Source organism: Tissierella praeacuta (assembly GCF_040396155.1).
GTDB classification, from domain to species: domain Bacteria; phylum Bacillota; class Clostridia; order Tissierellales; family Tissierellaceae; genus Tissierella; species Tissierella praeacuta_A.
The window spans coordinates 1-57,671 of record NZ_JBEBOY010000015.1 but is presented as its reverse complement, the minus strand read 5'-3'; the positions used below and the strand labels follow the sequence as shown (position 1 = coordinate 57,671).

Annotated in this window: 49 protein-coding genes and 3 riboswitches (1 of these 52 running past the window's edge); of the genes, 39 read left to right on the top strand and 10 right to left on the bottom strand. The window is 31.1% G+C overall.

The window, feature by feature from the left end; translation table 11 throughout:
• From acrC to ABWP20_RS09200, 14 genes are all read left to right on the top strand, one after another.
• Window positions 1-732, top strand: partial view of an acryloyl-CoA reductase gene (gene acrC / locus ABWP20_RS09265; protein WP_353095516.1) — the 3' portion only. It extends 405 nt beyond the left edge of the window; the window shows 732 of its 1,137 coding nt (coding positions 406-1,137); its start codon lies beyond the left edge, outside the window; its stop codon occupies window positions 730-732.
• A 9-nt stretch (window positions 733-741) separates the two neighbouring features.
• On the top strand, window positions 742-1,539 hold the full coding sequence (locus ABWP20_RS09260) for an electron transfer flavoprotein subunit beta/FixA family protein (RefSeq protein ID WP_353095515.1): 798 nt from the start codon (window positions 742-744) through the stop codon (window positions 1,537-1,539).
• A 17-nt stretch (window positions 1,540-1,556) separates the two neighbouring features.
• Window positions 1,557-2,597 carry an electron transfer flavoprotein subunit alpha/FixB family protein gene (locus ABWP20_RS09255; protein WP_353095514.1) on the top strand — a complete coding sequence of 347 codons (1,041 nt, stop codon included), beginning with the start codon at window positions 1,557-1,559 and terminating at the stop codon, window positions 2,595-2,597.
• A gap of 54 nt (window positions 2,598-2,651) precedes the next feature.
• The gene (locus ABWP20_RS09250) at window positions 2,652-3,791 is read left to right on the top strand and encodes an acyl-CoA dehydrogenase family protein (RefSeq protein WP_353095513.1); all 1,140 of its coding nucleotides are present in this window, start codon (window positions 2,652-2,654) and stop codon (window positions 3,789-3,791) included.
• 208 nt (window positions 3,792-3,999) lie between these two features.
• Window positions 4,000-5,391, top strand: a complete 1,392-nt coding sequence (locus tag ABWP20_RS09245) for a sigma-54 interaction domain-containing protein (RefSeq protein WP_353095512.1) — start codon at window positions 4,000-4,002, stop codon at window positions 5,389-5,391.
• A gap of 160 nt (window positions 5,392-5,551) precedes the next feature.
• Complete coding sequence (gene tnpA / locus ABWP20_RS09240) at window positions 5,552-5,953, top strand: IS200/IS605 family transposase (RefSeq protein ID WP_353095511.1); 402 nt, start codon at window positions 5,552-5,554, stop codon at window positions 5,951-5,953.
• Window positions 5,954-5,964: 11 nt separating this feature from the next.
• Window positions 5,965-7,413 (top strand): transposase, encoded by a 1,449-nt coding sequence (locus ABWP20_RS09235; protein WP_353095510.1) that lies wholly within the window; start codon window positions 5,965-5,967, stop codon window positions 7,411-7,413.
• A gap of 306 nt (window positions 7,414-7,719) precedes the next feature.
• Window positions 7,720-7,823, top strand: a riboswitch (SAM riboswitch).
• Between the two features lie 117 nt (window positions 7,824-7,940).
• A riboswitch (SAM riboswitch) is annotated at window positions 7,941-8,046 on the top strand.
• Window positions 8,047-8,119: 73 nt separating this feature from the next.
• Window positions 8,120-9,316, top strand: a complete 1,197-nt coding sequence (locus ABWP20_RS09230; RefSeq protein ID WP_353095509.1) for a M20 family metallopeptidase — start codon at window positions 8,120-8,122, stop codon at window positions 9,314-9,316.
• Window positions 9,317-9,326: 10 nt separating this feature from the next.
• Window positions 9,327-10,361, top strand: coding sequence for a methionine ABC transporter ATP-binding protein (locus ABWP20_RS09225; protein ID WP_353095508.1), 1,035 nt, complete (start codon window positions 9,327-9,329; stop codon window positions 10,359-10,361).
• The gene (locus ABWP20_RS09220) at window positions 10,354-11,034 is read left to right on the top strand and encodes a methionine ABC transporter permease (RefSeq protein ID WP_353095507.1); all 681 of its coding nucleotides are present in this window, start codon (window positions 10,354-10,356) and stop codon (window positions 11,032-11,034) included. The genes ABWP20_RS09225 and ABWP20_RS09220 overlap by 8 nt, the downstream gene beginning before the upstream one ends.
• A 14-nt stretch (window positions 11,035-11,048) precedes the next feature.
• Complete coding sequence (locus tag ABWP20_RS09215) at window positions 11,049-11,861, top strand: MetQ/NlpA family ABC transporter substrate-binding protein (RefSeq protein ID WP_353095506.1); 813 nt, start codon at window positions 11,049-11,051, stop codon at window positions 11,859-11,861.
• 279 nt (window positions 11,862-12,140) lie between these two features.
• Window positions 12,141-13,337: a hypothetical protein gene (locus ABWP20_RS09210; protein WP_353095505.1), complete on the top strand. Its 1,197-nt coding sequence runs from the start codon at window positions 12,141-12,143 to the stop codon at window positions 13,335-13,337.
• Window positions 13,338-13,459: 122 nt separating this feature from the next.
• Window positions 13,460-14,224, top strand: coding sequence for a response regulator transcription factor (locus ABWP20_RS09205; RefSeq protein ID WP_353095504.1), 765 nt, complete (start codon window positions 13,460-13,462; stop codon window positions 14,222-14,224).
• Window positions 14,214-15,686, top strand: coding sequence for a sensor histidine kinase (locus ABWP20_RS09200; RefSeq protein WP_353095503.1), 1,473 nt, complete (start codon window positions 14,214-14,216; stop codon window positions 15,684-15,686). Before ABWP20_RS09205 ends, ABWP20_RS09200 begins: the two co-directional genes overlap by 11 nt.
• Window positions 15,687-15,747: 61 nt before the next feature.
• Here ABWP20_RS09200 and ABWP20_RS09195 read toward each other — a convergent pair whose 3' ends face one another.
• A complete protein-coding gene (locus tag ABWP20_RS09195; protein WP_353095502.1) occupies window positions 15,748-16,467 on the bottom strand; it encodes a cell wall hydrolase in 720 nt (239 codons plus the stop codon).
• 9 nt (window positions 16,468-16,476) lie between these two features.
• Window positions 16,477-16,610: riboswitch (cyclic di-AMP (ydaO/yuaA leader) on the bottom strand.
• A 613-nt stretch (window positions 16,611-17,223) separates the two neighbouring features.
• Between ABWP20_RS09195 and ABWP20_RS09190 the strand changes: the two genes are divergently transcribed.
• A complete protein-coding gene (locus ABWP20_RS09190) occupies window positions 17,224-18,318 on the top strand; it encodes an acyltransferase family protein (protein ID WP_353095501.1) in 1,095 nt (364 codons plus the stop codon).
• 284 nt (window positions 18,319-18,602) lie between these two features.
• Here the strand turns inward: ABWP20_RS09190 and sufU are convergent, their stop codons facing one another.
• Genes sufU through sufC form a run of 5 tightly spaced genes read right to left on the bottom strand, consistent with a single transcriptional unit; the run spans window position 18,603 to window position 23,494 of the window.
• Complete coding sequence (gene sufU / locus ABWP20_RS09185) at window positions 18,603-19,037, bottom strand: Fe-S cluster assembly sulfur transfer protein SufU (protein ID WP_353095500.1); 435 nt, start codon at window positions 19,035-19,037, stop codon at window positions 18,603-18,605.
• Window positions 19,027-20,265 carry a cysteine desulfurase gene (locus tag ABWP20_RS09180; protein WP_353095499.1) on the bottom strand — a complete coding sequence of 413 codons (1,239 nt, stop codon included), beginning with the start codon at window positions 20,263-20,265 and terminating at the stop codon, window positions 19,027-19,029. Before ABWP20_RS09180 ends, sufU begins: the two co-directional genes overlap by 11 nt.
• Entirely contained in the window at window positions 20,258-21,310 is a 1,053-nt protein-coding gene (gene sufD, locus ABWP20_RS09175) for a Fe-S cluster assembly protein SufD (RefSeq protein ID WP_353095498.1), read from the bottom strand. Before sufD ends, ABWP20_RS09180 begins: the two co-directional genes overlap by 8 nt.
• Window positions 21,311-21,321: 11 nt before the next feature.
• The gene (gene sufB / locus ABWP20_RS09170) at window positions 21,322-22,728 is read right to left on the bottom strand and encodes a Fe-S cluster assembly protein SufB (RefSeq protein WP_353095497.1); all 1,407 of its coding nucleotides are present in this window, start codon (window positions 22,726-22,728) and stop codon (window positions 21,322-21,324) included.
• 10 nt (window positions 22,729-22,738) lie between these two features.
• Window positions 22,739-23,494, bottom strand: a complete 756-nt coding sequence (gene sufC, locus ABWP20_RS09165; RefSeq protein WP_353095496.1) for a Fe-S cluster assembly ATPase SufC — start codon at window positions 23,492-23,494, stop codon at window positions 22,739-22,741.
• A gap of 190 nt (window positions 23,495-23,684) precedes the next feature.
• Between sufC and ABWP20_RS09160 the strand changes: the two genes are divergently transcribed.
• From ABWP20_RS09160 to ABWP20_RS09150, 3 genes are all read left to right on the top strand, one after another.
• Entirely contained in the window at window positions 23,685-24,755 is a 1,071-nt protein-coding gene (locus tag ABWP20_RS09160; protein WP_353095495.1) for a L,D-transpeptidase family protein, read from the top strand.
• 112 nt (window positions 24,756-24,867) lie between these two features.
• A complete protein-coding gene (locus ABWP20_RS09155; protein ID WP_353095494.1) occupies window positions 24,868-25,350 on the top strand; it encodes an LURP-one-related/scramblase family protein in 483 nt (160 codons plus the stop codon).
• 247 nt (window positions 25,351-25,597) lie between these two features.
• Complete coding sequence (locus ABWP20_RS09150; protein WP_353095493.1) at window positions 25,598-25,975, top strand: DUF4288 domain-containing protein; 378 nt, start codon at window positions 25,598-25,600, stop codon at window positions 25,973-25,975.
• A gap of 191 nt (window positions 25,976-26,166) precedes the next feature.
• Here the strand turns inward: ABWP20_RS09150 and ABWP20_RS09145 are convergent, their stop codons facing one another.
• The gene (locus tag ABWP20_RS09145) at window positions 26,167-27,891 is read right to left on the bottom strand and encodes an ABC transporter ATP-binding protein (protein ID WP_353095492.1); all 1,725 of its coding nucleotides are present in this window, start codon (window positions 27,889-27,891) and stop codon (window positions 26,167-26,169) included.
• Entirely contained in the window at window positions 27,879-29,636 is a 1,758-nt protein-coding gene (locus ABWP20_RS09140) for an ABC transporter ATP-binding protein (protein ID WP_353095491.1), read from the bottom strand. The genes ABWP20_RS09145 and ABWP20_RS09140 overlap by 13 nt, the downstream gene beginning before the upstream one ends.
• A 125-nt stretch (window positions 29,637-29,761) precedes the next feature.
• On the opposite strand from ABWP20_RS09140, the gene ABWP20_RS09135 reads away from it, so the two are divergent.
• The 4 genes from ABWP20_RS09135 (at window position 29,762) to ABWP20_RS09120 (ending at window position 33,252) form a co-directional block, all read left to right on the top strand.
• The gene (locus tag ABWP20_RS09135; RefSeq protein ID WP_353095490.1) at window positions 29,762-30,379 is read left to right on the top strand and encodes a TetR/AcrR family transcriptional regulator; all 618 of its coding nucleotides are present in this window, start codon (window positions 29,762-29,764) and stop codon (window positions 30,377-30,379) included.
• Between the two features lie 67 nt (window positions 30,380-30,446).
• Entirely contained in the window at window positions 30,447-31,034 is a 588-nt protein-coding gene (locus ABWP20_RS09130) for an MptD family putative ECF transporter S component (RefSeq protein WP_353095489.1), read from the top strand.
• 35 nt (window positions 31,035-31,069) lie between these two features.
• Window positions 31,070-31,750 carry an energy-coupling factor transporter transmembrane component T gene (locus ABWP20_RS09125; protein ID WP_353095488.1) on the top strand — a complete coding sequence of 227 codons (681 nt, stop codon included), beginning with the start codon at window positions 31,070-31,072 and terminating at the stop codon, window positions 31,748-31,750.
• 11 nt (window positions 31,751-31,761) lie between these two features.
• Window positions 31,762-33,252, top strand: coding sequence for an ABC transporter ATP-binding protein (locus ABWP20_RS09120; protein WP_353095487.1), 1,491 nt, complete (start codon window positions 31,762-31,764; stop codon window positions 33,250-33,252).
• A 328-nt stretch (window positions 33,253-33,580) separates the two neighbouring features.
• Here ABWP20_RS09120 and ABWP20_RS09115 read toward each other — a convergent pair whose 3' ends face one another.
• Window positions 33,581-35,128: an aldehyde ferredoxin oxidoreductase N-terminal domain-containing protein gene (locus ABWP20_RS09115; RefSeq protein ID WP_353095486.1), complete on the bottom strand. Its 1,548-nt coding sequence runs from the start codon at window positions 35,126-35,128 to the stop codon at window positions 33,581-33,583.
• 227 nt (window positions 35,129-35,355) lie between these two features.
• Between ABWP20_RS09115 and ABWP20_RS09110 the strand changes: the two genes are divergently transcribed.
• The 3 genes from ABWP20_RS09110 to ABWP20_RS09100 are packed head-to-tail and all read left to right on the top strand — an operon-like array spanning window position 35,356 to window position 38,229.
• Window positions 35,356-36,432, top strand: a complete 1,077-nt coding sequence (locus tag ABWP20_RS09110) for an ABC transporter substrate-binding protein (protein ID WP_353095485.1) — start codon at window positions 35,356-35,358, stop codon at window positions 36,430-36,432.
• Complete coding sequence (locus tag ABWP20_RS09105; protein ID WP_353095484.1) at window positions 36,432-37,445, top strand: FecCD family ABC transporter permease; 1,014 nt, start codon at window positions 36,432-36,434, stop codon at window positions 37,443-37,445. Before ABWP20_RS09110 ends, ABWP20_RS09105 begins: the two co-directional genes overlap by 1 nt.
• A gap of 10 nt (window positions 37,446-37,455) precedes the next feature.
• On the top strand, window positions 37,456-38,229 hold the full coding sequence (locus ABWP20_RS09100; protein WP_353095483.1) for an ABC transporter ATP-binding protein: 774 nt from the start codon (window positions 37,456-37,458) through the stop codon (window positions 38,227-38,229).
• 69 nt (window positions 38,230-38,298) lie between these two features.
• Here the strand turns inward: ABWP20_RS09100 and ABWP20_RS09095 are convergent, their stop codons facing one another.
• The gene (locus tag ABWP20_RS09095; RefSeq protein WP_353095482.1) at window positions 38,299-39,531 is read right to left on the bottom strand and encodes an aminopeptidase; all 1,233 of its coding nucleotides are present in this window, start codon (window positions 39,529-39,531) and stop codon (window positions 38,299-38,301) included.
• A gap of 357 nt (window positions 39,532-39,888) precedes the next feature.
• Here ABWP20_RS09095 and ABWP20_RS09090 point away from each other — a divergent pair, with 357 nt between their 5' ends.
• The 14 genes from ABWP20_RS09090 to ABWP20_RS09025 all read left to right on the top strand — a co-directional run bounded on the left by ABWP20_RS09090 (window position 39,889) and on the right by ABWP20_RS09025 (window position 57,315).
• The gene (locus tag ABWP20_RS09090) at window positions 39,889-41,058 is read left to right on the top strand and encodes a MalY/PatB family protein (protein WP_353095481.1); all 1,170 of its coding nucleotides are present in this window, start codon (window positions 39,889-39,891) and stop codon (window positions 41,056-41,058) included.
• A gap of 69 nt (window positions 41,059-41,127) precedes the next feature.
• Complete coding sequence (locus ABWP20_RS09085) at window positions 41,128-41,862, top strand: amino acid ABC transporter ATP-binding protein (RefSeq protein ID WP_353095480.1); 735 nt, start codon at window positions 41,128-41,130, stop codon at window positions 41,860-41,862.
• A gap of 14 nt (window positions 41,863-41,876) precedes the next feature.
• The gene (locus tag ABWP20_RS09080; RefSeq protein ID WP_353095479.1) at window positions 41,877-42,698 is read left to right on the top strand and encodes a transporter substrate-binding domain-containing protein; all 822 of its coding nucleotides are present in this window, start codon (window positions 41,877-41,879) and stop codon (window positions 42,696-42,698) included.
• 18 nt (window positions 42,699-42,716) lie between these two features.
• Window positions 42,717-43,382 (top strand): amino acid ABC transporter permease, encoded by a 666-nt coding sequence (locus ABWP20_RS09075; protein ID WP_353095478.1) that lies wholly within the window; start codon window positions 42,717-42,719, stop codon window positions 43,380-43,382.
• A 179-nt stretch (window positions 43,383-43,561) separates the two neighbouring features.
• Complete coding sequence (locus tag ABWP20_RS09070) at window positions 43,562-44,266, top strand: hypothetical protein (protein ID WP_353095477.1); 705 nt, start codon at window positions 43,562-43,564, stop codon at window positions 44,264-44,266.
• Between the two features lie 89 nt (window positions 44,267-44,355).
• On the top strand, window positions 44,356-44,517 hold the full coding sequence (locus ABWP20_RS09065) for a hypothetical protein (protein ID WP_353095476.1): 162 nt from the start codon (window positions 44,356-44,358) through the stop codon (window positions 44,515-44,517).
• 323 nt (window positions 44,518-44,840) lie between these two features.
• Window positions 44,841-46,718, top strand: coding sequence for a molecular chaperone HtpG (htpG, locus tag ABWP20_RS09060; RefSeq protein WP_353095475.1), 1,878 nt, complete (start codon window positions 44,841-44,843; stop codon window positions 46,716-46,718).
• Between the two features lie 56 nt (window positions 46,719-46,774).
• Complete coding sequence (locus ABWP20_RS09055) at window positions 46,775-48,241, top strand: DUF445 family protein (protein ID WP_353095474.1); 1,467 nt, start codon at window positions 46,775-46,777, stop codon at window positions 48,239-48,241.
• 212 nt (window positions 48,242-48,453) lie between these two features.
• On the top strand, window positions 48,454-50,586 hold the full coding sequence (locus ABWP20_RS09050; RefSeq protein WP_353095473.1) for an adenosylcobalamin-dependent ribonucleoside-diphosphate reductase: 2,133 nt from the start codon (window positions 48,454-48,456) through the stop codon (window positions 50,584-50,586).
• 114 nt (window positions 50,587-50,700) lie between these two features.
• Window positions 50,701-51,114, top strand: coding sequence for a hypothetical protein (locus ABWP20_RS09045; RefSeq protein WP_353095472.1), 414 nt, complete (start codon window positions 50,701-50,703; stop codon window positions 51,112-51,114).
• A gap of 138 nt (window positions 51,115-51,252) precedes the next feature.
• Window positions 51,253-53,259, top strand: coding sequence for a sigma 54-interacting transcriptional regulator (locus ABWP20_RS09040; RefSeq protein ID WP_353095471.1), 2,007 nt, complete (start codon window positions 51,253-51,255; stop codon window positions 53,257-53,259).
• 463 nt (window positions 53,260-53,722) lie between these two features.
• On the top strand, window positions 53,723-55,165 hold the full coding sequence (locus tag ABWP20_RS09035) for an SLC13 family permease (protein WP_353095470.1): 1,443 nt from the start codon (window positions 53,723-53,725) through the stop codon (window positions 55,163-55,165).
• A gap of 38 nt (window positions 55,166-55,203) precedes the next feature.
• Window positions 55,204-56,397, top strand: a complete 1,194-nt coding sequence (locus ABWP20_RS09030) for a CaiB/BaiF CoA transferase family protein (protein WP_353095469.1) — start codon at window positions 55,204-55,206, stop codon at window positions 56,395-56,397.
• Between the two features lie 18 nt (window positions 56,398-56,415).
• Window positions 56,416-57,315, top strand: a complete 900-nt coding sequence (locus ABWP20_RS09025; RefSeq protein ID WP_353095468.1) for a hydroxymethylglutaryl-CoA lyase — start codon at window positions 56,416-56,418, stop codon at window positions 57,313-57,315.
• The last annotated feature ends 356 nt before the right edge of the window (window positions 57,316-57,671 follow it).

The window sequence follows — 57,671 nt, the reverse complement described above, 5'->3', positions numbered from 1 at the left end:
GTTACAACAAAGGCTATTTTAGATGGAGATGAATATGTAATTAATGGAACAAAATGTTTCATTACGGGAGGTGGGCAAGCAGATTTTATAATAGTGTTTGCCTTAACAGATCCAAGTAAAGGACTCAAAGGGTTATCAGCATTTGTTGTCCCAAAAGGAACCCCAGGTTTCTCAATAGGAAAAATAGAGGATAAAATGGGAATTAGAGCATCCGAAACTGTGGAATTGATATTTGATAATTGTAGAGTACCAAAAGAGAATTTAATAGGAAAAGAAGGACAAGGATTTAAAATGGCTATGATAGCCTTAGATGGAGCTAGGATTGGAGTCGCAGCTCAAGCCTTTGGAATAGCGGAAGGGGCCATAGAAGAAACTGTTAAATATATGAAAGAAAGAGTTCAATTCGGGAAACCACTTACGGCTTTACAAGGTCTTCAATGGTATATAGCAGAAATGGCAACTAAAACTGAATGTGCTAAATGGATGACTTATAGAGCAGCATCCTTAAAGGTAGCTGGGAAACCTCATACAAAGGAAGCTGCCATGGCAAAATTAAATGCATCAGAAACTTCAAGATTCGTAACAAATTTAGCTCTTCAAATTCATGGGGGTTATGGATATATGAAAGACTATCCATTAGAAAGAATGGTAAGAGATTCAAAAATAACAGAAATATATGAGGGTACATCTGAAATACACAAAGTAGTTATTTCAAGAGCTGTACTCAGTTAGGAGGAAAAAATGAAAGTAATCGTATGCCTAAAACAAGTTCCTGATACAAATGAAGTGAGAATTAATCAAGAAACAGGGACTCTAATAAGAGATGGAGTTCCAAGTATTATTAATCCAGACGATAAAAATGCATTGGAAGAAGCCTTAGTATTAAAAGATAAACATAATGCAGAAGTTATTGTTATAAGTATGGGGCCATCACAAGCAAAGGATGCTCTTAAAGAAGCTTTATCCATGGGGGCAGACAATGCAATATTAATTAGTGATAGAGCATTTGGAGGTTCAGATACATGGGCTACTGCTACTATTATAGCGGCAGCTATAGAAAAGGTGGGAAATTATGATATTGTTTTCTGCGGAAGACAAGCAATAGATGGAGATACTGCACAAGTAGGGCCAGAAATAGCAGAATTCTTAAATCTTCCTCAAATTACTTATGTAAAAGAATTAAAGGTAAAAGAAAATAAAGTAGAAGTAAAAAGATTTACTGAATACGGAGACTTCATTATAGAAAGTGAAATACCCGTTCTTCTTACGGCTATTAAAGAATTGAACAATCCAAGATATCCAACTATTCAAGGAATTCTTCAGTCCTATGCTGAAGATTCAGATAGTAAAATACAAGTATGGGGAGTAGATGATTTAGATGTAGACTTAAGTCAAATAGGCTTAAAAGGGTCTCCGACTAATGTAGCTAAATCATTTGTACCAGTAAAGAGTAATACATCAGAAATAATAGAAGCCTCCAGTACTAAAGAAAAAACTGACATTTTAGTAAATAAACTATCTGAATTAAATTTGATATAAAGGAGGAAATTGAAGAAATGAGTAGAGCAAAAGTTAATCGAGGAATAGATGTCAAAGAATATAAAGATATATGGATAATTGGAGAGCAAATAGATGGAAATATTCATCCAGTAACAGTGGAGTTAATAGGAGAAGGAAGAAAGTTAGCAGATAAAATTAATAAAAATCTATACGTAATTATTCCAGGATATCAAATAAGAGAAACAGCTGAAAAAATGTTACATTATGGAGTAGATAAAGTTCTTTATCTTGAGCATGAACTTTTAAAGGATTTTTCAACAGAAGGTTATTCAAGAAGTATATCTGATTTAATTCTTGATAGGAAACCAGAAATCGTTCTAGTTGGAGCAACTTCAATAGGAAGAGATATTGGACCGAGAATAGCAGGAAGAATAGGAACAGGACTAGTAGCTGACTGTACAAAGTTAGATATAGATGAAGAAGATGGAAAGATACTTCAAACTAGACCAGCATTTGGTGGAAATCTAATGGCCACTATTGTATGCCCAAAGAATAGACCACAAATGTCTACAGTACGTCCAGGAGTTATGGGCAAAGCCCACTACAATGAAGAAAAGAAAGGTGAGGTGGAAACTGTAGTTCCAAACTTAACTAAAGAAATGATAAGAACTAAACTAATACAAACATTTCCTGCAGGAGATAAAAAGGTAAACCTTATAGATGCAAAAGTAATAGTATCTGGAGGTAGGGGACTAAAAGATCCATCTGGATTTAATTTAATCCAAGAATTAGCTACAGCACTAGATGGAGAAATAGGATCTTCAAGGGCTGCAGTAGATGCAGGATGGATTGATAGTTCACACCAAGTTGGACAAACTGGTACTACTGTTCGACCAGATCTATATATAGCATGTGGAATCTCAGGAGCTATACAACATCAAGCAGGAATGCAAGATTCAAAATATATATTGGCAATCAACAAAGATGCAAATGCACCTATTTTTAAAATCTGTGACTATGGTATTGTAGGAGATCTTTTTGAAGTAATACCGGCTTTGCTAGAATCTTTAAAGGAGAAAAATTCTTTAAATTTATAAGATTGGCATTTCAATAAGTATCTTACTAAAAAATAATCTATTAGGAGGGATATTATGAACTTTGAGTTAAATGAACAACAAATGATGATTGAAAAGAAATCAAGAGAATTTGCAGAGCAATACTTGGCACCTGATATTTTAGAACGAGATGAAACCAGTGTTTACCCTATGGAAGCTTATAGGAAATTAGGTGAATTAGGATTTATAGGATTGCCTTATTCAACTGAATATGGTGGATCAGGAGCAGGATATATGGAATATGTTTTAGCAGTAAAAGAGATTTCTAAGGTTGAAGCATCTATGGGAATTTCATATTCTGTATGTACATCATTATTTTGTGGACCTATTTATAATTTTGGGACAGAAGAACAAAAGAAAAAATATTTACCGCCTATATTATCCGGAAAATCCTTAGGAGGTTTTGGATTAACTGAACCTAATGCTGGATCAGATGCAAGTGGAGTAAGAACAGTTGCAGTAAAAGATGGAGATTATTATATCATTAATGGATCAAAATGCTTTACAACAAATGGACCTTTAGCAGATTATTTCTTTGTAGTAGCTAGTACAAATCTTGAGTTAAAAACAAAGGGCCTTTCAGGATTTATTGTTGAAAAGAGTTATCCTGGAGTAACTATTGGTAAAGTGGAAAACAAAATGGGAATTCGTACAGTAAAAGTTTCAGATGTATTTTTTGAAGACGTAAGAGTTCCGGCAGAAAACTTAATCTTTGAAGAAGGAAAAGGATTTATGCTTGCAATGAGTGCATTAGATGGCGGAAGAATGGGAGTTGCAGCTCAAGGTCTTGGTATAGCTGAGGCAGCTTTTGAAATAGCAAGAAAATACTTAATGGAAAGAGAACAATTTGGAAAACCATTATATAAAAATCAATACCTTGCTTTTAAAATGGCTGAATTAGAAATTAAAATTGAACAAGCAAGATATCTTCTATTTAAAGCAGCTTGTGATAAAGATCTTGGAAAACCATATACTATTCCAGCAGCAAAAGCAAAGTATGCTTGCACAAATGCAGCTATGGAAGTGACTATTGAAGCAGTTCAAATGCTAGGTGGAAATGGCTATATGAAAGATTACCATGTAGAGCGTATGATGAGAGATGCAAAAATCACTCAAATTTATGAAGGAACTAATGAAATTCAAAAGCTTATAGTTAGTGGATCTTTATTTAGATAATTTTTAAAAAGGACCTCATTTCCCTATGGATATTTATTTTCTAGTGAAATATTATATCTTAGGGAATATAGGTCCTATTTTATAATAAAAGTACATATTGAGAAAAAAATATAAATTATAAAGATTTGCTTTGTGATATAATTAACATAAGAAACGGCAAAAGATGTAAGGATCTCTTAAATTAGTAGTTTTATTTGGAGGAATATTTATGGAAAAAGAATTAGAGAGATATAAATATATATTTGATGAAATATTAAAGATGACAGATGATGGATTTATCGTTATAGACAAAGAAGGAATCATCACAAATATAAATGATCAATATTGTGATTTTTTAGGAACCACAAAAAAAGATGCTATTGGCGTAAATATTTCAAAATTAATTACAAATACAAAAATGCTAGATATTGTAAATCGAAGGTATGGGGAAGAAGGTGTGATCCATAAGTTTGTAGAAGGAGATACTAAAGAAGAAGGTAATAATCTTTTGCTTGTTAGTCGCTCTCATGTATTGGATGATAATGATAATATAATTGGAGGCGTTGCACAGGTAAAATTTAGATTACAAACATTGGATTGTGCAAAAAGATTAATGAATGAGTATTCTGAACTTCAATTCTATAAGGAGGAATATAATAAAGGGGAATCCAGTAAGTATACATTTGATGGAATGATTGGGAAGAATAAAAAATTTTTAGAATTGAAAAAGACAGCTATGAAATGTTCGAAAACAGATTTTCCTATTTTAATTACAGGGGAGACAGGAACTGGGAAGGAAGTTTTTGCTCAATCTATTCATAAGAAGTGTAATAGGAGTGATAGACCTATGGTTAGTATTAATTGCGCGGCTATTCCCAGTGAACTCTTGGAATCAGAATTATTTGGATACGAGGAGGGGGCTTTTACTGGTGCAAAAAAAGGTGGGAAACAAGGGAAATTTGAGTTATCAAATGGAGGAACAATTTTTCTTGATGAAATTGGGGATATGCCTCTGGGAATGCAGTCAAAAATTTTAAGGGTTCTTCAGGAAAAGGAAGTTGAAAAGATAGGAGCAAATAAGCCTATACCCATAGATTTAAGGGTTATTGCAGCTACAAGAAAAAACTTACAAGAAATGGTTAGGAATGGCGAATTTAGGGAGGATTTATATTATAGACTTAATGTTATCAATATACATATTATTCCATTGAGAAGTCGGAGGGAAGACATTGTTCTATTTATCAATTATTTTTTGAACGAACTCAACAATGAATATAAAACTTTTACAACTATTGATGATGATGCATTGGTTTGTTTACAAAATTATGATTGGCCAGGAAATATTAGAGAGTTGGAAAATGTTATTAAAAGTGCCTATGCCTCAAGTGATAATATGTTGATCCGATTGGAGGATTTACCATCAAAAATGGTGTCTCTTCATAATGAAAAGGCTATAGGAGATTCGAAGGATAAACGATTAAAAAGATTAGTGGATAATTATGAAGCATCTGTCATTAGAGAGACTTTAAAGAAAAATAATTACAATCGGCAAGATACAGCGGAAGAATTAGGGATACATAGAAGTTTATTGTATAAAAAGATGGAGAAGTATGGAATTTAATCATAATATCCTTTCCTCATAGATTAAATTACATAGAAGGGCGGAAAGCCCATTCCTTCAGGTGTGGGATGGATAGCCCAGCATAACACACTAAACAAACAAAATTAATTATGTGTATATATCAGTTGACAACATACACATAATATGACATTATATACATATGGAGAATAAATATAGAAAAACTAAAACAACAGTATCATTAATTAATTATCATTTTATATTCTGTCCAAGATATAGAAGAAAGATATTTGATATTCCAAATGTTGAGACAAGATTTAAAGAAGTGGTAAAAGACATATGTGATGAGTTAGAAATAGAAATCATAGCAATAGAATGCGATAGAGATCATGCACATATATTCTTGAATTGTCTGCCAACACTTAGTCCATCAGATATAATGAATAAAATAAAAGGAGTGAGTAGTAAGCTAATTCGTGAAGAATTTGAGGAATTGAGTAAAATGCCTAGTTTATGGACTAGAAGTTATTTTGTATCAACTGCTGGAAACGTATCGAGTGAAACTATTAAGAAATACGTGGAAAATCAAAAAACTAGATATTAGGAGGTGAACAAATGTCAAACTTTACTTTAACATTAGAACTTAAAACTGAAAAATGGCAAGAAGATATATTAGATAAAAGATTTAATATTGGTAGACAGATATATAATGCTTGTTTAGGTGAATTATATAAAAGATATAATAACATGATTGAAAGAAAAGAGTATAAAAAAGTAGTAAATATGCCTAAAGGGAAAGAGAGAAATAAGGAATTTAATAAGCTAAATAAAGAGCATGGTTTGACAGAATATTCACTTCATACATATGTTAAACCAATACAACACCATTTCAAAGATAATATAGATAGCTTCACTGCTCAAAAGATAGCAACTAGAGTATTTAGAGCATTTGAAAAATATATGTTCCATCAAGCTAGAAAGGTATATTTCAAAAAGTATAATGAATTAAATAGTCTAGAAGGCAAGAGTAATAAAACTGGAATAAGATTTATAGATAATACACTAATATGGAATAAGTTAGATATTCCAGTAATCATAAAAAAGAATGACGAATATGCTCAGATAGCTTTAGAAAATAAGATTAAATATTGTAGAGTATTAAGAAAATTTATAAAAGGAAAGTATAAATATTATGTACAGCTTATATTAGAGGGAGTTCCACCAATCAAAATAAATAAAGAAACTGGTGAAATTAAGAATACCATAGGCAAGGGTAGAGTTGGTCTAGATATAGGTACTCAAACCATAGCAATATCAAGTAGATACGATGTAAAGCTATTAGAATTAGCACCAGAAATAGACAATATTGAACAAGAGAAAAGAATATTATTAAGAAAATTAGATAGGCAAAGACGTTCTAATAATCCTAATAAATACAACAAAGATGGAACTATTAAACGTGGTAACAGAGATAAATGGATAGAGTCTAATAGATATATTAAAAATAAAAACAAATTGAGAGAGATACAACGGAAACAAGCAGATATAAGAAGACAGAGCCATCAAAAGTTAGCAAATTATATTTTAGATTTAGGAGACATTATATTAGTTGAAGATATGAATTATAGAGGCTTACAAGTTAGAGCAAAAGAAACTACAATCAATGAAAAGACTGGCAGAATCAATAAAAAGAAAAGATTTGGAAAATCACTAGCGAACAAAGCACCAGCAATGTTCTTAGCTATATTGGATAACAAACTAAAATTCAATAACACACAATTATATAAGATAGATACATGGTCAGTAAAAGCAAGTCAATACAACCATATAGAAGATGAATATATTAAGAAAAGCCTAAGCAAAAGATGGAATAATTTTGAGGACTATAAGATACAGAGAGATTTATATTCAGCATTTTTAATAATGAATGTTAAAGATAATTTAAAAGAAATTGATAGAGATTTATGTATTAAAACATTTGATGATTTTAAAATATTGCATGATAAAGAAATTATAAGAATTAAAAGTAGCAACAATAAATTAATAAGTAGCATGGGAATATAAAGGTAAAAATAGGTTTTGAAACGAGCCTTATACTAACGTTAATGTGACTCAATGGAGTGAACATAGTTAGTGAAAGTCTTAGGGAATATAGATAGTTTTAATATGTTGTAGTCGTATTAGATACGATGAGAGTATTAAAGAAATTTATACAGTACCTAAGAACCCCATAGGCTTTAGCCATGGGAGTTTCAGTGTCTTTGTAATGAATCTATAATTAATAAAGGATTAATAATTAAAATTAAAATAAAAAGTAGTTGACAAATGCTAGAATTAGTATTATAGTTATAAGAAATTAATATTTATAGAATCTTATAAAGAGATGTGGAGGGACTGGCCCGATGAAGCACAGCAACCTGAATATTATGTTCGAGGTGCTAAATCCTGCAAACCATAGGTTTGAGAGATAAGAAATGAAACGGTTATTTGACGCCTGCTTTCTTATCTTAGAAGGTAGGCCTTTTAAATGCCTACATATGGATATGCTTAGAATCAAAGAAATATAGATTCAATCTAAAACTTAATAGTCATTCTTATAAAGAGATGTGGAGGGACTGGCCCGATGAAGCACGGCAACCTGAATATAAATATTCGAGGTGCTAAATCCTGCAAACCAAAAGGTTTGAAATATAAGAAAGTGTTATTTGTTATTTAACCTACTTTCTTATTTTTTAAGGAAGTAGGTTTTTATTTTAAAGGGGGAGATAGTATGTCAAGTATTAGAAATTTAATTGATGAGGTAGTTGAAGAAAAAGTAGAAATTTATAAGGATATAGCATTGCAGATTCATGATAATCCTGAGGTAAGCAACTATGAATTCTTTGCAAGTAAAATATTATCTGAGCAACTAACTAAGGAAGGTTTTAATGTAAAACTAGATGTCGCAGGACACCGTACAGGATTTGATGCAAGATATAAAAGCAGTAAACCAGGTCCTACCATAGTATTTTATGCAGAATATGATGCACTTCCTGGAATAGGTCATGCTTGTGGACATAACTTATTTGGTGCCACTTCTTCATTGGCAGCAGTAGGACTTAAGGCAATAATCGATGAAGTTGGTGGAGAAGTTAGAGTCTATGGAACTCCTGGAGAAGAAGGAGGAGAAAATGGAAGTGCAAAAGGAAGCTTTGTAAAGAAAGGGTTCTTTGATGATGTGGATATTGCCCTAGGAGTTCACCCAGGATATGAACATGGATTAACTGCACCCTCTTTGGCTAATGATCCAGTGGATGTAGAATTCTTTGGAAAATCCTCCCATGCTGCAGGAGCACCAGAAAAGGGAATTAACGCCTTAGATGCTATCATACAGGTTTACAATGCAAGCAACGCACTAAGACAACATCTAACAGATGACATAAGGATTCATGGAGTAATCACTGATGGTGGTAAAGCAGCAAATGTTGTTCCCGATTATGCCAGTGCAAGATTTTATCTTAGAGCAAAATCCAGACCTATTTTGACAGATCTATATGCCAAGTTTGAAAACATAGTAAAAGGAGCAGCACTTCAAACTGGAGCGAAATATAAAATTGGTTTATTTCAAAATAGTGTAGATAATATTGTACCAACCCCTTTATTTGATGAAGTTTATGAGAAACATTTAAATAAATATGGAGAGTTTATATCAAGGGATAAAACTGAAAAAGGAAGCGGTTCATCAGATGTTGGAAATATAAGTCAAGTGATTCCAACAATTCAACCAAGTATCAAGATTGCAAATAAATATATTGCAGGACACAGTATAGAATTTAAAGAAGCATCAAAGAGTGAATTAGGTTTAAGTTCTATAGGATTAGGAGCAAAGGTTCTTGCTCACACAGCATTAGATATTATTTTGGATCCTGAACTACTCCAAAGGATTAAGGAGCAGCATGCAGAAGATCTAAAAAATCAAAGCAATTAGGAGGGATTAAATGATTCAATTAATAGATGTTTCAAAAACTTTTACATCAGATAATACCTCTGTATATGCGGTGAAGGATGTTAATTTAACCATCAATGAAGGGGAGATATTCGGAGTAATAGGATACAGCGGAGCAGGTAAAAGTACTTTAGTTAGATGTCTTAATCTTCTAGAAAGACCTACGAAAGGTCAGGTACTGATCAATGGTGTTGACCTTCTTCATCTAAAGGAAAAAGAACTTAGGTTGCATCGTCAAAAAATAGGGATGATATTTCAGCAATTTAATTTACTTTCATCTAGAACAGTATTTGAAAATGTAGCATTTCCTTTAAAATATAGAGGAATCAGCAAAGAAAAAATCAAAGAAAAGGTATTATCCTTGTTAGACTTAGTAGGAATATCAGATAAAGCAAATGCTTATCCATCACAACTCTCAGGAGGACAAAAACAAAGGGTCGCCATAGCTAGGGCCTTGGCAACTGATCCTAGTATTTTGCTCTGTGATGAGGCAACTTCAGCTTTGGATCCTCAAACTACCAAGTCAATTTTAAAATTACTTAAGGATGTAAATCGAAAGCTAGGTATTACAATTGTAATTATTACACATGAAATGAGTGTCATAAAGGAAATATGCCATCGAGTTGCGGTAATGGAAGATGGCAATGTTGTAGAACTAAATGATGTAATTTCAATTTTCTCCAATCCTCAAGCACAGATTACAAAGGATTTTATCAGCAGCACATCTAATCTGTCTCGCATTGATGAATTGATTCAGGAAAAGTCGGATATTGTTCAGCTAGATCCAGGGCAAAGAATCTGGCGACTTGACTTTTATGGTTCAAAAACTAAAGAGCCGATTATCTCTCATATTTCTAAGAAATATAATATAAGTCCAAGTATTATCTTTGCAAATGTGGAGGTTATCTCAGATACAGTCATTGGCTCCATAATCGTTCTTATAACCATATCAGAACAGGTGGAGAAAGATGTAATACAGTATTTAAATGACAAACAAATTAGAGTAGAGGTGATTAAACATGCTTGATTTAATGACTAATTATACTCCCAACTTACTTGATTATTGGGGTGAATTTATTAAAAGTATTGGTGAAACCCTGCAGATGCTTTTCTTATCTGGAATATATTCTTTCCTAGTAGGACTATTCTTAGGAACTCTCTTAGTAGTTACCAGAAAGGGGAATATACTTGAAAATCCATTTGTTCATCGAATTATTGACGGACTGGTTAATTTATTTAGATCTATTCCATTTGTCATACTAATTACTGCCTTAATTCCATTGACAAAGCTTATTGTAGGAACATTTATTGGGGTAAAGGGAACGATTTTCCCTCTTATAGTTGGATGTACCCCATTCTTTGTTAGGCAGGTAGACATGGCACTTTCGGATATTGATCATGGTTTGATTGAGGCAGCTCAGTCCATGGGGATTTCTCCAATTGGAATTATTTTTAGGGTTTATCTTAAGGAGAGTATTCCTGCATTGGCACGATCAACTACTATTACTACCATTAGTTTATTAGGTTTAACAGCCATGGGTGGTGCAGTAGGGGGAGGCGGACTTGGCTCCTTTGTAATCAGATATGGTCATAACAGATTCTATCAGGATATTACTTATGTTTCAGTTATTGTTATTCTAATTTTTGTTACAATAATTCAATTTATAGGTAACATTATTATTAAAAAAACATCACATTAAAGGAGAGAAATTAAATGAAAAAATTGATTGTGGCTTTAATTTTATCTATATTATTAGTAGGTTGCAGTAGCGGAAATAATATACCAGCAGACAGTGGCGAGGGAGCAACTGTTGTAAGAGTAGGATTGACAGGCAGTGATTCCAAGGTTTGGAACCATGTTAAGGAAGAAGCAGCAAAGGAGAATATTGATATTCAACTTGTTTTCTTTGATTCCTATCCTCTTCCTAATGCAGCCTTGGATTCAGGTGAAATAGAAATGAATGCTTTTCAGCATCATAGCTATCTTAATAAAGAAATTGAGCAGCATGGCTATGAAATATCCGTGATTGGAGAAACAGTACTTGCACCACTTGGCATTTATTCTAGACAGATTCAAAGTATTGGAGAATTAGAAGATGGAAATACAATAGTAATTCCTGATGATGTTACCAATGGTGGAAGAGCATTAATATTACTTCAAGCAAATGGTTTAATTACAGTAGATCCTGCTGCAGGAGCTACACCTACAATTAAGGATATTGAAAACCCTAGAAACTTTAACATCTTAGAACTTGCTGCTACTAATATTCCAGCTTCATTGGAGGAGGTTCCCATAGCTATAATAAACTCAGGGGTAGCCAGTGATGCAGGATTTATACCTTCACAGGATGCAATAGTATTAGAAGAGGCTAAAGAAGGAGAAAATCCTTATGTCAATGTTATAGCTGTTCGTACAGAGGATAAAGATAATGAAATATATAGGCGTATTGTAGAGCTTTATCAAACAGATGCTACAAAGGAAATTATTGAAGAGGATTCTAAAGGTTCATCAATTCCAGTTTGGTAAAATCAATTTAATAATATAAAAAATAATCCCCACCATTATAGAGAGATTAATTTTATCTATATATAATGCCGATAAAATAATAGGGTTAAAAAATAAATTTCTCAAAATATTAAAAAATACTAAGCATTATAATCCCCTTAGATTAACAATCTAGGGGATTGTTTTATTAAAGTATAAATAAATTTATTAATGTTTACAGATTAGAAACATATTGGTTATTGTTTAGATAAAATGAGGATATATACTGATGTTAATAAATGAAATTGGAGGAGAGGTAATATGAAGAATACTAAAAAAATATTATTAATGTCAGTAGCTGCTGCCATACTAATGGGCGGGGTATTGGTATATAGTACTAGTGGAGAGGATAATACAGTAGTTGTATTAGATAATCAAAAATTTGAAATAGACAGTCAATTAGCCATTAAATCTATGGATAATGTTAAATCTTTCGAAGGTGTTGAGTGGTTAAATGGAGGAGAAATTTTAGGAGTAAAAGATCAATTTATTTTTAGTGATGATGCAAGTAAACCTAAAGCTAAACTTTGTATTTATAATCCAGAGGATAAGAGCTTTCAAGAATTGGCAACAGCTAATGAAAAAGAATGGATAGGGATAGGAGATATATCTGAGGACGAGAGATATGTTTTTTATAGTGTATTGCTAAATGGTGATTTAGAGGCAAATGTATATGATTATTATGTATTAGATTTAGAGTCAAGGTCTACAACGAAACTAGTAGAAAAGGCGACAGCGTTTAGTAATCTAGAAAACAATCAAGTAATTGTCGCATCAGGTATGAAGGTTTATCGTTGTGATGTAAAAGGTAATGTTGAAGAGATATCCTTACCAAAAGAATTAATAGATAAATTAAGTGATTTTACTTCCTTTAGTTTTGACGATTATTTAGACACTTATTATAGGAATGAAGTAGTAGAAGGGGAAAGAAGAAAATTAATTGAGTCAGATTATAACCATAAGAAGGAGCATAATGGTATTAAATCAATGTTTCTAAAAGAACATAAACTTACTTTAGAGAGTGGAAATGTCAAAGAATTTACCTATGATATGGATGAAAAAACATACAAGGTAGGTGTAGAAGGACTTAAGAAATGGACTTCTGACAATTCAAAGAGGACTAAAATAGAATGGAATAAAAGTGGAAATGCGATTTTATGGAAGATAAATGTGAATGGTGAGGAAGTTAAGATAATAGAGGAAGGTAAACCTTATTTATCAGTGACAGAATCACCAAATAAGAGCAAAGCTGTATATTATTTTGATGGAAAGACAACAAGTGCAGACAGTGTATATGTTTACGATTTAAATACAGATGAAAAGATAAAAATATTTCCTGAAGCAATAGGGCATGCTTACTGGAATCATTCTTCAAAAGGATTTTTTATGACTTCTCGTAAAGTTGATGGAAATAAATCTTACTATTATGTTACCAGTATAGTAAAATTAAACGATTGATATTTACTAGGATAATGATAAAATACAATCAATTGATTGTATTTTATCATAGTTTTTAATTTTTTATATGAAATTTTATATTCATATTTGGATTATAAAATTTTAGGGAAGGAATAAATAGAATGAATTATGTAGGTGGTGAATTAATTATTATAAATAATATAATTAAAGATAATGAAGTAAAGACCATGTTTAAAGTTTTAGTTGTTGATGATGAAAGAGCTATTGCTGATTCAATAGCATATGCATTAAAAAGAGAATATTATAATGTGGATGTGGCATATGATGGGGAAGAAGCCTTAGAAAAAATAAAAAGTTTTAATCCAGATGTAGTTGTTTTGGATATTATGATACCTAAATATGATGGATATGAAGTATGTAAGAGAATTGAAAAGAATAGTCATATAGGGATTCTTATGCTTACGGCAAAAAATGATTTAGTAGATAAAGTCATAGGTCTAGAATTAGGAGCAGATGACTATTTAACCAAGCCATTTGAGATGCTAGAGCTTTTAGCTAGAGTTAAATCATTGTGCAGAAGAATTAATAGAATACCTTTTGAACCAAATTCAAATAATATATCAATAATCAATTTGGAAGGTCTAAATATAGATTTAATTGAACGCATTGTACAGATAGATGGGAAAATAGTTGAACTTAAGCCTAAGGAATTTGATTTATTAGTTTTTCTCTTTGAAAATCCTAGACATGTATTTTCTAGGGATGAAATTCTGGAAAAAGTATGGGATATGGACTATTTAGGAGGAACACGAACAGTAGATGTACATGTTCAAAGAATTAGAAAAAAATTAGGAAGATATGGAGAACTGATAAAGACCATAGCTAGAGTAGGATATAAGGCGGTAGGAAATTTTGATGAGATTTAGTATAAAGATAAAATGGACCTTATTTATAGTACTACTTTTAATAATAAGTATAATGCTTACAGGTTTTTTTATGTTAAGAGGAGTTTCATATAACCAAAGAGGATACTATGAAGAATTACTTCAAGAGAATAGTAAAAATGCCAACTTATATATTAGGGAAAGCTATATATCTTCTGATTCTAATAATTTTGAAGAATATTATGTAAGAGAAGCAGAAAATTTAATGCTGAATTTGAAAAGAATAATAAATTTGCCTATTACTTTATATGATATGGAAGGGCAAATATTATGTAGGGGAGATAATATATTTATAGACAGAAAACCTCCAGATATTATGATAAATGCATTGAAAGATCAGAGTATTTATGAGAAGAATGGAGATAAAATAGTTTATCTTGCACCTATATATGATTTTAATAAACAAATAGGTGTACTTGAAATCATGTATAATACCACAAGGGAAAGTATTCTATATAGAGATATTAAACTGTTGTTTTATAGAATAGGCATAATGTTCATATCTCTTGCTTCTTTAGTTGGAATTATGTATTTTTCAAAGATAGCAGGGAATATTTTAAAATTAAGATATTCTGTTGAAGCAATAGAAAAAGAAAACTATGATTCTATTGTGAAACTAGAGTCTGGTGATGAATTGGAAAGTCTTAGTTTAGGAATATTTTCTATGGCTAGAACAATAAAACAAAATGTTGAAGATATAACTATTGAAAAGGAAAAATTAGAGTTAGCCATAAAAAAGCTTGGAAAACTTGAAAAACAGCAAAAGGAATTTATAGGTAATATTACTCATGAGTTTAAAACTCCTTTGACAGTGCTGAAGGCTCAAATAGATTTAATGAGTATGTATAAAGATGATGAAGAAATGTGCTGTAGGTCAAAGTTAATAGCAGAGAAGGAATTGAAACGATTAGATAATATGGTTGAAAATATTCTTTCTTTATCTAAAGTAGAAAAGTATAGTTTTGAGTTTAAGAAAAATAAGGTTAATACAAAAAAACTTCTTGAAGATATTTGTATGAGAATGGAAGGAAAAGCTTCTAAATTTGGTATTGAAATAATGGACAATCTTCAAGATGCATATATTTTCATAGATACTGAAAGCTTTATGCAGATATTTATAAATATTATAGATAATGCAATAAAATATAATTTGAGAGATGGACGGATATATGTAAGAAACTATATTAAAGAATATAATAACTATATTGAAGTTGAAGACACAGGTATTGGAATAGAAAAAGAGCATAGAGATAAAATATTTGAGCCATTTTATACTGTAGATAAAAATAGAAGTAAAGATTTTTCAGGTACAGGTCTTGGACTTTCATTGGTTAAGAGTCTTGTTGAAAGTCAAGGGGGAAAAATAAGACTTATGGACACGAAAAAAACAACTTGCTTTGAGATTGTTTTTCCTATTTGCAATGAGGGAATAATAAAAATCTAATAAAATCTATTTTATTGAGTTAAAAAAGGTGTAGACAAAACTGTCTACACCTTTGAGAATGTTATGCATAAAAACTATGTCCACCTATTTTAGTTACATAGGTTTTATTCTTTACAATCCAGGTTCCTGCTGCTTTTGCTGGATTAAAGAAATATGTTGAATTACCTACTGGTTTTGCTCCATTAATGGCTTCTTTAGCTGCTTTTATACTTTCTTCTGATGGAGTATTATAGATTGTTCCTTCAGCAACTGGGCTAAATTGAGGAATTTTACCATAATACTCAAAGATTACACCATATACAGTGTTGGGAAATTCTTTAGAGTTAACTCTATTAAGAATTACACTTCCAACAGCTACTTTTCCCTTATATGATTCTCCGCTTGCTTCTGCCTCAATAATTCTAGCTAACCAATATAAATCATCTTGATTATAGGCTTTAGAGGAGCTAGTTCCTCTTGAAACAGTAGCAGTTTTAGTTGCTGCTGCAGTAGTTTTACTATTTAATGTTGCTTGAGTTTGTTTTCCTGCAATACCGTCAATGGTTAACTTATTATCTTTTTGAAAGTTAATAACAGCTTTTTCAGTAAGCTTGCCATAGATACCATCTACAGCGATGGTATAATATCCACGACTTTTTAATTGTTGTTGAAGTTTAGAAACTGCATTTCCCTTACTACAATACTTCAATGTTATATAATTTCCACTTGCAAACGCTCCACTCATTGGTACCAATAACAATGTTAAAACTATTAAAATTGATAATGCTTTTTTGCCTTTCATTGGCATACACACTCCTTCCGTAATTATGCTTCCGAAGTTAGCTGACGGGCTCGGGATAGAAGGCTCCCTACCACAAGATGTGGATTAACCCCTTAAATGGTTCCTCCGTACCTAATAATATTAGGATTCAGCAGTTATAATTGCATGCAATATGGTTATTATATAAGAAGACCATTATTATGTAAACACAAAATAAGGATATACCAAAAATTGCATAGGTAAAATATAGTATAATGGCCATTTATATCATTAAGTATAAAGAATTTATATATATTTAAAGCATAGATAAATACTGGTCTTATAGAGTCTTCAAGTGACAAAGTAAGACACTCTAGAACTTCTTAATTTTCTTTTTTGAACTGTCCTTGACATAGATACCATTTTACCTTATAATCTATGAAATGTGAGCTCTAGTTTTGAACATTACACTAATTCACACTAAATAAACATATTAAGTTTAGATTGGTTATATAATTTTAATCTAAATTTGTCAATAAGTTTTTAAGATTAATAATTTTTTTGAAATTATTTTACTGGAATTAGAGACATGTAATGAAATGGAAATCGTTTTTTGGTTTTGAAATTTTGAAAAATATGTAGTAAATGTTTTATGATTACTATATACTTCAGAAGTGATATAATTACTAAAAATACTTTTTACATATAGAAAATAAGTATAAGAAGTTAATTTAACAAAAAAGAAAACGGGATAAAATGCTTGTTCTTAAGTTCCAATAATATAGGGGGGATTTTTTTATGATATTTTTCTTATTTATGATACTAGGTATTTGTGCTTATAAAATGAAATATTCAACAATAGGTAATTATCATCTAGACTATATGTCAGTTGAAAAAACTACATCGATAAAAGGAATATTTGTTTTACTTATATTTTTAAGTCATTTTGTTCAGTATGTAAAACTGAATAATATTTTTGATATACCATATTTAACAATACGTAATTTTTTAGGACAATTAGTAGTAACTATGTTTCTTTTTTATTCTGGTTATGGAATATTAGAGTCTATTAAAAAGAAAAAGGAAGGATATGTCAATGAGATTCCTACGAAACGTATTTTAAAAGTATTATTTGACTTTGACATAGCTGTTTTATTGTTTTTAATTTTACGTCTTATTATTGGATATAAGTATGATATTGCAACTATTGTTCTTTCATTTATAGGTTGGAAGTCTGTTGGTAACAGTAACTGGTATATATTCGCAGTATTATTAACTTATTTATTCACCTTTGTTTCTTTTAAAATATTTAAGAATAAATATAGAATGGCCATAAGTTGTGTTACTGTTCTTTCTGGTATTTATGTTTTAGTTATGCATACTTTTAAGCCATCTTGCTGGTATGATACAATTTTCTGCTATGTAGCAGGGATGTGGTTTTCTCTTTATAGGGAGCAAATAGAAAAGATAGTATTAGCAAATAATATTAGTTACTTACTATCGTTAGTAATATTATTAACTTTATTTGGATTTACGTATTTATTTAAGCATAATAAATTAATAATTCATCAAGTATTGTCATTACTATTTGTTTGTTTAGTTATTTTAGTTACTATGAAAGTTTCATTTAATAATTTTATATTAAATTGGATTGGGAAGCATGTATTTAGCATATATATTCTGCAAAGAATTCCTATGATGATATTTAAAAATAATAATATAATCTCTCATAATACTTATTTATATTTAGTATTATGTTTATTAGTTACTTTAGTAATTTCTCCTGCTTTTGACAAGGTAACTAGAAAACTTTATAATATGATTTTATTGAAGATATCTATCTTAAACAATCATCCAGAAGCATATGAAGTATCTACATCTGCTAGACAGTAGGATACCTTCAGTTGAGAACTATGTTATATATAGACGGGAAACACAAAAATCCAGTTCTATTCAAAAATGGCATGATATAAATTATATGGCGATTTTTCAAAGAGAATATATTAAAGCCTAAAGGTGAATAAGGTAAGGTAATTTATTAATATAAGTATGATAAAAAAAGAAAAAGCTATCTCAAAATAAAAGTTTGGGATAGCTTTTCTATATAAAAATAAAAAGGAAAAAATTTAAGCATGACTCACAATAAAAAGTATATTACAAAATATAGATAAAGATTGCTAAATCTCTTTATCTTGTATTGCTTCCTTCAATGTATGCCATGATAAAACTGCACATTTTACTCTAGCGGGCATATTAGAAATATTTTGAAGAACTATAGCATCTTCTAATTTTTCTAATTCACTTTCATCAGTGACTTCTTTTTTTATCATTCCTATAAAGATTTCTACTAAATCTAATGCTTCTTTTATAGTTATGCCCTTTATTAAATCTATCATCATAGATGTAGATGCTTGAGATATGGCACATCCAGTTCCAGTAAATGAAGCATTTTTTATTATATTTCCTTCAAGTTTCAATTGTAAACTTATATCATCACCACAGCTAGGATTATGACCTCTTTCAGTAATATCTGGATTTAATAAGGACTTCTTATTATGTCCGCTTTTATTATGCTCCATAATAAGCTCTGTATATATTGAACTAAGATCCATAACCTAACCACTTCCTTACATTTTTAATTCCTTCAATAAATTGATCTATATCTTCCTTTGTATTATAAAGATAGAAACTTATTCTTGAAGTTGCAGGAACATGAAGATATCTCATCAAAGGCTGACAACAGTGATGTCCTGCCCTTAGAGCGAGACCATATGAATCTAAAATAGATGCAATATCATGGGGGTGTATATTATCCATAGTAAAAGATATTATACCACCTCTTAGATTCAAATTTTTAGGACCTTGAATATCTATATAGGGTAGACTTAGCATTTTTTCTAATGCATATTCTACTAGGATCTTTTCATGATTATGGATATTATCTAATCCTATATTTTGTAAATAATCAATGGCTGCTGTAAGTCCTACAGCTCCTTCTACATTTTGTGTCCCTGCTTCAAATTTATATGGAAGGGGAGCAAATGTAGCTTCTTGTTCATATACATATTCTATCATATCTCCGCCCATTAGAAAAGGTGGTATACTATTTAATAAGCTTTTTTTACCATATAATACTCCTATTCCCATAGGACCAAGCATTTTATGGGCAGAAAAGACAAAGAAATCTGCATCAAGATGTTGAACATCTACTGTCATATGAGGAGTGCTTTGAGCTCCATCTATTATAGCTATGGAGCCCATCTTGTGAGCATAGTCTATTATTTCACCTAAAGGATGAACAGTTCCAAGAACATTAGACATTTGGGCAATAGATACAATCTTTGTTTTATTAGTGATTTTTTCTTTTATTTCCTCTGGGGGAATTCTTCCTTCCTCATTTAGATACATATATTTTAAAACTGCTTTTTTATCCTTTGCTAATCTTTGCCAAGGGAGTATATTGCTATGATGCTCTGAAATAGCTAGTACTATTTCATCATTTTCTTTAATAAAATCTTTTCCATAGGAGTAAGCAATTAAATTGATTGATTCAGTAGTATTTCTTGTAAAGATAATTTCCACAGTATCTTTAGCATTAATAAACTCTCTTACTTTTTCCTTAGCTAAATCATATTTATCTGTAGCTGTTATACTAAGTTGATGAGCTCCTCTATGGGGGTTGCCATGAGAGGTTTTGTTGTAATCATTCATGGCATCAATAACCTGTATAGGTTTCTGCGTTGTAGCACCATTGTCTAAATATACTAATCTATTTCCATTTATTTTTTGATTAAATATGGGAAAATCTTTTTTTATTTCTTGAGGATTTAAATTAGTCATTTATAAGTCTCCTCTCAACTTCATTACTAATTAATTTGCGTAAATAGTCAAATGGAATTTTATCAATTATTGGTCTAAAGGATGCCTCTATAATTAATTTTTTTGCCTCTCTTTCATTTAGGCCTCTGCTCATAAGATAAAAAAGCCTGTTTTCATCAATTTGTCCTGCACTTGCAGCATGTTCTCCTTCTACATCATCTTCATCACATAATAATGCGGGGATGGAGTCAGATTTCACAGTAGGATCAAGTAATATTACGTATTCTTCTTCAGCTCCTTTAGAATGCCTAGCCCCTCTTTTAAAGTCAAGATTTCCTCTAAATATTTTTCGTGACTTATCTTTGAGAACGCCTTTAGTTTCAATATTACTTATGCTTCTAGGACCTTGGTGTGTCATAGAATAGCCTAAGTCCATTTTACGTGTACCATCTCCTAGATATAAAGAAGAAAGATTAGATTCACTTGATTCACCTTCTAAAAATGTAGAATAATTAGAACCACTAATATTACTTCCCAATTCTACTGAGATCCAATTTACTTTTCCTTGACCTTCTACAAAAGCAATATTTGAATCAAAATTATATGAAATATCATTCATCCTTTGAATTTTTATTATATTAACTACAGAGTTTTCCTTTGCATATACAACTGTGAGTCCATTGTGAAAGCCTTCTACTTTTTCACTAGAGCTATAGTCAATAACTAAAGTTACCTCACTACCTGATTCAGCTATAATAATATTTTTATCCATAACAATAGGATTTTCATTATCCATATTAAATTCAATTTTTATAGGATTGATAATTTTGATGTTTTTAGGAAGGGATAAAGCTATACCGCTGTTATAATATTCCTTAACAAAGGAAATAAATTTATCCCCTAGTCCGTTGACCTCATTTATATTAAAGTAATCATTATTATCTTCACTTATTTTATTTAATTTTACTCCAGTAGGGAGTTCATCTATTAAATTTATATAATCCTTTTTATAGTTTATAACATTAGGAAATTTAAAATCTTCCAATCCAATTCTTTTCCAAAGCATTTTATCCCTCCTTATCCAATAGAGCCTTCTAGCTCTATATTAATTAAATTGTTTAATTCAACAGCATATTCAAGAGGAAGCTCTTTAGTTATTGGTTCTACAAAACCTCTAACTATCATAGCCTTGGCTTCTTCTTCACTAATTCCTCTACTCATAAGATAAAAAATAGCTTCATCACTAATTCTACCGATTTTGGCTTCATGACCGATATCTATATTATCATTATTTAATTCTATTATTGGTAAAGTATCTGATTTAGATTTATTGTCAAGCATCAATGATTCACAGGATACTGATGATTTACAGCCATAAGCATCCTTAGTTACTTTAAGTAGTCCTCTATAAAATGCATAACCTCCATCTTTAGAAATAGATTTGGAATTAACAGTTGATGTTGTATGCGGGGCTGCATGAACAACTTTTGTACCAGTATCTAAATGTTGTCCCTTTGCTGCAAAGGTAATTCCTGTAAATTCAGATCTTGCACCTTCTCCTCTTAATATGCTCATAGGATAGAGCATGGAAACCTTAGAGCCAAAGGAGCCAGAAACCCATTCAATAGTACCATTTTTATCTACAACAGCTCTTTTGGTATTTAGGTTATACATATTCCTAGACCAATTTTCTATGGTGCTATATCTTAGACTTGCATTTTCCTTTATAAAAAGTTCAACGCAGCCAGCATGAAGATTATTTACTTTATATTTTGGTGCTGAACAGCCTTCGATGAAATGAAGTTTTGAACCTTTCTCTACAATTATTAGAGTATGCTCAAATTGTCCAGCCCCCGGTGCATTAAGCCTGAAATATGATTGCAGTGGAATATCTACTTGAATTCCTTCAGGTACATAGACAAAGGAACCACCGGACCAAACAGCTCCATGTAGGGCAGCAAATTTATGATCACTTGGAGGAACAAGCTTCATAAAATATTCTTTAACTATATCTTCATATTTTTCTAAGGCAGTTTCCATATCAGTATATACTACACCTTGGTCTACTAATTCCTGTCGGATATTGTGATATACAACCTCTGAATCATATTGTGCTCCTACTCCTGCTAAAGATTCTCTCTCTGCCTGTGGGAGTCCTAATAATTCAAAGGTTTTCTTTATATCTTCAGGTACATCATTCCAGTTATGCTTCATATCTGCATCTGGTCTAATATAGGTTATTATATTTTCCATATCAAGCTCTGATAAATCCACTCCCCAAGTAGGTATTGGCTTACTATTATATATTTCTAATGATTTTAATCTAAAATCAGTCATCCATTGAGGTTCATTTTTTTCCTTTGAAATTTCCATTATTATTTCAGGAGTTAATCCTTTATCAGTTTTATATTTGTAGGTAAATTCATTTTTGATATCATAGATTCCTCTATCAATATCTTCAATAAATGTCTTTTTTCTTTCCATATCTTCACCTCTATCTATTAGAAAACTCTTCTTTAATGTTTTCATATCCTGTTTCATCAATTTCCTTAGCTAATTCTATTCCTCCAGTTTTCACTATTTTGCCATCGAGTAGGATATGAATATAATCCGGATTAAGATAGTCTAGTAGTTTATTATAATGAGTTATTACTAAAATGGAATTCTTTTCATTTTTAATCTTTTTAACGCCTTCAGCTACTATTCTTATAGCATCTACATCTAGACCAGAATCTGTTTCATCAAGGATTGCAAGCTTTGGTTCTAAAATAGACATCTGTAGGATTTCATTTTTTTTCTTTTCTCCTCCTGAAAATCCTAAATTCAAATATCTAGAGGCATATTCTTCTTTTATTTCCAGTTGATCCATTTTTTCTTTTAATAATTTTTTAAATGGTATAAGTTTCTGCATTTCTCCTGAAACTGATGTCTTTGCAGTTCTCAAGAATTCTTCAACTGTAACACCTGGAATTTCTTCTGGATATTGGAATGATAAAAAGATTCCTTTTTTAGCTCTTTTATCAACCTTTAATTCATTTATTGATTCTCCTTCAAACTCTATTTCTCCATCTATAATTTCATACTTTGGATGTCCCATTAAAGTATATGCTAAAGTAGATTTTCCACCTCCATTAGGTCCCATAATAACATGGATTTCTCCCTCACCAATTTGGAGGTTAAGACCCTTTAGAATCTCTTTATTCTCTATATTTACTTTTAAATTATTTATATTTAATAAATTTTTTGTCATAAAAGTCCTCCTTTACATGAGATAACTTATCAAATGATAACTGTTATCATTGTTATATATAATTATATACCACTAATTTTTAAAAGTAAACCTATGAATTCACTAGGAATTAATATTATTTTTTAATTCATAAAATTTCCAATCTGAAAATACAATTTAAGAGAACTTATATATAAGGGAGAGGATTAAAATGAGCTTAAATAGTTATATATTAATGTTTATGATACTTCAGCCAATTATGCTCAGTGGTCAAGTAAAAGATGATTTAAACAATGGAGATATAAATATTATGGAGAGCATAGTAATTCAAGAAGAATTAGAAGAAAAAGGAGATAATATTCAGAAACTAATAGAGGAATTAAAAGAAGATTCTAAGGATGAAGAAATAATAGAAAAACAGGAAGAGGTGGAGGAAGAGATTCAAGAAGAAACACAGGAAAAAATGGAGGAGGAAATTCAGGAAGAAAAACAAGAAGAAAAAGAGAAAGAAATTAAAGAAGTTGTCCCTCAAAAAGTTCAAGAAGAACAAAAAGTAGAAATTATAAAATTTGATATTAATGGATTGATGCTAAGAGAAGGAATATCCAGTGAAGAGGTTTTGAAACTTAAGAGTTTCTTGATGAAGAAAGGATATACTGATATAACAGATGGTTATTATTTTGATAGTAAAACAAGAAATACCGTAGCGAGATATCAGCAGCAAAATGGATTACAATCCGATGGTATAGTTGGAAAAAATACATATCAGAGAATAAATGAAGATATGGAATTGAATAAGATAAGTATTTCAGAGGTACAATTAGAATTTACTTCAGAGATTCCAATGGGAAATTTTATAATAATTAATAAGAATAATAATACTTTATATCATATGAAGGATAAAAAGATAGTGAAAAGATATCCAGTTGCCACTGGAAAAGCACCTGAATATACTCCGGAAGGTAAATTTACCATAGTAACAAAATATGTAAACCCAGCCTGGGGAGGAGCAGGAAGGAGTAAGCCTATAAAAGGAGGCGCACCTAATAATCCCCTCGGAAAAAGATGGATGGGATTAAGCATAAAAGGTGGAGGTTCCTACGGTATACATGGGAATTCTAATAAAAGCAGTATTGGTAAGTATATATCTTTAGGTTGTGTTAGAATGTATAATGAAGATGTGGAAGTTTTATATAATATAATTAATAAAGGGACACCTGTATGGATAGGAAATGAGGTGAAACTTAAGGAATATGGTATTATATTTAAATTTCAACATTAGGATAAGGAATAATTTTGGAAACCATGAAAATTTATCCATATTATAGAAAGATACTATTTTATTAATAGTTGGGTAAATATATTAATATAAACTTGGAAAGCGAAGTGATTAGATGAGATATTTAATTAGAGAGAAGATTTTCACCATTTCTGATAGGTTTACCATAAATGATGAAAATAATAGACCGTGTTATGAGGTCGTAGGGAAAATACTTTCTTTTGGGAATAAACTTAATTTATACGATATGGCTGGAAATAGTATTATTTATATAGAAGAAAAGATATTAAGATTTTTACCAGAATATCTTATATATCAAGGCAGCAGTATAATAGGAAAGATAAAGAAAGAATTTACTTTTTTTATACCTAAGCTTACAATAGAAAGCAAATATGGACATTTTACCATAGATGGGGATGTATTTGCACATGATTTTAATATACTTAAAGATGGAAGGGCAATTGCTTGGATATCTAAGAAATGGGTCAGTTTTTCAGATACTTACGCTGTTGACATATCAGATGAAGAGAACCAAGGATTTATACTATCATTGGTCATAGTACTAGACCAGATATTCCATGACAATAAAAATAGATAAAGTATTATATGAATAATATGGAGAATAAATTTCATTGTATTAGTTTTGTAATACGCCTAGCCTATAGGTATAGAGAATATAAAGTTAAGAAATATTTTTAATGATTAAATTATATATAGATGAATTCAGTTATATATTGAAAGGGTGAATAAGGAATAAATAGTTGAAGTTTTGTGTTTAAGTGAAAAGAAATGCTCTTAGGAAAGGAAAAATTTTTAGAGTTATTAAAAGACAGGAGATTTAGAAAATGATAAATGATAATCCATTCTATTCTGTAGTGTTATTAAAAGAATCTATAGTTTCTGAAATAAAAAATACAGATGATACAAAAATATTTGAAGAAAGTATTTTACTAGTAAAATTAAAAAAAGATTTTTTTGAAAAAAAGTCTCAGGAAGAATTATTATTATATTTTAATGAAAATATATCTTCATTAGAATACATAAATAGCTATGGAGAAGTTGTGATAAGTAAAATTGTGAAAGTTATTGATTGTTTTCAAGTTTTAGATTCAATTGAAACTGAAAATTTTACAGAAGTCTATAGTAGACATTTTATTGAAAAAATAGGTACAACATCAAAAGATATTATAAACAAATATTATGGAGGATATGTATTTATTTAGACTAGATAAATTAAAATAAAAAAACAATAATCTAGATTATTGTTTTTTTATTTTACATCATATCTATTAATAAATATAGTATTTCATAGTTAAAATTATTGCCAAAGCTAATCAGTTTATTAATGTAGGAAAGAGTGTTAGTAAAAGTAAAATTAAGGTTATAAGGTTGTAATTTTTATTCAGTTGGATATTTATAAATGCCATCCAACTGTGTCCATACGTAATTTTAAAAAGTTTCTGTAAATACCATCAACATTCATTAATTCATCATGGGTGCCACTTTGAGCAATTTTCCCTTGGTCGATTACTAATATTTGTTCAGCATTTTTAACTGTACCTAAACGGTGAGCAATTGTGATTAAAGTTTTATCATGAGTTAACTCTTCAATAGCCGTTAAAAGTGCTTGTTCATTTTCAGGGTCCACGCTGGAAGTTGCTTCATCAAGAATTACAATTGGTGCATCCTTTAATATTGCACGGGCAATGGATATTCGTTGCTTTTCACCACCAGAGAGGGTAGAGCCTCCTTCGCCTACTACAGTCTGATATCCTTCGGGGAGTTCCATAATGAAATCATGGCAGCAAGCACGTTTAGCTGCTCCTACTACTTCATCATGGGAAACTTCTGGTTTACCAAATTTAATATTGTTCTCAATGGTATCGTGAAATAGATATACCTTTTGGAATACCATACTAATGCAAGCAAGAACACTGTCTGCTGTATAATCCTTAATGTTTTCTCCTCCTATACGTACTGCACCTTCCTGTACGTCCCAAAATCTGGCGATTAAATTACAAAGAGTTGTTTTTCCACTTCCAGATGGACCTACAATGGCACAAGTTGTACGTTCTGGAATTTCCACCGATAGATTGTCGATGATACGGCGTGAGTCATAGCCAAAGGATACGTCCTCCAAGGTGATATTGTAATGTGCGGGATAGAGTTGTTTATTAGTCCTGTCCATTTGAGGAATATTTGTAACTTCTTCTAGTCGGTCTAATTCAGTATTGATTTTCTTGCTTAAGAATGCACTATTGCCCATGGTTTCCAAATCAGAATAGACTGTAAAGGCACAGAACAAAAATGTCAGACAATAAGGTAAACTGATTTGCCTACTTAGAAAAAGTAATCCTGCTGCTAGAATTAGAACACAACTCATAACTTTATAGACTAGTCCATAGAGACGAAGAACTCCTGCTGTTGCTTTTTCTTGTCCATAGTCAGCGTCCCATTTTTCTTTAAATGAGGCTTGGACTTCTCTCTGCCCTTCTATTCCTCTTGAGAATGTCCTCAAGACAGAGATACCACGTATATACTCTAAAGACTTATTTACTAGATTTTCTTGTGCTTTCTGATAAATTGGAGCATATTTGGAGGCGCTGTTTTGTACCAGACGTAAAACTAGTAGACCAATTCCTAGACCTAAAAGGCTAATTCCTGCAATGATAGGGTTAAAAAATACCATCATAATTGATGTTAGAAAAGCCATAGCCACACCGCTGGTCATTTGCTCAATTGCCATCATAGAATATGCTTCTAAATCCGCCATTGTAGTGGTTAAAACTGTCTGAATTGTTCCGAGATTTTGAGCGGAGAAGTATCCCATGGGAGCCTGCTTTAAGCGTTCACCAACTTCTAATCTATAATCTCTAAAGATATCATAACCAGTGCCGCTCATGGTTCGGTCACTCATCCATTGGAAGAAGAAACGTCCTAGAATACTAAGCAATACTACGCCTAGGGCACTTAGAATAATTGATGGAGTTAGGAAATCTAAATTTAGAAGAATAATGAATACTGCAAACATCATAAACCCTTGACATAAAGATTTGAGGATATTAAAAATTATACCGACTTTGATTTTTCCTTCGTTGGAACCGGCGATTTCCAAGATACGGCGAATCATTTCAAACATGGCTCAAGTCTCCTTTCATTTTTTCCTATATAGTCATGCCACATTTTTTTATAGAGTGAGCAGTTTTGTAGCAGTTCTTCTTGGGTTCCTTGACCTACAAGATGACCATCCTTTAATACTAAGATTTGATTTGCATTGCAGATTGTATTCAGTCGGTGAGCTACTACAATTAGTGTTTTCCCTGCTACCAGCTTACTAATAGCCTGTTGAATTAGTGCTTCATTTTCCGGGTCTGCATATGCTGTAGCCTCATCGAGAATTACTACTGAAGCTTGTTTAAGCATTGCACGTGCAATAGTGATACGCTGACGTTCACCCCCTGAGAGTTTATCCCCTGCATCGCCGGTCATTGTGTCATAGCCTTGTTCCAATTGCATGATAAACTCATGGCAATTAGCTGATATTGCAGCTAATTCAACCTGTTTATCGGTAGCATTTGGATTGCCAATGCGAATATTTTCTCTGATAGATTTATCAAAGAGGAAATTATCCTGTGCAACATAACTGATTTCATTCATCAACTGCTCAAAGGGAATATTCCGAATATCATATTCATCAAAACGCACAATACCAGAAGTAACATCCCAAAATCCTGCCATTAGTTTGGCAATAGTTGACTTTCCAGAACCAGAGGGTCCTACTATGGCAGTCATGGTTCCAGGAGTAGTCTGAAAGGAAATATCATGGAGTATTTCTGTTTTATTATATCCAAAGCAGACATGTTCAAAAGAGAAAGCACGGTGGGAAAGTAAAACATGTTCCTTAGGTCGAATCAACTCTGGAGTTTTCAAAAATTCTGTAATTGGATCTAGATTGCCCTTAATCATGCTCATTTGTTCCATAGCTTCTGATACCTTCATAAGTGGACCAGTGAAACCTAAAGGAACTATGAGGCAGACCATTAGAATAGGTAAAGATATGGAGCCGTTCATATATAGCCATGCACCAATAGGTAGAGTTCCCAGTAGTGTTGACGGAAGAACCGAACGTGCGGCGGCGTTCCAAAGCCAGCACTGGCTCCACCATGCCATAGTGGAGTCATGAAAATAATTGACAGACTTAGAATACTGCCCATAAGATGTGGCTGAACGGTTAAAGGCTTTAATTACCTGAATTCCGTTTACATATTCTACAAGTGAACTGTTCATTTCATTGGCGGAACTCATATAGTTCCCCATTCGTACATCATATCCTCTCATCATCAAAGTAAAAAATAAAGCTCCAAATGGAATTGTTATTAAAGAAGCAAGACCCATACGCCAATCCAGTATGAATATTAGAATCAAACTACATAGGGGAGCTGCAATATTGGAAGGAAGTTCCGGCATAAAGTGTGCGATGGAATCTTCTAGTTTAGCCACATTGTCAACGATTAGATTTTTGAATATTCCCGATGGTGTTTCTAGCATGATACCCATAGGGACTTTCGTCATTTTATCTGCAACAGACTCACGTATGTTTCTTAAAATTGTAAATGAAATGTGATGTGACATCAAAGATGACTTCCATGTTAATAGCATTTTCAGGATTTGGCATATTGCTGCCATGCTTGTGAGCATAAAGATTTCCTGTGCAGTAGCAGTTTGATGATAAAAAGCATTTGCTAAAATTGCTACCATAAGGAATGGAACCATTCCGAGTATTTCACCTAGAATAGCAAGAGAAACGGATATTCTCATTTTCCCCTTACTTTCTCCTACAAAGGCAAAAAGTTGTCCGATCGCCCCAGATTTTTTTGAGTACATAAACATCCCTCCTTGAGGATTTATTTTTTTATATTCTTCTATTGCATTTTGTTATAGAGCGTGCTAAAATTAAAATTACAGCGTAATATTACAGCGTAATTTTAGTATAAAATGGAGGTATGAAATTGTCAAGGGACTTTCAGAAAACACATGAAAATCTTCTAATTTGTGCACAACAACATTTCTTGGAGCTTGGCTTTGAGCGGGCTAGTATCCGAGAAATATGCAAGGATGCTAACGTAACCAACGGTGCTTTTTATAACCATTTTGGAGACAAAGAAGCTTTGTTTGGCGAATTGGTAGAGCCAGTTGTTCAGATAGTTTCTAAAATGTACTCAGAATCCATTATAAAACACTTTGAAATGGCGAAGACTGATGAACTAATTAATTTATGGAAGTTATCGGAAGACACCATTGTAAAGATTATCGAATACATATATGAGCATTTCGATATTTTTAAGTTACTTTTGATGTGTTCGGATGGTACAAAGTATGCTGCATTTTTGGACGATGTGGTTCGCTTAGATGTACGGGAAACTCTACGCCTTATGGCGGAACTGAAGGAACGAGGTGTACCAGTTAACCAGTTAGAAGAAGATGAGTGGCATATGCTTATTCATGCTTATTATGCTTCTATTTCTGAAATCGTGATGCACAATTATCCTAAGGCTTCGGCCTTGAAATATGTCCATACTTTGGCTGATTTTTTCAGTTCAGGATGGCAAAAAGTTTTGGGGATTTAATCCCCCAAATTTTTATGCAGGAGTTAGTCAACTCTAACTATTTTATAATTTGAAAGGATGATCTAATATGGAAAAAACTAATAAACTGACAGGGAAGGATTTAATTGATGTTGGTATTTATAGTGCAATGACCCTTGCGGTATTTTTCGTTTTTGGATTATTAACAACGTTGCCAGTAATATATCCATTTTTGTTATTTATCTGGCCTACTGTGTGTGGTATTCCAATGATGCTTTATTATACAAAAATTAAGAAATTTGGAATGTTAACAATTACGGGAATTCTATGTGGGATTTTCTTTTTTCTAATTGGATATACATGGATTGGTCTTATTGTTTGGTCTATAGGTGGGATTGCTGCAGATTTAGTACTACGCATTGGACAATATAAGAGTTTCAAAATCACTACACTAAGTTATGCTGTATTTAGTCTTGGAATGATTGGTTGTCCTGCACCTATGTGGTTTGCCGGACAATCCTATTGGGATAATATTTATGACTCTATGGGAGAACAGTATGCTGCTACTTTGAGTTCTATTATGCCTTCATGGATGCTATATGTTGGATTATTGATTTTATTTGTTGGCGGTATTTGCGGTGCTTTCCTTGGTCATAAAATGCTGAAAAAGCATTTCAAGAGAGCTGGTATTGCATAATGTACACACAAACTATGGCAAATAGGAAGTATCATTTGGATCCACGGACGAAACTATTGCTCATGGCTGTTGTTTCTACCGCTGAATTTTTATATAGCCATGCATCCTTTATGATTGCTGTGGCATTCATTCCAACATTTCTTTTAATAAGCAACAAACAGATTAAGATGGGGATTAGCTTTTTGGTGTTGTTTTCTATTGCTTTAGCTACTAAAGAAATACAAGGGATGATACATCTGAATATAGTTCTAAATATGATTGTCGTATTTTTAGTAGGTGTGGTACTTCGGCTGTTTCCTACATTTGCGATGGGGTCTTATATTATCCGCTCTACTAAAGCAAGCGAGTTTATATCAGCAATGGGTCACATGCACATCAGTCGGAAAATTTCAATTCCTGTTTCCGTTCTTTTCCGATTCCTCCCTACTATGAAGGAGGAATCGGCAGCTATTAAGGATGCTATGCGTATGCGGGAAATTCAGTTTGGAACTAAAAAATTTTGGCAAAACCCAGCTGCCTTAGTGGAATATCGTTTTATCCCCATGATGATTTCAGTTGTGAAAATTGGTGATGAACTATCTGCCGCTGCTCTGACCCGTGGATTGGATAATCCAGTTGCTCGGACAAACATTACCAAAATCGGGTTCACTTATTATGACGTGATAACACTAGTGGTTTCCGCTGTGTTGTTGGCAACTACCTTTTTTATGATTTAGGGGGTAAGACAATGATTGAAATAAAAGATGTTTCATTTATTTATGGAAGTGGAGAAGCAAAAAATGGACTTCATCATATCAATTTGAAAATTAAAGATGGAGAAACTATATTGCTCTGTGGAGAGTCAGGGTGTGGAAAGACTACCTTGTCTCGACTGATTAATGGATTAATTCCACATTACTATGAAGGCGAAATGACGGGACAAGTTTTACTAGATGGCAAGGAGTTGTGTGAATTACCTCTTTATCAAATTGCACAGCGAGTAGGATCCGTATTCCAAAATCCTCGGACACAGTTTTATAATGTGGATACCACCAGTGAAATTGTATTTGGCTGTGAAAATATGGCACTGCCATTTTCAGAGATTTTAGATCGTTTAGAGCAGACAACGAAAAGCCTTAAGCTTGAAAAACTATTGAATCGAAGTTTATTTGCGCTTTCTGGTGGAGAGAAACAAAAAATTGCCTGTGCCTCTGCAGACACTATCCATCCTGATATTGTAGTATTGGACGAGCCGTCTTCCAATTTGGATATTTCCACAATTGAAGACCTTACCCATGTGATTTGCCGCTGGCAGAAACAGGGAAAGACAGTTATTGTGGCAGAACATCGACTTTATTATCTTGTTCCTTATGCAGACCGAATCATCTATATGAAACAGGGGGCTATTTGCCGAGAGTTTACTAGACAGGAGTTTCAGACATTGAGTCCAGATCAGTTGAAAGAAATGGGGCTGCGTTCATTGAATCCTTTCTCTTTATTGCCAGAAGCTGTGTCAGATATGGATGGTAACAAGCTATATATTAAAGATTTTAGGTTTTTCTACGAGAAGAAGGGACCGCTTAAATTGGATATACCAGATTTACAACTTCCACAGGGGGAGATTGTTGGTATCATTGGAAACAATGGTGCAGGGAAATCCACATTTGCCAGATGTCTTTGCGGATTGGATAAGACTGCAGAAGGAATATTGAAATTAAATGGTGACTCTTATTTTGCTAAGCAACGCCGACATATTTCTTATATGGTTATGCAGGATGTTAATCACCAACTTTTTACAGAAGATGTGTTAGATGAATTACTCCTTAGTATGTATGGAGAAGACAATGATAAAGATAAATGTAATGCAGAGGAAATCCTTAGTAGTTTGGACCTTTTGGATAAAATTGAACTCCATCCAATGTCACTGTCGGGTGGAGAGAAACAAAGGGTTGCCATAGGCAGTGCCATAGCTTCAAATAAGGAGATTTTGATTTTTGACGAACCTACCAGTGGGTTAGATTATAGACATATGCTGGAAGTTGCGGAAAATATGAATCGACTGAGAAATATGGGTAAGAGTTTGTTCTTGATTACACATGATCCAGAGTTGATTTATAAAGTCTGTACCTATCTGTTGTTTATGGAGGAGGGCAGAGTTCTTTGGCATAGACCTATGGATTCAGAAGCAGTAAGATTATTAAGTAATTTCTTTTCCAATGAACAAAGATTAAAGGCATAGATATTATATAATAATCTTCATAAAAAACATTCAAAAGGCTGAAAAGCATTTTTCAAAACCCTATAGAGATTGACTTATATATAAGAAACATAGAACTGGTTGATTGCATAGGCTAAACCAGTTCTATTTTGTAAAGTTTTATATAATCTTTGAATAAAAATGGGTTTGTAGTTCCATAATAAATTTTATTGTAGATAAGTTTAATTTTTAGATAAAGTTGTTTAAGGAGAATTAGCATTTTTTAGTGACCTACAGCAATTTTACTAAGGCTTCTTAGTTTTTCTTTTTAGTATAAACCATAATAGGAAATGTTTTTTTATAAAAAGTTTTAATTCTTATGGAAATATCTATATAGTACTTTTACAAATTCAGGTATGGTCTTAGATACATTATTTAATTTGACTTTCCTTTCATATTCTTTTTCATTTTTTATTGTCTGAATTGCATACTGTAAAATCTCTTTTTCACTTGTTTTTACTCCTGTTTTATATAAGTACATATTTGATAATAATGATAAAGCCTCATCGTTATCTATAAAAGCAAAGGAAGCAAATAGACAAAATCCAAGGTTTTCTAGAGCAATTATATAGGCATAAAGATAATCTAAATCCGATAATCCTGGTATATTAACAGATTTTGATTGAATATTTATATTAAAGTTATCTTCTTCTGTTATAGAAGGTTTTGTTACCATAGTTTTATATTCTTCTTTTTCTCTAAATAAATTATATATACCCGTAGTTTTACTGCCCAGCACTCTACCAGTCAATGTCATATTTCTAACTTCTTCTAAAGCCTTATCCATTTCTTCTATATTGCCTTTTATTCCTTGAAGACTAAAATAAATATTACAGCTGAATATAAATTCGATACAATCTATTCCTAATTCAAAACATCTTTTTGTAAAGTCCTTTGCATAATGTTTATTATTTATACCGAATGATTCATTTAATGCTGCAAGAGCTTCACTTTCAGTAGGAGCAGAGTAATAGTCTTCTTCTGCTTTAGCATGCCTATTTAAGCATCCTACTACACAAAGAGGAGAGCATGTTCTATTTATTTTAAATTCTATATCTTTATTGTGTCTCTTAAAATCCACTTGACTTATATCAATATTCTTGCCTTGTTTTAACATTTTCATTAAAGTAATAGAACCAAGTCCCGGTAAAGCCTTACCACAGATAGGATGCTCTATTATGATTCTTGATAAAGCTTTTGAAGCTTGTTTCATATTTTCTTTATCCCATACATTAGCATTAAAATGTGATTTACTATTAACTACTAAGGCCTTTATGCCCTTGTGTCCAAATATATCACCGATACTATTTCTCGCACAATAGAACGAAGGATTACCTTCTGGATATGTACTAAATAAAGTTGATATTGGTAATAAGTTCTCTCCAGCAGGTCCTATGCCAATGATTCCGCAATGTTTTCCATAAAGTTTATGTATTATATCTATGGTAGGGGAGATATCCATTCCTTTAATACTGTCTATAGTATTTAAAGTAATATTATTTTCTTCGATTACTGTGGTTAAAGGTATGTTTTCAGTATTTCTTCCTAATATAACAATGGCATCTATATTAAATGATGATAATTTTTGAGATATAGTTCCTGCTAAATTTGAAATTTGAATACCTTCATCTTTTGATTTTTTAGTACCTATTAATAATCTTCCTGTACTAGGTGCAAGAGTTCCTGAAAATAGTCCTGGAACTAATACTACTGCATTTTTATCATCTAGTCTATCTGTATCAGGGGGGACTTCTTTATCTATAATTGTTGCAATAAGACCTCTGCCATAATCAGAAAAGTTATTTTCTTTTTCAACAATCTGTCGATTTGTGAGATTTATATAAATTATTTTGCCCATAAAATGCCTCCTAATTTTATATTCAAATAGATTATATCATTTATAAAAGCACCTTTCTAAATTAAGTTAATCTATAGTAAAAGAATAATTATAGATAATTTTAAAAGGATGGTTAAAATATTGACATGAAAAATTATATATGATATATCTACATTATGTTGTATTGGACAGATGTATACAGCTAGAATAGTACATTGATTGATTAAGAAGGGGTGTGGAAAATAAAAATGAGTTTTTGGAAAAGAGGAATTTTAGTTTTATTAGCCATTGTAATGACTATATCCATGGTGGGCTGTAAACCAAAGGACGAGCTTAAGCCTGAAGAAGGACAAGTATCGGGAGCAATTCAAGGGGAAACAGAAAAAGAAGTAGGAGAAAGTGGAAGTATTAACATTACAGACCATCTGGGAAGAGAAGTAACACTTGAGAAGAAGGCAGAGAAAATAGTAAGTGGATATTATATAACTACTTCTATGATGATTGCTTTGGGGCTAGAAGATAATGTAGTAGGCATAGAAGCAAAGGCAAAGTCTAGGAATATTTATGCATTAGCAGCACCTGAATTCTTAGAGCTTCCAAATGTAGGTACTGCAAAAGAGTTTGATCTAGAAGGCTGTATTGCTCTTGAACCAGATCTTGTAATTTTACCTATTAAATTAAAAGAAGCAGTGGAAAGCCTTGAAGGATTAGGAATAAAAGTAATAGCAGTAAACCCAGAAGATATGGGTCTATTGAAAGAAACTTTAACAATGATTGGTAAAGCTACAGGAACAGAAGATAGAGCTGAAAAATTAATATCATATTATGATGAGAAGATTTTAGAAATTAGTAAAATAACTGAGAATAAAGAGCATAATAAGGTTTATCTAGGAGGAAATAGTGATTTTCTTTCTACTGCACCAAAGAAAATGTATCAAAACTATATGATAGAAACAGCAGGCGGTATGAATGTTGCTTCTGATATAGAGGATACGTATTGGGCTACGATTTCATATGAGCAATTATTAGCCTATAATCCAGATATAATTATTATAGTGCCTAGTGCTGATTATACAAAAGAGGACATAATAAATAACGATAAACTATCTGCAATATCTGCAATGAAAAACCGTCAAGTTTATGTAATGCCAAATGCATTTGAAGCATGGGATGCACCTATACCATCAAGTATTTTAGGTACAATGTGGCTGACAAGTATATTATATGAAGAAGATTATTCTTATGATAAGTTTAAACAAGATGCTGCTGATTTTTATAAAGAGTTTTATGATATAGAAATAAATAAGGAAGATATTACAAAATAATGAATGTTAATAATAAGATATTGGTAAAAAAACATAACAAAGAGTTTATGCAATATTTAATAGCCTCCATATTATTGGGGGCTGCTTTTCTAATATCAATAGGAGTAGGTAGATATCCTATTCATCCGAGAGATATCTTTAAAATTATCTTTGGTGGTGAAGTTGAACCTACTGTAAAAATGGTGTTTTTTTCTCTTCGACTTCCTAGAACCATTATGGTTACCATAGCAGGAATAGGACTTAGTATATCTGGCAGTGTATATCAAACTATTTTCAAAAATCCACTTGCAACACCAGATATTATAGGAGTAGCATCTGGGGCAAATCTAGGAGCAGCTATAGCTATTATTTTTATTGCAGGTGGAACATTTGCAGTAGCTGTATCTGCCTTTCTAGGTGCTGTAGTAACAGTATTTATAGCAATAGGTCTCACTAAGTTATCAAAGGATAAAGGAATTTTAACATTTGTACTTTCAGGAATTGTAATTGGTTCTATAACTCAAGGTCTAATAATGATGTTAAAATTTTTTGCAGATCCAGAACGTCAGTTAGCAGCAATAGAATTTTGGTCAATGGGAAGTTTTGCAGGGGTTACAAAGGAAAAGGTAATATCCATATTGCCATTTTTTCTAATAGGTATAACAGTACTTATTTTACTAAGATGGCAGATTAATATATTATCTTTAAGCGATGATGAGGGGAAAAGTTTAGGTATCTCTGTAGAATTAATACGTTTTGGTGTAATAGTGGCTGCGACTTTAGTGGTTGCTAGTATTGTTTGTATCACTGGTATAATATATTTTATAGGATTAATAGCTCCCCATATAGGAAGAATGATTACAAAGAAAAATGATTTTCACACGACTATTTTAAGTGGATTTATTGGTAGTATAATTTTAATTGCAGCAGACTGTCTTGCAAGGAGCCTAGCAGGCAGTGAGATTCCAATAAGTATATTGACTACCTTTATTGGAGCACCATACCTGGCGTATTTAATGACTCGCTTGAAATAGGAGGACTATAATGGATTTAATGAAAGTAGAAAATATAAAGGCAAGCTATGATAAAGAACTAATAGTTGATGATATTAATCTTACTATTAAGAGAAATGAATTCACAGCACTTCTAGGATTAAATGGAACAGGAAAGACAACACTTTTGAAAGTAATTTGTGGATTATTAAAACCTAAAAGTGGAAAATGTTTAATACATGGTACGGATATTTATGAATTTAGTGAGAAAAAAAGGGCAAAACATATTAGCTTTATGCCTCAACGTCATAGTATAGTTTATGATACAAAAGTATTGGATGTTGTATTAATGGGTATAACTCCATATCTTGGAGTATTTGAATCACCTACGAAAGAACATAGGAAAATAGCTTATAATATGTTGGAAAAGGTGGGAATGGAGAAATTTGCAGAGGAAAATTTTCTTCAATTAAGTGAGGGGCAAAAACAACTTATTATTATAACTAGAAATTTAATGCAGAATTCAGAAATCATGTTATTTGATGAGCCAGACAGTGCTCTTGATTTTAATAATAGACATATGGTTTTATCTAAGATAAAACAAGTAATAAAATGTGAGAATAAGTCAGGACTGATTACATTACATGATCCTAATATGGCGCTTAATTATTGTGATAAAATTATAATTTTGAATGATAAGAAAAAATTGGCTGATTTTTATACTGCCGATGTAGATAGTAAATTTATTACAGAAGTCTTCACCAAAATATATGGGAAAATTGAAGTAATAGAACATATGGGAAGGTATTTAATAACTAAATATTAAATAAAAATTCTCATTTTAGGTTTGGATTATAACTTAGTCCTTTTCTAAAATGAGAATTTATTTTATTTATTAAAATACCCAATTTCCATTTCTAAATAATTCAACTTCGTTACCATTCTTTTCATATGCAGTAATATTTAATTCTGGTCCACCTACCATAAAATCCACATGGATTAAACTAAAGTTGGCACCTTTATCTGTTAATTCTTCTTGAGTCATATTGGAGCCATCTCTCATGGCATAAGCATAGGCACGTCCTAAGGCAAAATGACAGGAAGCATTTTCATCAAATAAAGTTTCATTAAATAATATTCCTGTATTTGATATAGGAGAATCATCTTGTACTAAAGCAACCTCACCTAAATATTTAGCGCCTTCATCGTTTTCCATAAGTTTTTCTAAGACATCATATCCCTTTTCTGCATAGAAATCTACTACTTTACCATCTTTAAACTCAAAGCCAAAATTATCTATGATTTTACCATTTAAACTAAGTGGTTTTGTGGCTTTTAAACTACCATTAACTTTTAAACGGTGAGGTGTAGTAAATACTTCTTCAGTAGGTATGTTAGCAACATAAGAGTGACCGCCTTGACTTGTCTTTGCTCCGCCCATCCAGTAGTGTCCATCTGCTAAGTATACTTCTAAATCAGTTCCAGGACCTTTATATACTAATTTTTCAAATTGCTTCTCATTTAGGAAATTCCTATATTTTTTTAGATTTTTATCATGTATTTCCCATGCTTTAATTGGGTCTTCTTGGTCAACTCTAGTTGCAGCAAATATGTTTTCCCAAAGTTTTTCTATAGCATCTTTCTCATCTAAATCAGGAAATACGGATTTAGCCCATGAAGCTGATGGCATGGCAATTATATTCCATTTAGTAATCCCAGTCATTCTATATTTCATTACAGGAGCCATTGCTTGTGAAGCAGATTTCTGACTTTTAGCAACTATTTCTCCATCAATATCCTTTAATAGTTCTGGGTCAGATGCTAGAATAAAGATATGATGATAGTTATTCTTATACATAGCTTCAAGGGAATTTACTTTCCAGTCTGGAAAGTTTTCGAAGACATAGTCTTTGCCATGTTTAAATCTTATTAAATTCATTGCATCGTCGTTTAGTTGAAATTCCACATGCTTTGCGCCTATTTCATATGCTTTCTTCATTATTAATCTTGCAAGTGGAAGAGTATCAGTATTACCCGTTACTATTAAACCTTCTTTTTCCTTTAGATTAATACCAACCTTTACAGCAAGTTCAGCATATTTCTCAAGATTGCGTTCAAAATTATTCATAGAAACCTCCTTATATATTATAGTTTATAATTTAAATCTTCATTTATATTTATTTGTTCTTTTACAGATAATTCAAAATTATATTCTAAAACTATCTAGTACTATATTATATGGAAGGAAGAATGTCAATAAAAGGAATTTAGAATGTATATATAAATGCTATTTGAAAAATTTATTAATAGATAATCTCTATTTGACATGTAAATAGCTAAGTGCTAAACTACTCGAGTGAAAAGAAGGTAGAAAAATGACGAATATTGTCGAAAACATTTTATCTCTTATTTAAGAAGGTAGTATCTGATGTTTGGTAAATTAGATTATCAAACTTTTACTATATAAGGAGGTGGAAAATATAGAATGCATAAATTTGATGAAATTATAGAAAGACACGGTACTGATTGTGAAAAATGGGATATGTTAGAAGAGCTATATGGTAGCAAAGATTTATTACCATTATGGGTGGCTGATATGGATTTTAGATTACCTTCTACTATAGGAAAAGCATTAGAGGAAAAAGCAAAAGATAATGTATTTGGATATAATTTTATTTCTGATTCATATTATGATTCCGTTATAAGCTGGATGAAAAGAAGACATGATTGGGATATAAGAAGGGAATGGATTAAGTTTACTCCTGGTGTTGTAACAGCCCTTACCCATGCTATAAAGGCATTTACTAATCCAGGTGATGAAGTAATAGTTCAAAGTCCAGTATATTATCCTTTTTATAAGAGTATCAAAAATAATGGATGCCAAATAATAAAAAATCCTTTAATCTATACAGGTGATACATATGTTATGGATTATGAGGATTTAGAAAGAAAAATAAGTTCAAGAACTAAGCTATTATTTTTATGTAACCCTCATAATCCTATTGGAAGGGTGTGGACAAAAGATGAGTTAATAAGGTTAGGAGAAATCTGTATTAAAAATCATATTATAATAGTTTCTGATGATATACATTTTGATTTAATTTATAAAGATTATAATCATACAGTAATGGCAAAAACTTCTCCTGAAATAAGTGAAAATTGTATAATTTGTACATCTCCTAGTAAAACCTTTAATATAGCTGGATTACAAGTATCAAATATAATTATACCTAATGATAGATTGAGAAATGCATTTAGTAATGAGTTAGAAAATAGTTCTATTCCAGGTCCTACAGTATTTGGAGCAGAGGCTATGAAAGCAGCTTATAATGAATCTGAAGACTGGTTAGATTCTCTACTAAACTATTTAAAAGAGAATTTGAATTTTTTAATGAATTATATAGAAAAGAAAATCCCTCAATTAAAAGTGATTAAACCTGAAGGAACATATTTAGTCTGGATAGATTGTTCAAGATTATATATGAATCCTAAAGAACTTAGAGATTTCTTCATTAATAAATGTAAATTAGCTTTAGATGATGGAGAAATATTTGGAGAAGAAGGAGAACAATTTCAAAGATTTAATATAGCTTGCCCTCGTTCTATTTTAGAAGAAAGCTTGAAAAGAATAGAACAGGCTGTTAAATCATTATAGGTAATTTTAAATAATACAAAGAATATAATATGTATTATTTTGATTAGAAAGGTTAGAAGGTGGCTTTTATTGGTAGAAATAACTGATATTTGGAAAAAATATGGTGATCTAGAGGTATTGAAAGGGATTTCAGTAGATATAAAACCTGGGGAAGTTATCTCTGTAATTGGACCATCAGGTACTGGAAAATCAACATTTTTGAGATGTTTAAATCATTTGGAAGTTCCGGATAAAGGAACTGTGAAATTTGGGGAAGAAGTCTATAATTTAAATAATTTAACAAAAGAAGAAATATATAGTTTAAGATCCCATAGTTCCATGGTATTTCAAAATTATAATCTTTTTAAAAACAAAACAGCTCTTGAAAATATTATGGAACATTTAATTTATGTAAGAAGGATGACTCGTTCTGAGGCTGAAAAAATTGCTGAAGAATATATAAATATAGTTGGTCTTTATGATAAAAGAGATTCATATCCTCATCAATTGTCTGGAGGTCAGCAGCAGAGAATCGGCATAGCTCGTGCCATGGCAATTGAGCCAGATATTATGCTGTTTGATGAACCTACTTCCTCTTTAGATCCACAATTAATTAAGTATGTATTAACAGTCATAAGAGATTTGGCAGTTAGTAAACAAACAATGATTATTGTCACACATGAGATGAAGTTTGCAAAGGAAGTTTCAGATCGAGTATTGTTTATGGAGGGAGGAGTGATATTGGAGGAAGGAAGTCCAAAGCAAATCTTTGAATACCCTAAACATAAACGAATATGTGAATTTTTAAGTTTATTAGAAGATTAATAGGAGGTTATTTTATGAAAAGGAAGATAAGTCTACTACTATTAGCAATAGTAGTTATGGTAACTTTTGTTGGTTGTGGTAATAAGGTTGTAAATAATGAGAAAGAGGTTGAAGAAAAAGGTTCAGAAGATAATAAGGCAATTAAAGTAGGAACTGATGGTTCTACACCTGGATTTACTGTTTTAAATGACAAAGGTGAGCTAGAAGGTTTTGAGATTGATGTTTGGAATGAAATAGCTAAGAGAACAGGTTATACTGTTGAATTTGAACAAATGCCATTTTCAAGTTTATTTGGTTTACTAGATGATGGTAGAGTAGATACAGTAGCTAATGTTATTGAACCAAATGAGAAGAGAAAAGAATTATATAATTTTAGTGATAATTATTTATATGATGAGCAAATCTTATTGTCTGCGCCTGATAAAACAATTTCATCATTAAAAGATTTAGATGGATGGTCAGTAGCAATAGTTGCAGGTTCTTCTGACGCAGATATTGCTGATTATATTGAGGAAAAAGAAGGCATTAAACTTGAACGTATAAATTTTGATGATACTGGAACTAATGATGTTATTATGGGTAAAGTAGATGCAAGTATCCAAAGCAGAAGTATTGGAGTTGATGCTGTAGATAGAATTGGAGAAGATAAGATTAAGATTTTAACAGGTGTTGGACTTTATAGTGAAGGAGCATATCCATTTGCTAAAACTGAAAGAGGCGATGAAATTAAAGAATTAACTAATAAAACCTTAGAAGAAATGAGAGCTGATGGAACATTAGGTAAGATTTCTGAAAAATGGTTTAAAGTTGACTTAACAGAGAGGTCAGATAAATAGATATAAGGGGGTAATGAGTTGGACCTTAGTTTTGTATGGCATGTTTTCAAAGATATGATTCCAGCTCTCCCAATCACACTATATATCACATTGGTTCCATTTATACTTGCATTAATATTATCTTTAACAATTACCTTAGTTTTATATTTCAAGATACCAGTTATTGACAAATTGTGCAAGGTTTTTGTTTCTTTTTTTCGAGGAACGCCATTTATTGGACAACTATTTTTGATATATTTTGGAATTCCCAGATTATTACCAATTTTGATGAATATGGATAGGATACAAGCGTTTATAGTTACATTGTCTTTAAATACAGCTGCATATGCAAGTGAAATTTTACGTGGAGCTTTATTATCAGTTGATAAGGGACAAATTGAGGCTGCAGAATCAATTGGATTAAGAAGACTGCAAGTAATGAAAAACATTGTAATACCACAAGCTATCCCTGTGGCTATTCCTCCATTGGTTAATAATCTTATTGATACTATAAAAGGTTCATCTCTAGCTTTTACTATAGGAATTGTAGATATAACAGCAGTTGCAAAGATAGATGCAGGTATAACATATCAGTATTTTGAAGCATATACTGCCTTAGTTATTTTATATTGGATTGTGGTGCTGTTGCTTGAAAAAGTTCAAGGAAGATTAGAGAAGAAGATGGGGATAGAGTGTTGTGAATGAGAGTGAAATATAATAATTGATATAATTTCTTTAAGTCCTGCCTTTTAAAAGGTGGGACTTTTTATATCCTATCTACATTATTACCATTATTTGTAATATAAATGTAACCTGTTTAATGCCATAATGAAATATAATGATATTTAATAATAAAATATTCTATTACAGTAGGAGGGTATGCTATGAAGAAATTGATTTTTATTTTATCATTTGCACTTGTATTAGTATCTCTAACAGGCTGTACGAAAAATATTGTAAGTGATGTTTCAAAATCAGAAATCGCAGAAAATATACAAAAAGAAGAGCTAACTATTCTAGGAGATTATGGCAATGCATTAAAATTATTAGATTCTCAATTAAATGGTGGAGTAGATGAAAGGATAGATGCAAAGGAAGGAATAGGTGTAGTTGAGATACAAAAGATTAATGACGAATATTATCTAGGGTCTTATTACAATTATCCAAGAGATCCTATGACGAACTTATATTATAGCATAATTGATTTAGATGGGAATACTATAAAACCAATAGAAAAACTAGAATATACTGATTACATTGATGAAGTTTATGCGGATATTGAAAACATGAGTATAAGATTTATTTACAATGGAGTAAATATTATAAATGGTTATAGACAGTATCCTTATGATATGGTCTATGATATAAAAACCGGTGAATATAGAAGAGAAAATGAATATACAAAGATTGATATGTATTCTAAAGTAACATTAGGAAACGGAATAAATATTATAGGACTTAACTCTGTATGTACAAATAATAAAGAAATCAAATTTGATTTTATAGAAGTAGAAGGAACAATTTTAGCAGGAGGAAATTTACATCCAACAATAAATATTGGTAGAAAGTTGGATAATCAAGGGATTTAATAGATAAAGAACCAGTAAAGTTATATATTGATTTTGAAAATACCGTATTAACTGGAAAAAGTAAGGAGCAAATACTAGCTTTAAAGAATATGGATTATATAAATAATGTTGAGATACGAGAATATTTAGATGTTAATGAAGATAATCATGTGGTGGTTTATTTAACTGTAGAAGGGATAAATGAATATAAAGGCGAAACAAATATGAATGAAAAAACTGGACTAGATGAGTTTAAATTAATATTTAAATAAGTAGTATTTACTTAGACTACTTTTAGATATTGGTGTTAGTATATAAGTGTGGACACGAAAAGTTTAACATCGATAGAAAGATTTAATATAAGATTATATTAAGGAAGAAATAGAATTATTTTATATGATAATGAACTATAAAAAACGGTACTTAAAGCATCTTACTATAATATCTAGATAGCTAATATAAGAAATAAAGTAATATTTTGAAGGATTCTTGTCTTGACATAAAAAAATAAATATGATATATAAATATTATTAGCACTCTAACGTTTAGAGTGCTAATAATATTTACAATAGTAAAAAGGAAAGGGAAGATATCTATGGAGAAAAAGGAATTTAGGGCGGAATCCAAGCGATTGCTTGATTTAATGGTAAATTCAATCTACACGCATAAAGAGATATTTTTAAGAGAATTGATCTCTAATTCATCTGATGCTATTGATAAAATCTATTATAAAGCTTTAACTGATGAAAATATTAGCTTTAATAAGGATGATTATTATATCAAAATAGTTGCAGATAAAGATAATAGAACACTAACTGTATCAGATACAGGAATTGGAATGTCAAAGGAAGAGTTAGAAGAGAATCTTGGTGTAATTGCAAATAGTGGTTCCTTTGCATTTAAAAATGAAAATGAGTTAAAAGATGGATTTGATATAATTGGTCAGTTTGGTGTTGGATTTTATTCTGCATTTATGGTAGCAGATAAAGTAACAGTTATAAGTAGGACCTTTGGAGCAGATGAAGGATATAAATGGGAATCTGAAGGGGCAGAGGGATATAGCATAGAGCCTACAAATAAGGATACTGTTGGAACAGATATAATATTGAAAATCAAAGAGAATACAGAAGATGAGAATTATGATGAGTTCTTAGAAGAATATAGAATAAGAGGAATTATTAAAAAGTATTCTGATTTTATTAGATATCCAATAAAAATGGATGTTACAAAAAACAAATTAAAAGAAGGCTCCGAAGATGAGTATGAAGATTATAAAGAAGAAGAAACAATAAATAGTATGGTCCCAATTTGGAGAAAGAATAAAAATGAATTAACAGAGGAAGATTATAAAAACTTTTATGCAGAGAAACATTTTGGTTATGATGAGCCAGTAAAATCAATTCATTTATCTGTAGATGGTGTTGTAAGATATAATGCTTTACTATTTATACCAAGTCAGATTCCTTATGATTTCTATACAAAAGAATATGAAAAAGGTTTGGAATTATATTCCAATGGAGTACTTATTATGAATAAATGTGCTGATTTGCTTCCAGATCATTTCAGCTTTGTAAAAGGAATTGTAGACTCAGAGGATCTTTCTCTTAATATATCTAGAGAAATATTACAACATGATAGACAATTAAAACTAATTGCAAAGAAAATTGAAGATAAGATTAAGGATGAATTAAGTTTGCTTCTAAAGAATGAAAGAGAAAAATATGAAAAGTTCTTTGAAGGTTTCGGAAAACAATTAAAGTTTGGAATATATAATGATTTTGGAATGCATAGAGAAACATTAGAAGACTTACTTATTTTCTATTCTTCAATGGAAAAGAAAATGGTTACTTTAGAAGAATATGTAAGTAGAATGCCTGAGGAACAAAAATACATTTACTATGCAACTGGTGAATCTGTTGATAGGATTGATAAATTGCCACAAACTGAATTAATAAAGGATAAAGGCTATGAAATTTTATATTTAGTAGATGATATAGATGAATTTGCAATTAAGATGTTGATGAAATACAAAGAAAAGGAATTTAAGTCAGTATCCTCAGGAGATTTAGGTATAGAAACTGATGAAAATGAAAAAGATAATGAAAAGGAAATAGAAGAAAATAAAGATATTTTCTCATTTATGAAGGAAGCATTATCAGATAAGGTAAAGGATGTTAAACCATCTAAGAGATTAAAAAATCATCCGGTTTGTTTATCTAGTGAAGGAGAACTTTCTATAGAAATGGAAAAAATCCTAAGTCAAATGCCAGATAATCATGGTATAAAAGCAAATAAGATATTAGAGATTAACATACATCATCAAGTATTTGATACATTAAAGACTGCCTTTGAAAATGATAAGGACAAATTAAAGCTTTATACTAATGTATTATATAATCAAGCATTATTAATAGAGGGGTTACCTATAGAAGACCCTGTTGAGTTCACAAATAATATATGTAAACTTATGTAATAGGAAGGGGGCGGTTTTTTGAAGGAACCGCCCCTATTGCTTTGAAAGGAGAAAAAATGAAGATTCTAATACCCATTATTGTTGGAGCAATCATAGGATATTTTACAAACTGGCTTGCTATAAAGATGTTGTTTAGACCCCATTATGAAAAAAGAATAATGGGAATAAAAATACCATTTACTCCTGGACTTATACCTAAAGAAAGAGATCGAATAGCTAGAAGTATAGGTGAAACAGTAGGAGGATATCTATTGTCTCCTGAAACAATAGTTGAAGCATTGTCTAATAAAGAGACAGATGAAAATATTAAATCATGGCTAGAAAATAGAGCAAATAATTTAAAAGATAATAAACAATCAATAAAAGAGTTTTTATTAAAACTGCTAGATGATAAATATAATAAGTTCATATATAGATTTGAAAAAAAGATAAATAATATAATTATTTCTCAAATAAGAGGGGAACAGTTTAAGTCCCTAATATTTAAGTCCATTGCAGATAAAATAAATAAGATGGATGCTGAAAATATCTATAAAGTAATAGATGAAAGGTTACGAGATTTATTATGTGAAATCTCAAGTTCTAAAGACCTGACAAATGGATTAATAAATTTGATGAGATCAAAGTTAGAAGATTTTGCTCAAGATGATAGAAAATTAGCTGAAATAATTCCAGATGATATATTGACTCAAATAGATCAATATATTGATGAAAATCAAGATAAAATTGGAAATAGTATAAAAGAAATTTTTAAAGATCCCGTTATACAGCAAAAACTTAAAAATTCTATTTCACAACTTGTTTCTCAAAATATGAGCAAATTAATTATTGCTTTTATTAGTCCAGATATAATTTCTGATAAAGCATTTCATGTGATAGAAAAATATATTAATAGCGAAGAAGCCAATAAAAACATTGTTATGATTATTAAGTCTTCTATAAATAAGTTATTACAATCTAGAATTTCAGCAATCATACCAAATGTAGCAGATAATATTGGGGAAAAAGGAGTTTCAAAAATAGGAGATATATTAACTGAATATATATCTAATGAAAATAATCAAAATGCTTTATTGGAATTTGTCATGAGAAAATTAAGAGATAGTGAAACAGGGAATAGAGAAAAAATAATAAATTACTTAAATACTAATATAGATACTATATTAAACTCAGCAGAATTAGATAGTACTATATCAAATATTGTCAAAAATATGATAGATAACTTTTTAAATAAGCCTATATATTCTATGGCTGAAAAAATAGATGAGAATATGTTTGGAAATATTTACAATATAATTAGAAATATCTTCAATAAATTTTTAATAAATGAACTACCTCCAATTATTGAATTATTTAATATCTCAAGGATTGTAGAAGATAAGATTAATAGTTATGATGTAGATTTCGCTGAAGAATTGATTCTAGAAATTGCCAATAAAGAATTAAAAGCTATTACTTGGTTAGGTGCTCTTTTAGGAGGATTCTTAGGTATATTAACTCCTTTAATTCAAATGCTATATTAAGATAATTTAATATTTTTGATTTTTGGATTAATATTTGATAAATTGGATATATGTAGTATAGGAAAAGACATATAATACTATATATAGTTGATATTTAATAATTCATAAACAATAAATTCTTAATAGTGAATAGTTGAATAGGTGTAAGACTTATTGTCTTTATCATTTAACTATTCACTATTGCTTGTTATTTATTATAAAGGGGGAACATTATGTTAAATGTTGAGAAACGAAATGGTAATATAGTTGCATTTGAAGAGGAGAAGATTGTAAATGCAATTAAAAAGGCAATGGGGGAGACGGAATTAGGGATTGATGAGAATTTAGCTAAAGAAATTGCCAATAAAGCATTTATAGATTTTAGTAAACTGGAAATAGTAAATATAGAAAAAATACAAGACTTTGTAGAAATAGAACTTATGAAATCACGCCCAGATGTAGCTAAAGTTTATATTATATATAGAGAAGAAAGGGCAAAACTAAGAGAGCAAGGTTGGGCTATGTCAGACCTTCAAAGAGATATTTATGAAAAGAAATATCGTTTTGAAAATGAATCTTTTGATGGATTTTTAACTAGAGTTAGTGGTGAGAATGATGTTATAAAAAAGGCAATAAAGGATAAGAAATTTATGCCAGCAGGGCGTATTTTAGCTGGCAGGGGATTAAATAAGTTTGGTAGAAAAATTACTTTATCAAATTGTTATGTAATGCCTAAAGTTGAAGACAATATAGAATCAATATTTGATACTGCAAAATACTTAGCAAGGACTTATTCCTATGGTGGTGGTGTAGGTTTAGCTATTTCTAAATTAAGACCAAAGGGATCTAGGGTAAATAATGCTGCAAATACTACAACTGGTGCTGTTTCATTTATGGATTTATTTTCTATGGTTACAGGGCTTATTGGTATGCGAGGCAGACGTGGCGCATTAATGCTTAATATGGATTGTAATCATCCTGATATAGAGGATTTTATTGATGTGAAGAATGATTTGTCTAAGGTTAATTATGCAAATATATCTGTTAATATAGATGATAAGTTTATGAATGCAGTTAAAGACGATGAAGAATATAATCTATATTTTAAAGTTGAATCCACAGGAGAAGAAATTAGCAAGAAAGTAAACGCCATGGAATTATTTGAAAAATTAGCAAAGAATAATTGGAATATGGCTGAACCAGGAATATTATTTACAGATAAAATTAACTCTTGGCATTTAATGAGTGAAGATAAGGATTTTGAATTTGCTGGTGTTAATCCATGTGCAGAAGAGACACTTCCACCATTTGGCAGCTGTAATTTATCATCTATTAATTTATCTGAATTTGTAAAGAATCCATTTACAAAGTATGCATATTTTGAATATGAAAAATTTGGACAAATGGTAAGAGACGGTGTTATTTATTTAAATGAAATATTAGATGAAAATATGGAGTTACATCCATTAGAAGAGCAGAGAAGAATGTCAAGAGAACTTAGACAAATTGGACTTGGAATCATGGGATTAGCAGATATGTTTATTAAAATGGGAATAAAATATGGAAGTCAAGAGTCTATTGATCTAATTCATAAAGTAGGGCATACCATGATTAATGAAGCTTTGAGACAGTCAGCTTTGATGGCTAAGGAAGAGGGGCCATTCCCAAGATATAAAAGAGAAGCAGTACTTAACTCTCCTTTCCTTTTAGCAAATGCTACAGAAGAGGTGCTGGAATTAATCAAGGAGTATGGACTTAGAAATAGCCAATTATTAACTATACCGCCTACAGGAAGCATTTCAACTTTAATAGGATGTAGTAATGGTGTAGAACCAATATTTCAAGTAGCATATACAAGAAAATCAGAATCCCTTCATAATATGGACACTTACTATAAAGTATTTACACCTATCGTTAAGGAGTATATGGATAGAAATAATATAACTATAGAAGAGGAATTGCCTGATTTCTTTATAACCACTTCAAACTTAAATTATAAAGATAGAATCGATGTTCAATCAGCATGGCAGCAATATATTGATGCTAGTATTTCATCTACAGTAAATGTACCTAATGAATTTACAGTTGAAGAAGTCGAAGAACTTTATTTATATGCTTGGGAAAGAGGATTAAAAGGGGTTACTATTTATCGTGATGGTTGCGCAAGATCTGGAATACTTATTACAGATAAGCCAAAACAAAGTAGACAGGATAAAATAGATGAATTGAAAAATGAGTTAAACAAGTTAGCAGCCGAACAAGTAAAAGAAAATCCAGAAATTTGTCCGATTTGTGGCGGTACTATGATGCATAGCGGCGGTTGTTCAGAATGTCAAGACTGTGGATATAGCCCATGTTCATTTTAATTTAATCTAATAAAAATAATGCAATTGGAAATAATTCTCCTATTGCATTATTTTTTTAGTGAAAATTTTATCGAGATAGGATATAATAAAATAAAAATATAAGGAGTGAGTTAAGTGCAGAGTGAATACGGTGAATCACTAAAAAAGATAGAAAAACTAATGAAACATTTTATTTTGGTAATAGAAATTTTATTGGCAGCTTTTATTATGATTACAGTGCTTTTAAGCGTAAAAGATATTATTGTTCTTATTTATACTGTTTTTATGACAGAGGCAGCTAGTTCATATGAAATATTACAAGGACTATTAGCTCATATACTATTGTTAGTAGTGGGCTTAGAATTGGCACTTATGCTAATTACTCATTCTGCGGGAAATGTTCTTGAGGTAATATTATATGCAATTGCAAGAAAAATGTTAATTAGCAGTACTAATACTATGGACATACTTTTGGGAGTAGTGTCACTAGCTATAATATTTGCAGTGGATAAATATCTGCATACAAAAAATGTTAAGAGGATGTTTTAATAGGAAGGTTGAATATTGATAAAATACACGACATGTTAATATGTTCGTGTATTTTTGTCATATGTTTTCTTTATTGAAATTTATATCCTAAAACTGTATTATTATAATAAATATTAAAAATTGGAAGGATGTTATAAATTGTTAGATTATTATGACCCTAATCATGGTAATGGGTTAGCAACAGAGATTGCATTAATTGCTCCTACAATTGAGTTGACTAAAAAGACTAAGAAGATTATTGATGAAAGAAATGAGAAAATTAATGTATTTACATCAATGGTTGAAGTAGATGCCATAAGTGATGCATTGAGAATTGCTAGAAAGATAGTTGAAGAGGGAACTAAGATAATTATTACTAGGAAGGGAACAGCAATTGCAATTAGAAATGCAAAACTTGATGTTTCTGTAGTAGTTATTAATACTATTTTATCTGACTATGTGGAATCCATTAAAGTTGCAAAACAATATAATGGTTTAATAGCTTTCTTTTCCTATGATAAAATGACAGATGATGTTAAAAGTGTGTGCAGTATGCTTGATATGAAAGCAAAATTTTATAATTTCAAAAGTGATAAGGACTGCGAAAAAATAGTAAAACAAGCAATTAAAGATGGTGCTGTATTAGGTATTGGAGGCGTAATGAGTCAAAAATATTCTGATATATATAATCTAAATCATATAACTATTGAAAACTCAGAGGTTTCAATAGTAAATGCAATAGAAAATGCAAGGCAGCTTCTACTAGTTAAAAAAGAAGAATTAAATAAACAAAATGAGTTAAAACTTCAGCTTGAAAGATATAAAGCTGTTCTTAACTTTACCCATGATGCAATAATAGCTGTTGATGAAACTGGAACTATTGATGTAATAAACCCTGTCGCAGAGGATATAGTTAAAGTAGCTTCAGGATATGCCATAGGAAAGAATATAAAAGAAATAATTAGTAATTCTGAGATGCTTTATCCTCGAAAATTAAAGGAAAAACAATTAAATCAGTTAATGGATATAAATGGTACATTAGTATCTACAAATAGAGTACCTATTATTGTTGAAAATCAGATTAAAGGAGTAGTTGCTACTTTTCAAGATATAAAGATAATTCAAGAAAATGAAAATAAAATTAGGAGGACATTATATAAGAAGGGTTTAGTTGCTAAGTATAATTTTAGAGATATAAAGGGAAAATCTGAAGCATTAAAAAATACTATTGAAATAGCAAGGAGTTTTGGTTTATCTGACTCTACTATTTTAATTCAAGGAGAAACGGGTACAGGAAAAGAACTATTTGCACAAAGTATACACAATATTAGTAAGAGAAAAGATGGACCCTTTGTTGCTATAAACTGTGCTGCATTATCCAAGAGTCTTTTAGAATCAGAATTATTTGGATATGAAGAAGGAGCCTTTACTGGCGCATCTAAGGGAGGTAAAATTGGATTATTTGAACTAGCACATAAGGGAACAATATTTTTAGATGAAATAGGTGAAATACCTACTGAAATACAAGCACAACTTTTAAGGGTTCTGCAGGAAAAGGAAATTAGAAAAGTTGGATCTGGAGTAAAGACTCCAGTAGATGTGAGAGTTGTTGCTGCAACTAATAGGGATTTAAAAGCTGAAATTTTATCTAAAAGCTTTAGAGAGGATTTATATTATAGGATATGTGTGCTTAATTTGCACATACCTCCACTTAGAGAAAGAGATGATGATATAAAATTATTAAGTAGATTTTTCTTTGATAAATATTTAGGAAGCAACAGTAAAAAGTATTTAGAACGTTTTAATATAATAATGGATAAAGTGCAAGATTATAAATGGCATGGGAATATTAGGGAGTTACAAAATTTTGTTGAGCGTATTTCAGTACTTTTACATTATCAAGGAAATAATAAAGATACTGAAGAGTTAATAGATGAGCTTTTAAGAAATAAAGGAATGTATAATAGTAGTCATGATAATATTAATGAAATAGATAACTATAATGTTAATGATGAGGAAGTTAATTTGGAGCAGTGGGAGATTAATAGGATTATAAAAGCTCTTAAGGATAATAATTTGTCAATGCAAAAAGCGGCAGATGATTTAGGTATTAGTAGAACTACATTATGGAGGAAAATGAAGTTATATAAAATAAACTATAAATAATAGGGTCTTTAGAATAAAGATATAAGTTAATATGGATTTTAATAGTAGAGAAACCAATGCGAATAAATACTACATTGGTTTCTTTTATATTTTATTATGTAATTGAGTTTTTCTTGAATGTAACATTAGAAATTATATTTTAATTTGTTTTTCATAAAAATCCTATGAAACATAAAAAACGACAAAAAAAGACAAAAAGAGATAAAGTGAAACATAAAGAAACATAAGAAAACAAAAAGAATGATATTTAGATTTGTAAATATTATTACAAGGAAATATTATAGTTTAAAGAACAAAATAATAATCTCAAAGTCTATTGAAATTTCAATGATTATATTCTTTTAAAATAAAAAGATATAAAAGTATATAAATTTGGCATGGCAATTGCAATGATATATAATCGTAATTTTAAAATTATAAATGCGCATTTATAGAAAATAGTATTAATAATCGGAGGGAAAAAATGGGAAAATTTAAAGCAAGAAAAATTGGATTAATTGCAGGCATAATCGCATGTCTATTATTACTTGTAATACCTACACCTGCTGGATTAACTCCATTGGGACAAAGAGTTTTAGCTGTATCAGTGTTAATGATTATTTTCTGGATGACAGAAGCTATTCCAATTCCTATGACAGCCTTATTACCAATACTTTTATACCCAATACTAGGGATAACTGGTGCTAAGGGTCAAAATGAGATTAAACTATTTACTCACTATGCATATCCAACTGTATATTTAGTATTAGGTGTAGGATTTCTTGCTACAGCAATGGAAAGATGGGGATTGCATAGAAGAATGGCTCTTGGAATTGTTATGAAAGTTGGCAGCAAACCAAAGAGAATAGTTTTAGGATTTATATTAGCTACAGCTTTTATATCTATGTGGATGTCCAATACAACTGCAACAGCTATGATGCTTCCTGTAGCGATTTCAATTATTTCAACTATGGATAAGCAAATATCTGGTGGGTTTAAAAAAGCATTAGTTCTTTGTATACCATTTGCAGCAACAATGGGTGGTTTGGCAACTGTAATAGGTACAACAACAAATCCAACAGGTATTGGTATTATTCATCAAACCTTAGGAATAGAAATTAACTTTTTAGAATGGTTAAAAATAGGTTTGCCATTTACAGCAGTAATGCTTCCACTTATGTGGATTTACCTAGTTAAATTTTATAAAGTTGATAAATTAGATGATATAGATGTTAATGTTGTTAAGAAAGAATATGAAGCATTAGGACCTATGAACAAAGGTGAAATATATACAACTATTATATTTATTGTATCCGTATTATTATGGGTGACTCGTGCATTCTGGAAGGATTATGTTCCATTTGCAACAGATGAAACTATAGCTATGGCAATTGCAATAGCAACAGTAGTAATTCCAGTAGATTATAAAGAAGGAATTTATGTATTAGATGGTAAGGAAGCATTAGGAAATGCACCATGGGGAACTATGTTGTTATTAGGTGGTTCTATGGTTATGGGTAATGCTTTTACTGATGCAGGAGTTGCACAATGGGTAGCCGGAAACTTAGGAGTACTAAGCAGTATGCCACAGATAGTTATAATTATTGCAGTAGGTGTAGTTACGGCAGTATTAACAGAAGTTACTACAAATGCAGTTGTTGTTGCATCTTTCCTACCAGTATTAGCAGGTATTGCTCAAGGAATTGGAATGGATCCGCTTCAACTGATGTTAACTTGTATGATTGCATCAAACTTCGCATTTATGTTACCTCCAGGAACACCTCCGAATGCAATAGCATATAGTACAGGTGCATTTGAAGTATCAGACTTAATGAAGGCTGGTTTTGGATTAAAGATAATTGGATTGATCGTATTCCCATTATTGATGTATTTTGTAACCTTTGGAATATTTGGAGTGGGAATGTAATGAATAATTAAAATTTATATAGACTTAGGAGTGAGGACATGAGTAAAGGAATATTAGACGGAGTAATAGTATTAGATTTAACAAGGGTATTAGCAGGACCATATTCTTCTATGTTATTGGCTGATATGGGTGCTACAGTATATAAAATAGAGCAACCAAAGAAAGGTGACGATAGTAGAGCATTTGGTCCATTTGTAAATGGGGAAAGTGCTTACTATATGAATCTTAATAGAAATAAATATGGAGTTACATTAAATTTAAAAGCTCCTGAAGGAAAAGAGATATTTAAGGAAATGGTTAAAAAAGCAGACGTTGTTCTTGAAAACTATCGTCCAGGAACAATGGAGAAATTAGGCTTAGGATATGAAACATTAAAAGAAATAAATCCAGGTATCGTTTATGGTTGTGTATCAGGCTTTGGGCATTATGGACCATATAGTAAAAGGGCAGGATATGACATCATTGGACAAGCTATGGGTGGACTAATGAGTACCACAGGTTGGCCAGAAGGAGGACCTACAAGAACTGGTACTGCCATGGGAGATGTTCTAGGTGGGTTAGGAGTTACAATAGGTGTATTAGCTGCAGTGATCAATAAGGTAAAAACAGGAGAAGGTCAAAAGGTTGATGTTTCATTAGTTGACTCCGTTGTATCTTCATTAGAAATTATTACACAAATTTACCTTGCTACAGGTAGAATACCAGGAAGAATAGGTAATAGATATGAATCTGCATATCCTTATGATTCCTTTAAAGCAAAGGATGGAGATGTAATAATTGGCTGTGGTAACGATAAGTTATATGAGTTATTAGTAGAGGCTATGAATCAACCAGAATTATTAACAGATGAAAGATTTAAAACAAATGCACTAAGAGTACAAAACCATGTGGTTTTAAAAGAAATTATAGAAAATTGGACTACTCAATATGAGATTGATGAAATAGTAGAAAGTCTACTAGAAAAAGGAGTTCCATCATGCCCAATAAATACAATAGATAGACTGGTAAAGGACCCTCATATTGCAGTGGCAAGAGAAATGTTTGTTGATGTTAAACATCCAGTAGCAGGAGAAACAACTTTAACTGGAAATCATATTAAATTAAGTGACAAGAAAGCTGAGATTAAAACTCCAGCTCCAACACTTGGACAGCATAATTATGATGTATATGGTGGATTTGTTGGGATAAGCAAAGAAAAAATTGATGAGTATATTGAAAAAGGTGTTATGTAAAATAAAGGAGGGATAGACGTGGGTAAAAAGGTAGAGATAGTTGAAGTAGGACCAAGAGATGGGTTTCAGAATTTAGAAGATTATATACCTGTAGAAGAGAAACTGAAAGTAATAGAGGATTTAATTGGAGCAGGCATCAAGCATATTCAACATACATCTTTTGTTAGTCCAAAGGCTATCCCACAACTAAGAGATGCAAGTGAGATAACTAAAATATTATTAGAAAAATATCCAGATTTTGATTTTTTCCCATTGGTTCCAAATCTTTATGGTGCTAGAGTAGCCTATGAACTTGGAATAAAAAAGATTTCATATGTTGTATCCTTAAGTAAAAGTCACAATAAGGCAAATATAAACAGAACCCATGAAGAATCATTTGAGGAATTGAAAAAGATCATGGATGCTTATAAGGATTTAGATATTTGTGTAGATGTTGCAACAACTTTTGGATGTCCTTTTGAAGGTAAATTTTCTACAGAAATAGTAGTAGAATTTATTAGACAACTTGTGGATATTGGTGTTAAAGAGATGACGTTAGCTGACACCATTGGTATTGCTAATCCAAAGCAAGTAAGAGAAATTGTTGGAGCATTGAAGAAGGAATTCCCTGAAATAGAATTCCAAGTTCATATCCATGATACAAGAAATATGGGCATGGTAAACACCTTAGCGGCAATAGAATCGGGAATAACTAAGGTACAATCAACCCTTGGAGGTTTAGGGGGATGTCCCTTTGCACCTGGAGCCTCAGGCAATACTGCTACAGAGGATCTAGTATATATGCTTAATGACATGGGCTATGATACAGGAGTAGATATTGAGAAATTATTAGAAGCAGCAAGATATGAAAAGAGCATTATAAAAGGAAATTTTAGCGGACATTTAGTAAATATACAAAAACAACAATGCTGTAAATAGTGCGGTAAATAGTCATAATGCCATATAAATAGGCTATCTAATCAGGGTAGCCTATTTATAATGATATGTTAGATTCTATATAATTAAAGATATAGGAAAGAATAAGTTTTTTAGTTATTAGTTAGGTTTTACATTTAAAATATAGTTTTAAATGTTGAGATGTCTAGTATATGAGTTAAAAGATACTAGGGAAGATGGATAAAGAATAAGAAACAATAGGATAGATAATTAATATACAAAATTATGATTATTAAATAGTATAGAAGATTGAAATATGGGGTTACTGATAGAAGCATTTCATAATAAAGGAGGGTAAAAGAATGGCTAAAGGAAAGGTAACATTTAAAGAAGACATC

Coding starts and splice junctions, on each gene's coding strand:
- ABWP20_RS09235 (WP_353095510.1), top strand. CDS start 5,965: ATGTCAAACTTTACTTTAACATTAGAACTTAAAACTGAAAAATGGCAA.
- ABWP20_RS09110 (WP_353095485.1), top strand. CDS start 35,356: ATGAGTTTTTGGAAAAGAGGAATTTTAGTTTTATTAGCCATTGTAATG.
- sufU (WP_353095500.1), bottom strand. CDS start 19,037: ATGGATCTTAGTTCAATATATACAGAGCTTATTATGGAGCATAATAAA.
- ABWP20_RS09140 (WP_353095491.1), bottom strand. CDS start 29,636: ATGTACTCAAAAAAATCTGGGGCGATCGGACAACTTTTTGCCTTTGTA.
- sufC (WP_353095496.1), bottom strand. CDS start 23,494: ATGACAAAAAATTTATTAAATATAAATAATTTAAAAGTAAATATAGAG.
- tnpA (WP_353095511.1), top strand. CDS start 5,552: ATGGAGAATAAATATAGAAAAACTAAAACAACAGTATCATTAATTAAT.
- ABWP20_RS09230 (WP_353095509.1), top strand. CDS start 8,120: ATGTCAAGTATTAGAAATTTAATTGATGAGGTAGTTGAAGAAAAAGTA.
- ABWP20_RS09250 (WP_353095513.1), top strand. CDS start 2,652: ATGAACTTTGAGTTAAATGAACAACAAATGATGATTGAAAAGAAATCA.
- ABWP20_RS09260 (WP_353095515.1), top strand. CDS start 742: ATGAAAGTAATCGTATGCCTAAAACAAGTTCCTGATACAAATGAAGTG.
- ABWP20_RS09210 (WP_353095505.1), top strand. CDS start 12,141: ATGAAGAATACTAAAAAAATATTATTAATGTCAGTAGCTGCTGCCATA.
- ABWP20_RS09195 (WP_353095502.1), bottom strand. CDS start 16,467: ATGAAAGGCAAAAAAGCATTATCAATTTTAATAGTTTTAACATTGTTA.
- ABWP20_RS09115 (WP_353095486.1), bottom strand. CDS start 35,128: ATGGGCAAAATAATTTATATAAATCTCACAAATCGACAGATTGTTGAA.
- sufD (WP_353095498.1), bottom strand. CDS start 21,310: ATGCTTTGGAAAAGAATTGGATTGGAAGATTTTAAATTTCCTAATGTT.
- ABWP20_RS09100 (WP_353095483.1), top strand. CDS start 37,456: ATGGATTTAATGAAAGTAGAAAATATAAAGGCAAGCTATGATAAAGAA.
- ABWP20_RS09145 (WP_353095492.1), bottom strand. CDS start 27,891: ATGTTTGAAATGATTCGCCGTATCTTGGAAATCGCCGGTTCCAACGAA.
- ABWP20_RS09220 (WP_353095507.1), top strand. CDS start 10,354: ATGCTTGATTTAATGACTAATTATACTCCCAACTTACTTGATTATTGG.
- ABWP20_RS09055 (WP_353095474.1), top strand. CDS start 46,775: ATGAAGATTCTAATACCCATTATTGTTGGAGCAATCATAGGATATTTT.
- ABWP20_RS09155 (WP_353095494.1), top strand. CDS start 24,868: ATGAGATATTTAATTAGAGAGAAGATTTTCACCATTTCTGATAGGTTT.
- ABWP20_RS09035 (WP_353095470.1), top strand. CDS start 53,723: ATGGGAAAATTTAAAGCAAGAAAAATTGGATTAATTGCAGGCATAATC.
- ABWP20_RS09150 (WP_353095493.1), top strand. CDS start 25,598: ATGATAAATGATAATCCATTCTATTCTGTAGTGTTATTAAAAGAATCT.
- ABWP20_RS09105 (WP_353095484.1), top strand. CDS start 36,432: ATGAATGTTAATAATAAGATATTGGTAAAAAAACATAACAAAGAGTTT.
- ABWP20_RS09205 (WP_353095504.1), top strand. CDS start 13,460: ATGAATTATGTAGGTGGTGAATTAATTATTATAAATAATATAATTAAA.
- ABWP20_RS09080 (WP_353095479.1), top strand. CDS start 41,877: ATGAAAAGGAAGATAAGTCTACTACTATTAGCAATAGTAGTTATGGTA.
- ABWP20_RS09245 (WP_353095512.1), top strand. CDS start 4,000: ATGGAAAAAGAATTAGAGAGATATAAATATATATTTGATGAAATATTA.
- sufB (WP_353095497.1), bottom strand. CDS start 22,728: ATGGAAAGAAAAAAGACATTTATTGAAGATATTGATAGAGGAATCTAT.
- ABWP20_RS09130 (WP_353095489.1), top strand. CDS start 30,447: ATGGAAAAAACTAATAAACTGACAGGGAAGGATTTAATTGATGTTGGT.
- ABWP20_RS09095 (WP_353095482.1), bottom strand. CDS start 39,531: ATGAATAATTTTGAACGCAATCTTGAGAAATATGCTGAACTTGCTGTA.
- ABWP20_RS09065 (WP_353095476.1), top strand. CDS start 44,356: ATGGATTATATAAATAATGTTGAGATACGAGAATATTTAGATGTTAAT.
- ABWP20_RS09180 (WP_353095499.1), bottom strand. CDS start 20,265: ATGACTAATTTAAATCCTCAAGAAATAAAAAAAGATTTTCCCATATTT.
- ABWP20_RS09190 (WP_353095501.1), top strand. CDS start 17,224: ATGATATTTTTCTTATTTATGATACTAGGTATTTGTGCTTATAAAATG.
- htpG (WP_353095475.1), top strand. CDS start 44,841: ATGGAGAAAAAGGAATTTAGGGCGGAATCCAAGCGATTGCTTGATTTA.
- ABWP20_RS09090 (WP_353095481.1), top strand. CDS start 39,889: ATGCATAAATTTGATGAAATTATAGAAAGACACGGTACTGATTGTGAA.
- ABWP20_RS09070 (WP_353095477.1), top strand. CDS start 43,562: ATGAAGAAATTGATTTTTATTTTATCATTTGCACTTGTATTAGTATCT.
- ABWP20_RS09050 (WP_353095473.1), top strand. CDS start 48,454: ATGTTAAATGTTGAGAAACGAAATGGTAATATAGTTGCATTTGAAGAG.
- ABWP20_RS09255 (WP_353095514.1), top strand. CDS start 1,557: ATGAGTAGAGCAAAAGTTAATCGAGGAATAGATGTCAAAGAATATAAA.
- ABWP20_RS09225 (WP_353095508.1), top strand. CDS start 9,327: ATGATTCAATTAATAGATGTTTCAAAAACTTTTACATCAGATAATACC.
- ABWP20_RS09030 (WP_353095469.1), top strand. CDS start 55,204: ATGAGTAAAGGAATATTAGACGGAGTAATAGTATTAGATTTAACAAGG.
- ABWP20_RS09160 (WP_353095495.1), top strand. CDS start 23,685: ATGAGCTTAAATAGTTATATATTAATGTTTATGATACTTCAGCCAATT.
- ABWP20_RS09200 (WP_353095503.1), top strand. CDS start 14,214: ATGAGATTTAGTATAAAGATAAAATGGACCTTATTTATAGTACTACTT.
- ABWP20_RS09215 (WP_353095506.1), top strand. CDS start 11,049: ATGAAAAAATTGATTGTGGCTTTAATTTTATCTATATTATTAGTAGGT.
- ABWP20_RS09120 (WP_353095487.1), top strand. CDS start 31,762: ATGATTGAAATAAAAGATGTTTCATTTATTTATGGAAGTGGAGAAGCA.